We start from the raw sequence: 57,671 nt of genomic DNA, 5'->3' as shown, positions 1-57,671 counted from the left end.
CTCACATTTTCCGTCAGTAAAGGGAGAATATCACTGCTGGGTAGATTCAATATTTGGTCATAAGATTGAAATGACATCTGAAGGGAGAAGAGATGTACTCCGGTTGCAAGTACAAATGAATTTAGATATCACATTAGATCCTGTATACGCTACAATGCGTTCAGAATGTCATATGGTAAAACATATATTCGACACACTCGTGTATGTAGACGGTAATACAAACATTATAGAGCCAAGACTTGCATTTCACTGGGAATATAATGACGCTGAAAAAATATGGACGTTTTATTTACGAAAAGGAGTTCACTTTCATAATGGAAAACAACTTACTGCACATGATGTTATATACTCATTGAATCGATTTATGAAGCTGGAAAATAATGCACACGCATGGATGTTACAACACGTTGAAAGTATCCGTTCAGTGGATGACTACGTTGTCGAAATTCAATTACAAACGGAAAATAAAATGTTTTTACATATGATAAGTGCAGAACAGTGTTCTATCGTGAATGAAGATGAAGCAGGAGAGCTAATTGGAACAGGGTCTTTTCAATTATATAAAAGTAATGAAAATCTGTTCATTTTAGAAGGTCATCCTTTATATTTTCGTGAAAGACCTTTTTTAGATCGTGTTGAGTTGTGGAATGTAGAACAAGGTGTAAGTACATACGATGTTTTAGTAAAGGCGCAGTATAAAGATAAAGAAAAACATAATAAAGAATTGTCTCGGCTTGAGTCGAACGTGACATATATAACATGTAATCTTACGAAAGAAGGACCAATGCAAGATGAGTTATTTCGGAAAGCGTTATATAAAATCATTCATGGTTATACAATCGTTCAAGAACTCGGCGGAGAACGTGGAGAAGTGGCAAAGAAACTAATATTAGCAGGTGAAAGCATTGTAGAGATTGAGGAAGATGTAGAAAGTTTAATTAAAAGGAGTACTTATCATAATGAAGTGCTACAGCTCTACACATTTACAGGACGAGATCATGTTGAAGATGCACAATGGATACAAAAAGAGTGTGCGAAGTACGGGATTCGTGTAGAAAATAATTTTCTTGATATAGAAGAGCTATTGGAAGTAAGTACGATACAAAAGGCTGATATGATGCATGATAGTGCCACAATAAGCGAACGAATAGAAGATAGTCTATTATATATGTTTCTTACAAAAAATAGTTTTATTCATGGACAAAGCAACATGGACTTTTGTGAAAAGTTGTCTATTTATTTTAAACAAGAAGAATTAGAGAAAAGAGTTACATTGTTACGCGATATTGAGGATACTTTGTTACGTCAAATTCATATTATTCCTTTGTATCGTAATAAACAAGAGGTAAGTACACACGAAAAAGTTCAAAATATAATGATTAATTCACAAGGTTGGATTGATTTTTATAATATTTGGTTTAAGTCTTGATATATAAGGGCTTTTGCACATTTTCATAAGGTGTGTAAGAGCTTTTTTTGTATGTAGGAATAGGTTTGTTTTACACATTGTTACGCTACTTGTGATAAAAGTCTATTTACAGCGTAACAGTGTTATGTTACATTGTTATCAGGAAGGAGTGTTATACAGTTGAGTACAGATTTGATTTCAAAAAAAGATTTATTAGAACTAACTGGCATTTCATACGGACAGTTATATAGGTGGAAAAGAAAAAATTTAATACCGGAAGATTGGTTTGTACGAAAGTCAACATTCACGGGTCAAGAGACATTTTTTCCGAAAGAAAAGATATTAGAGCGTATTGATAAAATCCAAACGATGAAAGAGGATTTATCACTTGATGAACTAGCGAATATGTTTTCACCGAGTGTGAGAGAAATTCTTTTAACAAAGGAAGACATTTTACGTAAGGGGATTGCATCAGAACCAGTTTTACAATTTTTCATAGAACAAACGAATAAAACAGCAGAGTTTCAATTTGTAGATATTCTTTATGTGTACATGTTAGAAGAATTATTACAATCGGGAGATATTAGTTTAGAAGAAGGAAAAATGGTCTTGCAAGTTTTACGTGAAAATTATGAAGCAATTAAACATAAAACTTGTGATTTAATCATTGTACGAAAGTTAGGGATTTCTACATGTTTATTAGTTTCAAACGTGGACGATTTAATTTTTGAAAAAGGCACTAAAATCGTTTTACGCGAAGCGATTATGAAATATACCGAAGCATTAAAAACGAAATTGTTGTAGTGGAGGAGAAAGTATGCGTACAGATAATTTGATTATAAATGGTTACGGTTCATCGAATGGTGGCGAGTTTCATAAAGTGCAATTAAACGGAAAAGGTACTGTGAATGGAAATGTTGAATGTGACCAATTTGAATGTAACGGTTACGGTGCCGTTACTGGAAATTTGAAAAGTAGCAATGCAAGAATTAGTGGATCAGGTAAAATCGACGGTACAGTTCATGCTGAAACGATGCGAATTGATGGAAAAGCAACAATTACGCAAGATGTGAAGGCAAACAGTTTGAAAATTGCAGGAAAAGGTACGGTAGGTGGAAATGTTACTGGTGAAGAATTTAAAGTCAATGGTCAAGCGACAATTGATGGTAATTGTGAAGTGGATACGTTTTCTTCAGAAGGACAATTTACAATTGGTGGATTACTAAGCGCTGATGAAATAAATATTAATATTCACGGTACATGTCGAGCGAAAGAAATTGGTGGTCAAACGATTAAAGTAAAACAAAGACTAAGTACTTTTAGTAGGCTGTTTCAATCAGTATTTGGTATGCAATTAGAGGCTGAACTATTAGAAGGTGACAATATCGATATTGATTATGCTCACATAAGAACGGTAAGAGGAAATAATGTTACGGTAGGACCGAACTGTGAGATTGAACTGATCGAATATACGGGTGTTCTTACTGTTGATAAAAGCGCAAATGTAAAAGAAATTAAGCAGATTTAATGGAAGGGAGAAAATGATATGGAACATCAACATAGTCTTACTGTTAATGGTTCTGGTAGTTCAGCAGGCGGAGATTATAATAAAGTGAAGATTCGCGGTGAAGGAACGATTTCTAATGACATGAGCTGTAATGAATTTAAAACGTACGGCACGAGTGAAGTGTGCGGTAATATGAAAGTGAAAAGTTATGTCGTGTATGGAGATAGTGAAGTACAAGGAAACGTAGATGCGGAATATGTAAAAGTATACGGAAATACACAAATGCATAGTGATGCTCATATTGAAAAAATAAAAGTAAGAGGTATGATAGAAGTTAAGGGGAAATTAACTGGTGATTTCGTAGATGTGAAAGGCGCTTTAAATGTAAAAGGAGATATTGAAGTTGAAGAACTATCACTAACTGGTGGCCTTAAAAGTGATGGATTACTTAATGCTGAAAATATTGAAATTTCACTTCGTTATGAAGGTAGCAAAGTAAGAGAAATTGGCGGTAAGAAGATTACCGTTCGTAAAAAAGCGAGATTTATTCCATTTACAAATCATGCTGGAAGGCTCCAAACGTCTATCATTGAAGGAGATGAGATTTATTTAGAGCATACAATTGCTGAAGTAGTAAGAGGAAATAATGTTACAATTGGTCCTGGATGTGAAATTAGTGTTGTAGAATATCATACTAGTTTTAATCAAAAAGGTAATGCAGTCGTAAAGGAACATAAACAAATATAAGTAGTACGAGGGAGAGCAAGGTTATGGTTGAAAAGAATAATAAGCTCGGCTTTGTTGTAGCGGGCTTATTGCTAGGTATTTTAATGGCATCAATGGATAATACCATTGTCGTAACAGCGATGGGAACAATCGTTGGTGATTTAGGAGGCCTTGAAAACTTTGTATGGGTCGTTTCTGCCTATATGGTCGCAGAAATGGCAGGTATGCCGATATTCGGAAAACTATCAGATATGTATGGTAGAAAGAGGTTCTTTATTTTCGGTTTAATCGTCTTTATGATTGGTTCGGCGCTTTGTGGTACTGCTGAAAATATTACACAGTTAGGGATTTATCGTGCCATTCAAGGTATTGGCGGCGGGGCATTAGTGCCGATCGCGTTTACTATCGTTTTTGATATTTTCCCTCCTGAAAAGCGCGGGGAAATGGGTGGTTTATTCGGAGCAGTATTTGGTTTATCGAGTATTTTTGGTCCGTTGCTTGGTGCGTATATTACAGATTACATAAGCTGGCACTGGGTATTTTATATTAACTTACCGCTTGGCGTTTTAGCACTTATTTTTATTACATTCTTTTATAAAGAGTCACGAGTTCATAGAAAGCAAAAAATTGATTGGTTTGGCGCAATTACTTTAGTTGGTGCAGTAGTTTCTTTAATGTTTGCGCTTGAACTTGGCGGACAAAAGTATGATTGGGATTCTAACTTTATTTTAAGTTTATTTGGTGGATTCGTTATTTTAATTATTGCATTCATTTTTATTGAACGTAAAGTAGAAGAACCGATCATTTCATTTGAGATGTTTAAACAACGTTTGTTCGGAATGAGTACAATTATTGCTTTATGTTACGGAGCTGCATTTATGTCAGCAACTGTATACATTCCATTATTCATTCAAGGTGTATACGGTGGCACTGCAACAAACTCAGGATTATTACTTTTACCAATGATGTTAGGCTCAGTCGTAACAGCGCAGTTAGGTGGTTTTTTAACGACAAAGCTTAGCTACCGAAACATTATGATCATTTCTGCGGTTATTATGCTAATTGGACTATTTTTATTAAGCACATTAACGCCAGAAACAAGTCGTGCATTATTAACAGTGTATATGATCATTATCGGATTTGGAGTCGGTTTCTCATTCTCTGTACTAAGTATGGCAGCTATTCACAACTTCGGTATGGAACAGCGCGGATCTGCGACTTCGACGAGTAATTTCATTCGTTCATTAGGTATGACACTTGGTATTACAATCTTCGGAATGATTCAAAGAACGGGTTTCCAAGATCAATTAGAAGAAGCATTTAAAGGTATGAGCGGGGGAATGAATACAAACACATTAGGGGATTCAAGAGCCATTTTATCAGAATCGGCAAGATCTCAAATCCCTCCGCAAATATTAGATAAGATTATTGATGCTCTTTCTAGTTCAATTGTTCAAACGTTCATGTGGGCATTGGTACCAGCTGGATTAGCATTCATATTCATTTTCTTTATGGGAAATGAGCGCATGGTAATTAAGAAACAACAAAAGAATAAAAAGAGCGAAACATCAAAAGCGTAATGAAAAAGCTCCTTTCCAATTGGAAAGGAGCTTTTTCATATGTATGGTGTTAGATTAGCCTTCGATAATTTCGTATTCTTCGTCTGCAAGTAATAAAATTTGTGTTTTCTTACCTTTGTTTTGAACTTCGATTACATCGTATGCACCTAAGTCTCTTACTTTGCTTTGAGAAGCGTTAACCATAACTTCCATAGAATCAATTAAGATATCTTCTTCAATGTATGATTCAGGCAATGCCATATCTTCAGTTTCTAATACACATGCGTATAGATTTTGTAAGTTTTCAGCAGTTGGGTTTTGTTCCTCAACATCAATGATGTTTTTTACTGCTTCCATATTTTCTTCTTTTACTTGGTATACTTTAATTTTAGCCATTGTTTTAATCTCCTTTATAACGTAATCGTAGAGGCTACACTTCATTATAACGTTTTTTTCATGAAAGATGAAATTGTTATATGTATTTATAGTAAAAATTATGTGTTATTACTCATTATTGGTGTAATTCCCTTACTAATATTATGAATAGGTAACGATATTCCTACGTTAAAGTTATATTGTCCAAGCTTTTTTGTTTTCCTTTCATATATATGTATTAGCTATTCTATATAAAGAAGGGATGGAGTGTAAGTGGATTGTGAGCCGAAACGTGATTGTGGATGTTGCCAAAATAGTATATGTGAATTTTTACAAAGTCTAGAACCGTATACTAAAGTTGAAAGTATTGTAATAGCAGGAAACGAAATCGTTGTATCCTATTTTCTTTCGTTTAATGTGATGAAAGGGATTGTATCATTTGTACAAGAAGACAGTGAGGTTATATTTGTAGATTGCTCAAAAATTGATGCAATCCGAATAGGAAAAGTTTGTAGTTGCAAATCGAAAGTTAAATATATTGAAGAGGACTTTAGCTTGCTAGGAAATGTGTGCCCGCAATGTTTAACAGAGGGGAGCACAATCTTTTTCGATTTTCATAATCCAGAATTAAATTTATCTTTACAAGCGAAAACAATTGATGCACCTATATGTACTGAATTTACAGATGAACTTGGGAATATAGTAAAGCAAGTTGCAATCGTAGGTGAAGCAATTGTTTCTAAGGATTTTGTTCAAGTACCTGAACTGTTAGATTTTCGATTAGTTTTATCGGATACTGCTGCGAACCCTTTGAAGTTTGGAATACTATTCATTAATTTTCCTGATATTACATTCATTATTCTTTTCGCATCTAGTGGATACTTAAACATTTCAAATTGTTTAAAAGTAGAGAGTGGAACTGGTAATATCGAAATAGAAGAGCTGAAAAAAATGATAAAGGATGACGATAACACGTACAAATCGGTTGTTAAATTGACTAAGGTATATAAGAACGGTGAGACGGAATCTTTTATTTCTAAGAAGGAGTTATAACGCATTTTTTGATAAATCCTCATACATTATGTTGAGGGTTTATACATACACGATGTATATTCTAAAGTTTAAAAAGTGAGATACTCTTTTTTTATTAGATGTTATAATAATTTTATATTTGTGAATAATTTATAATTATATAAAATTTTAGTTTAATAGGTGTTTGCTTATATGGTAAGTGGTTTATTGAAAAATTATATATATTTAATCTTAAATATATATAATACGATTGATTTTAAAGAAGGCGGGAATGTAAATGATATATGAAGCGAATATACGTACAAGAAAAAAACTAGTTTCTATGTTTGATGATTTCAATAACGTTGTTTTACTTTCTTATTTACAAGGACATATGGGTACTGCTTGGGTAAATGATCTTGAAAATCCAACAGTAGCACAAGTTACGGTAGGAATTTTCACATTTTATGCTGGAGACCCAAATGTGCAAGAAACAGAAGAGTTATTACGTAATATTCCAGAAAGAATTTTAGTTATCGTAAATAGTGAAGAGTGGAAACAACGCCTAGAAACATTCCATGAAAGAAAAATAGATAAGTTTTTACGTTATAAATTCAAACGAAATCCAGAAGTTTTTAATCGTTCAAAATTACAATCTTTTATATCAACACTTCCAAAAGGATATGAGTTAAAAAGAATAGATGAGCATATCGCAAATAGCCCTACATTACATAAGATCTCCGAAGATTTTACAAGTCAATTTCAGTCGGTAGAAGATTATATAAACCGTGGTATAGGTTATAGCATTTTATATAACGGAGAAGTTGTATGCGGTGCATCCTCGTATAGTATTTATAATGATGGAATTGAAATTGAAGTTGCGACTGATCACAATCATAGAAGAAAAGGTTTGGCAACTGTAGTTAGTGCAGCTCTTATATTGGATTGCTTAGAAAATGGAAAGTATCCAAACTGGGACGCAGCGAATACTACATCTGCTAACCTAGCAGAAAAGTTAGGATATGTTTTTGATAAAGCGTATGATACTTATTTTGTGGATAATAGATGAGTGAAGGAATTACATACTAAAAAATAAATGCGCCCTAGTACGTAAGTCTAGGGCGCATTTATTAGTTGGTAAATATCTTCATAACAATCTTATCACATTTTATCTTTTGAATGTTTGGAATTAAAGATATTTATGTGACTTTTTGAAAAAATAAAAGAGCAGCTAGCAAAAGCTTACTGCTCCTCTCCAAGGGAGAATGGAGAAATACAATCATGTTACCTATAGTATTGACGGAACATAGAGTTTTAACCAAAGCCCGATCGGTGAGGGGTTTGATTAAAACTCCCACTGATTAAAGTTTCACTTTATTACATTTACAGTTTAAATAGTAGAACGTGTTTATCGTAGTTCTCTAAACACCAATTATATTTTTTTAGAATAATTGGATGGACTGCTTCTTTCGTAGTATCGACTTCAGTATAGCCATATTTCTTATAAAAGTTTTCTAATTCCTCAAAAGGAAGACAATATACATCTTGTATTTGTGATTTTCTCGCAGTTTCTACTAAAAATGAAACAAGCTCACCAGCTAATTGAAGCCCTCTAAATTGAGGCAGAATAAAAATCCCGCCCATTTCTAAAGTATCTTCATCTATTTGGACTAATCGGCCAACACCTGCATACTCGTTGTTATATGTAATAATTGCAACTTTATCTCTTTTTAAATCACTTCGTACAAATCCTATTGAGTCATATTGATTATTAACCCATTCTAAATCGTTAGATGTGGCCAATTGAATACTCATATACATCCTCCTTGGAAATACTAGCGCTTTCTTCATTATATAGAACATAACATACTATATCAAAAGAACCTTGAGATAGCACATTTGTTTAAGTTATTAGTTAAAAGTGTGGGATTGCTGGCATTGAAATGTAGGGTTCACCAAATATAGGATAATAATGTTGTGAATTTAGTGTTACATAGTCAAAACAAAAAATAGTTCATGTGTTCGATAACGCACGATTGTTTAAGTGTAGAGAAAATTATAGGTGTATTTTAATTAGTAGCTACTGTATTCATTGAAGCTATTAAGGAAATGTGGTAATCGCCAGCCTTAGTGATACAAATCATATTAGGATTTAGTAAAAAAACTCTTCCTAAAAAAGAGGGAGATTAAAGATAAGAGCACTTCGAAAAGTGCCCTTCAGTAACGACTACTCATTCTAAAAAGAAAGGATGCAATATATCATATGAAGTTAAGTGTATTTAATTATGGGCCTTTTATATAAAAGTTTTATTTTGTTCTGAATAAAAAGGCGGTTGTTTCCGCAACCACCTTTCAGTAAAACAAAGCACTTTTTATGAAATAAATTATGGATGGTCCCTAAAAAAGGTTATAGGATATACCCACATTTTTATAACTAAAGTGAAGAACTCAGGTTATAAGGAAGGAACAATTATATTGTATGAAATCTATTCTAGAGTAGTCACAAAGAAAGTTGTCTTCTTATTAGAAGGCTGCTTTTTTTATTAGAAAAAGAAGTAGAAGATTAAGTTACTTGTCCAAACAAATTTTAAAAAAATACATAAAATGCTATTAGTTAGTCAATATTTTAATATTGCTAATTTTTAAGACTAAAAGGGGTGATTTTATGTGTGAATGTGAAGTTTGTAGACGAAAGAAAAATCGGGATCCATTAAACCGGGAGTTTGAGCCGAAAAAACGAGTTCCTGAGCCAAAAAAAGAGGATTGCGAATCATTAAATTATTATTCGTTTAGTAAAAATGCAAATTTTTTAGAGGAAGCTATACAAACAGATGAAATCGATCAAATTTCTGAGGAATATATTGAAATAGTTGATTCAGCAGATGTACAAGTTACTACTACAGATACAAAAGCTGCGCTATCTATCCAAGCGGCATTACAAGCAGCTATCGTAGTTGTAGTAAGTATTTCTATAGCAGATAGTGAAAAGGCAGATAAAATAACACAAGAATTATTTCAAAAATCAGCTATTAAACAAATTAATAGACAAAAAACATTTATTAAAAATTCTAGAAACGTAACCGTAACAACTACTGATACAGATATTGCAGTGAATATTCAAATTCTCCTTCAAATTTTATTAGCTTTATTAGTTAAACTAAACATTTTATAAAGTGTCTATCCTATTGATATTTAGCTATAAGTTTTCACTCTAAGTAAATGTTTTTTGTTGTAATACGTGGTACAAGCTTGGACTTTTTATTAAGACTGAATTAATATTCAAGATTAATGGTAAAGCAAGTGTGGAAAACTACAAATAAAGATAAAATACATGATTTAACAGTAATGAAACTTATATTTATGTGAAGTGAAGGAAAGCTGTCTTCTTATTAGGAGTCAGCTTTTGATTTTATTAGCAAAAAGAAGTGAAAATAGAAGATTAAGTTACTTGTCCAAGCAATTTTTATTTCATTACATATAATGCTCGTAGATATTTAAAATTTTTATAGAAAATTGATTGGAGTGAATATTGTAAATGGATGATTTAAACAAATTTTCTTCCTTTAAGTTTGATAAGGATCAAAAGAATATAATTATAGACCTTTTACTCTCAGATATTTTTAATAGGCATGGGATAAATGAAGAAAAACTAAAAAATTTATCGCCAGAAAAAAAGCAGCAAATTAAAAGTATTGTTTCTGAAATACAATCACAAGTTAATAATTATTTAGATTGAAAGGGGGTGAACGCATGGACAAAACATGTCATTCAGATGAAAATAAAAAGTGGAGTGCATTAGATTCCTCAAATCCTCATCCATCTTTTAAAAATGCTAGCGTTTCAGAAGCAGCTGCGCAAGAAAGTAAAACGTATCAAATTTCTGAAGAATCTATTACAATTGTAGATTCAGCAGATGTAGAAGTTACTACTACAGATACAAAAGCTGCTTTATCTATTCAAGCAGCATTACAAGCAGCTATCGTGGTTATAATAAGTATTTCTATAGCAGATAGTGAAAAAGCTGACCGTGTAGCACAAGAATTGTTTCAAAAATCATCTATTAAACAAATTAATAAACAAGAAACTGTTATTAGAAATTCTAGAAATGTTACAGTTACGACTACGGATACAGACATAGCAGTAAATGTTCAAATTCTTCTCCAAATTTTATTAGCTTTACTAGTAAAATTAAATATTTTATAAAATGTTTAACTTGTTTTTATCTAGTGATTCTTACAGGTGAATATTCACTGTTTTAATTATAGTACAGGCTATAAATATTTATCATAACTGGACTAATATTCAACATCACCAAAGTATGAATGTAAAAGCCATTTCCTTTATTGGATTTGGCTTTTAAATTTTAAACAGTATGAATTTGAAAAGATTATATTAAGATAAAGAATTAAAATATAATGATACAAAATACTTATAAAATTATTCGTGTTTTAGAAAAATAATAAGAAAAAGGTGTTTAAAATAGAATCATTTTCATTAATAGTTCAAGTTTTGAAGAATAGTGCATACAATATAAAGTGTTTTCCTTTCTTCATTTAAGTTTTACGTATATAATTTAAAAGTACTATTTTTATTTTATTATTTTATATTTATAACAGAATAGAGGTTTAAAAATGGGTGTTAAAATCATTACGGATAGTGCGGCGGATTTACCAGTAGAATTGCTGCAAGCATATGATATTGATTTAATTCCACTCCGTGTATATGATGAAGCAGAAACAGAGTATTTAGATGGAGTAACATTAGAGTCAGTTACATTATTGCAAAAAATGAGAGAAGGCGCTGTTTATAGAACGTCATTGCCTTCACTTGAAACTTTCCAAGAAAAATTTGTTTCTTATGCAAAAGAAGGTAATCCTTGTATATATTTAGCTTTTTCATCTGAACTGTCTGGTACATATCAATCATCAGTTGTCATTAAAGAGGAAGTAAAAGAAACATATGTAGATTTAGATTTAGAAATTATTGATACGAAATGTGCTTCGCTTGGTCAAGGTCTTGTCGTTTTAGAAGCTGCTAAAATGGCAAAAGACGGCGCATCAAAAGAAGATATTTTAAACCGTGTCGATTTTCTAATGAACCATATGGAGCACATCTTCACTGTAGCTGACTTACAGTACCTTGTTAGAGGTGGACGTTTAAGTAAAGTAGCTGGTTTTATCGGTGGTTTACTAAACATTAAGCCGATCTTAAACGTGGAAGAAGGAAAACTTGTACCACTTGAAAAGGTACGAGGGAAAAAGAAAGTATTAAGCCGTATTGTTGATATTATGGAAGAGCGTGGTAAAGACCTTAAAGGTCAAACAATCGGTATGACTCACGGTGACGATTTAGAAACAGCTGAAGCATTAAAAGCATTAATTACGGAAAGATTTGGCTGTGAAGTATTTATCGTAAATACAATTGGTGCAGCAATTGGAGCACATACAGGTCCTGGCGTTATAACGTTATTTTTCTTAAATGAAGTAGAGTAAAGGATTGATCTTTTGATCAATCCTTTTTTATTTTTTAATCTGTGATAATCGGTCGTTATGGTATTGATGAAGATAAAATCTTTGAAGTTTTCCTATATCAAATGCAATCTTGTAGAAGGAGTATTTTTTATATGTGGAATGATACTTAATGGTAGAAAAAAAGTATAAATAAGAATGCATTTATAGGAATCTGAATATTTAATTATATCTAAATTTTATCATTTCATATATAATTGTGTAGGGAAATATCTGTAACTATTTGTAAAAATAGGGGGCGGCTATAAAAATGCAAGAAATTGCTAGATGGGATTTAAATCGATTGTATTTGAATGAGGATATTCTATTTCCGATTTTGGAGTTGAAAGAGCAATATTTTGTAACAAAAGATGTAGAGGTTCTTTCAAAGCTTATACAAACTATTGAAAAAGCAGAATACTATTTGTACTGTCAATCGGTTGAAGAAAGTGTTTCATCTGACCTTACTAAATTGACTGTGAAAGTGAAGGAACTAAAAAGTGAAGTACAGCAAGTAATAAAACATAATGAAGTGGAAACTTCAGATAATACTAAGTTAATAAAAGATGAGCTTAATGCGTGGGAAAATATGTACATACAATTACGGGATAGGATAGAAATAGAGCACAATAATAAACTATTATCCTTTGGACAAGCAAATACTATTGCAATGAATAGTGATAATGAAAAGGAAAGATTAGAAGTATTCGAGTTACTTACAAGTACTTTACATAAGGAAAAAGAAATCTTTGCTACCGTATTAAATCAAATAGGGAGATTGCGTAATATAAAGAGTAATGAAATAGAAGATAGAGAGATTTTAACACAATCTTTTCATGCGAATGGCATTTCAGAAACTGTATTATTACAAATGTGGAATGTGACAGAAGAAAACCTTGATAAATTAGTAAGTGCTTTAAACGTGTATAAGAAAGGGAAAGCTTCGATTACATGGCATGAACTTATGACAGTAAAGGAAAGTAATGAGGTTACTATTCCTTTTTCAGTAGCAGTACAAAACGTTTATGATGCATGTAAGAATATTGATGAAGAATTAGCAGTATTTGCACGTAATGCGATAGAAAGTGGATGGATAGATGCTGAACCGAGAGAGAATAAACCACCAGGTGGGTTTTGTGCTCCATTTTTCAGTGAGAAAGAATCGAGAATCTCCATGCGTTATGATGGGAGTATAGATAGTGTAAGAGTGCTCGCTCATGAATTAGGACATGCTTGGCATTTTTATAATATGAGTTTTGAACAATCTACATCTTTTTTAGATGATTATTTGCCGATGAGTACGGCTGAATCAGCATCTATTTTCTTTGAAACGGTACTCTTAAATTATCTAATTGAAACAACTGATAGTAAAGATATGAAAAAGGCATTGCTTAGCTGGAAAATAAGAAATAGTTTTAATTATGTAATGGCAATACGAGCATCGTATCAGTTTGAAAAAACATTTTATGAAAAATGTAAAGAGGGTCCATTAAGTGCTGATGAAATTGAGAAATTATCTATAATGGCACAAAAAGAAGCATATGGAAATTCTTTAAGTGAATACCAGCCGTTTGTATGGATGAAATATATTCAATTTTATATAGCAGATGTTCCTTTTTACAATTATCCATACACATTTGGATATTTAGTAAGTTTTAGTTTATTAGAAATAGCTCAAGAAAGTAAAAGTACTTTTCATCCGAAATATAAAGAGTTTTTAAGAGAAACAGGAAAGGCTCCAGTAGAGGAGCTTATGAAAAAATATTTTGAAATAGATATAAGAAATTATGAATTTTGGAATAAGGCTTTTATTCAAATTTCTAAAGACATTGATGAATATTTGCAGCTTATGTAAGGGGAGAGTATAGTGGATCAACAGTTTATAAAAGGTATACCTTTTTCAACTTTAGAATATGCAAAAGCTATAAGTTTATTAAAAGGTTGGATACATGAACAACAAGAGAAACCAAGGTTTGTAGTAACTGCAAATCCTGAAATTGTTATGTCTGCAAAGGAAAATACGGAAAAATCAAAGCAGTTTAAAAAGATGTTACTATCTGCGGATTTAATAACAGCGGACGGGATTGGTGTCATAATTGGCTCGAAAATATTAAAAGGAACTTTGAAAGAACGTGTTACTGGGGCGGATTTAACTCACGATTTAATAAAATATTGTAACGACAATGAATATCGTGTCTTTCTTTTTGGAGCCGCTCCAGAAAGTAATAAAAAGGCATTAGAAAAATTAAATGAGCAGTTCCCAGGAGCACAGTTTAAAGGACAGCATGGATTTGTAAATGGTGAAGAAATAGAAAAAATAAAAATAAAAATTAAGCAATTCAAGCCGCATTTACTACTCGTAGGACTAGGTTCACCAAAACAAGAAGAGTTCATCTATGAAAACATACAAACATTAAACGTTCCGCTATCTATTGGTATCGGAGGCATGATTGATATAATATCTGGTACTGTAAAAAGAGCACCGAAAATGATGAGGGATACTGGAACTGAATGGCTGTATAGGTTACTCTCACAGCCGAAAAGATTGAAGAGGCAACTTGTACTTCCGAAATTTTTATTGTCGGTTATGTTAGAGAGAGTGAAAGGAATGCCAAGCTAAGAAAGGACAAGTAAGATGATAGAGCCGTTATCTAATGAAAAAGCTACAATGATTTTTCAAGAGCTGAAAGTAGAATGTGAAACTTTATTTGAATTTAAAATTCGAAATGCAATACCTATTCATCGTGGTTGGCTAAATTTGAAGTGGAAACTCGAAACGGATGCAGGGGATTTTGTATTAAAGCAATATAATCAAGAACGGTACAAAATGTATAACTCAGACCTTTTAATACAAGCATTACAACAACAGCAAAGATTACATAATAATGGTGTAAGTTGTCCAAGGGTATTAATTTATAAAAATAATGTAATGCATATATCAAAAAGTGATGAAAGATTTATAGTATTAGAACATAAGGAAGGTAGCTTAGTTTCACCAGGAAAAGTGAATCAAAAGGAAATTCACTCTCTTGGTCAGACGATAGGTTATATGCATAACTTGTTAAATGATGGCTCTTTAATAAAAGGAGAAAATCCTAAATTTGTTCCACCTACTAAAGAGGCGAGATTGAAACATTGGGAAGAAAAAATGAGAGAAGTAGAGAAGCTAGGAAAAGAGCACATTCTCTCTTATATAAAATTACAGCAAGAAGCAACACAATTGGTAAATACAGAACAATTTCATAATAGCCAACGGGGATGGGTGCACCGTGATTTATGGGTAGATAATTTCTTGTTTCTTAATGATAAAGTATCAGCGATTCTTGATTTTGATCGCATGGATTACGATTATGTAGAGTTAGATATTGGCCGTGTAGTTATATCGTGCGCATTAAGTGACGGAGTATTAAATAAGAGTCTTGTTGCATCATTTTTAGAAGGGTACCGAAATGAAGTAGACTTTCCAGTAGGGAATATTGTTCGGGCAATTCAAATGCTTTGGTACATGGAGAGTACTTGGTGGATCCATGCCAATATGGATCAGCATAGTGTACCACCTTCACGCTTTGCAGATGAAATGAATTGGATAGCTGAAAATTATGGTGTATTACATAATATATTGGCCGACTTATAAATAAAGAGGAGACTACATACATGAACAGAATCGGCATTATTGGAGCAATGCAAATTGAAATAGATTTACTTTTAGAAAAACTAGTTATACAAGAGGAACAGACAATAGCGGGAATGCCTTTTTATATTGGAGAATTCATGGGAATAGAAGTAATTATTACACGTTCTGGTGTAGGGAAAGTAAATGCAGCTGCATGCGCGCAAACATTAATTCATAAATTTGATGTAGACTCTATCATTAATACGGGCGTTGCTGGCGGATTACATTCAGATGTAAAAGTCGGCGATATAGTTATTTCAACGAATGTTACTCATCATGATGTAAGTAAAACTCAAATGAAAAACTTATTTCCGTTCCAAGATGAATTTATTGCAAGTAAGGAATTGGTAGAGTTAGCACGTAAAGCTTGTATTAGTAGTAGTTTACAGATTGCAGTTCATGAAGGAAGAATTGTCAGCGGTGAATGTTTTGTTGAAGATTCAAAGTTAAAGGCGAAATTAATAGACGAATACGCACCTCATTGTACAGAAATGGAAGGGGCAGCAATTGGACATGTTGCCTATATAAATGATATACCGTTTCTCATTATAAGATGTATTTCTGACAGCGCAGATGATGAAGCTCAAATTTCTTATGATGACTTCGCGAAAACTGCTGCGAATTATTGCTCAGAAATTATTATTGAGATGCTTAAAAATATATCTGGTAAAACCATAGTCCAAAAGGAGAGATAGGAATGTTACAAGCATTAATTTTTGATATGGATGGTACGTTATTTCAAACAGATAAAATTTTAGAATTATCATTAGATGATACTTTTGATCACTTAAGATCATTACAATTATGGGATACAGTAACACCAATTGATAAATATAGAGAAATTATGGGTGTGCCGTTACCGAAAGTTTGGGAAGCTTGATTACCAGACCATTCTATTGAAATAAGAGAACAAACAGATGCATATTTTTTAGATAGACTTATTGAAAACATAAAAAGCGGAAAAGGCGCTTTATATCCAAATGTAAAAGAAATATTTACATATATAAAAGAAAATAATTGTTCCATTTACATTGCTAGTAATGGTTTGAAAGAATATTTACGAGCAATCGTAACTTATTATGCTTTAGACAAGTGGGTGATTGAAACGTTTAGTATTGAACAAATACAATCGCTAAATAAAGGTGACTTAGTTAAAAGTATTATGAATAAATATGATATAAAAGAGGCAGCGGTAGTTGGTGACCGGCTATCTGATATAAATGCAGCGAAAGACAACGGTTTACTTGCAATTGGGTGTAATTTTGATTTTGCGCAAGAAGATGAACTTGCTCAGGCTGATGTAGTAATAGATGATTTAGTGGAGTTGAAGGGGATATTACCTGCTGTACAGAGGTAAATAAAGTGTGTGCGTTTTTTGCCAAGTCCTATATGTCTTAGTTTATGGAGGGAATATGATTAAAAATAATTTTAAAATTAGTAATATTCCTGCGGTTTTATGGGGAGATAAGAGTGATAAAATTTTTATTGCAGTACATGGAAATATGTCAAATAAGGAAGATACAATTATTCAAATATTAGCTGAAGAAGCCAAACAAAAAGGTTATCAAGTATTAAGCTTTGATTTACCTGAGCATGGAGAAAGAAAAGATGATAATACTCCTTGCCAAGTACAGATTTGTGTTAGTGAATTATCTATAATTATGAATTATGCAAAAGAACATTGGAAAGAAATAAACGTGTTTGCATGTAGTATGGGAGCGTATTTTAGCCTTTTAGCTTATCAAAATGATGTGGTAGAAAAGGCATTATTTTTATCACCAGTAGTTAATATGGAACGAATTATCGAAAATATGATGAAATGGTTTAATGTAACACCAGAGCTTTTGCAAAAGGAAATGATTATAGAGACACCTATTGGTCAAAAGTTATATTGGGATTATTTATGCTATGTAAAAGAACATCCTATTAATATATGGAATATAGATACATATATTATGTACGGAGCCAAGGATGAACTGTGCGAATTTGAAACTATTAACTATTTTACAAAAAAACATCGTTGTGAATTAGAAGTTATGGAGACGGGTGAACATTACTTTCATACTGAAGAACAGTTAAAGATATTTGAACAGTGGTTACACAAACATATCGATTAACAAATTACAATTTATTTTGAACCTGTTAGAGAAGAATGAGAAATATATAAACTTATAGTATATTTGAGAGAATTTATAAATGGTGAATGTATACACTTAAACAAACACATGCTTTAATTCGATAAGAATTAAACAACTTTAAAGAGCCTTATCACACACTAGATTGTAGCAAGGCTCTTATATTTTCATAATAAAATTAATCAACTGTATTATCGGTTTAGATATGAAGTGAAGAATACGCACGCTATAAATTACATAAAGTAACAACCATAAAAATGCTCAGAATAAATGATTCTCGAGCATTTTATATATTTTCGTACTTAGGGGGAATGGACTTGAAAGATATACATATTCAACAAATAGAAAATTTAATGGGATATGAATTCAGTCATCTCGTTCAAGACAGTGAAGAAGAAGGTTTTAATTTCCTTATAAGGCTAATAAATGAATATAAAAACGAAATAAATACATTCAATAAAACTGGAGAATGTTTATATGGTATTTTTCGAGGTGATATGTTAATTGGAGTTGGAGGTTTAAATGAGGATCCGTACACAAAAGACAATAAGATTGGGCGGTTAAGGAGATTTTATATTTCAAAGGATTTTCGGCGTATAGGGTTAGGGAACTTATTATTAAATCAACTATTATGTCATGCGGAAAAGTATTTTGAAGTGATTGTATTACATGCTGACACGAAGCAAGGAGATGCGTTTTATACTGCAAATGGATTTGTAAAAGAGGGATTATATAAGGGATCTAGTCACTACAAAGTATTATCGAGGTAGCTACCAAAAGAATAGACGGACAGGTATTTTAGTTGGTAAATCGATATATCTTAAAAATCGCTGATATATGAAGTTGCGATCCTTATATTAAAAACAACTTTTATAATTTCATTTACTAAATTGTTATTATAAAAAAGAGCACCTTAGCTTTTAAAATTTAGCTTATAAGGTGACTCCTTTTCAGTCAATTACGTTTTAACGTTCATTTGTTTCAATAATAATCTTGGTTTACCTTTTACATAATAAAAATGCGGATTATTTTCATCATCATAAAGCATAATATAAGGCTTTTCATTTAGTGGGAGCAGTATAAGTACTTCGTCTATTGTAGTGTGTAACCATTGATTAGTAATAGAAACCGGCTTAGATAAAGGGATTTTTATCATATAGCCATCTTTTGGAACGACATTTAAGTTTTTAAATGGACCAGTTATTGCTTTAGCGTATTGAACTGCTTCTTTTTGGACTATTGGATCTAAAGATTGTTTTTGAATGACCATTTCTTTTTGACAATCAAACACTTCAATTTGTTGATTTATATTTGCGAATGCATTTGTTGATAATAGAAATAAAAGAAGAGAAATGACCCCGATTTTTTTTATCATAATACAACACCTCACCATTACTATCCCCTCAAAAGCTTTAAATATTTTTCTGTCACATTCATGTAACAAAGATGTTGTATGATACAATTGGTTTTTGTTTAAAAGCAATGGAGGAAAAAATATGAAAGTTTTAATTGCAGATGACGAACAAGATATGTTAAGAATTTTAAAAGCTTATTTTGAAAAAGAAGGCTTCGAAGTTTTATTAGCGAAAGACGGAGAGGAAGCACTTCAAATGTTTTATGATGAAAAAATTGATTTAGCAATTTTGGATTGGATGATGCCGAAACATAGTGGTATTACTGTCTGTCAGGAAATAAAAAAGAATTCAAGCGTGAAAGTATTAATGCTTACGGCGAAAAGTGAAAGCGAAGATGAATTAGCTGCGCTTCAAAGCGGGGCAGATGAGTACGTGAAAAAACCATTTCATCCAGGAGTACTAATTACGCGAGCGAAAAAGCTTATTCAGCATGATGATATTATTCAAGTACAAGATGTAAAGATAAATTTCGCCAAAAATAAAGTATATAAAAATGATATAGAGTTAGAAATTACAAAAACAGAGCTCGAATTAATAAAATGTTTTTTAAATCATAAAGGAACGATTTTAACTCGTAAAAAATTGCTAGATATTGTATGGGGATTTGACTATTTTGGAGAAGAGAGAACGGTTGATACACATGTAAGAAGGCTGCGTAAAAAAATTGGAGAAAATATTATTAAGACGCATCGCGGGCTGGGCTATAGTTTGGAGGAACAAAGTGAATAAACTTGGGAAAAAGTTATTTTTAAGTATTTCTGCAACTGTTATTCTCATCTTTATGATTTCATTATTATTCATTAACAATCTCTTACCGAACTATAATATTTATAAAACACGTGAAAACTTAAATAAATTTACAACACAGATACAAAATACAACAGTGGAAAATATAGAGGATGTTATTCATACAATTGAAAGTGAAAATAACGTTACAATTGCGTATACGCCAATTAATCAGTCAGAAGATGCTATGAACGAAGCGTTACGCATGCAACTTACGAAAAAGAAAGTAACTTTAAATAAGCTTTGGATTACGAAAGACGAAGTTATGAAAGTGAAGACGGAAGGGCAATCGAATAAACTGTACGATCAAGGAAAGGTAAAAGCGAGTTTTTTTGCTAAATATATTGCGAAAGATGATACGATAATTTTAATTGGGACTTCCATTGCGAATTCAAATGAAATTATAAATACGTTAAATACATTTTACTTATACATCGTATGTTTCTCGCTCCTTCTTATTATTTTACTTGTGTGGATACTTTCAAAAATAATAACGACGCCACTGAAGGAGCTAAGTGATGTGGCTCAGGATATTTCACATTTGCAGTTTAAAAGAACGAAAGTGAAAACGAATGATGAAATAGGAGAGTTGGCCAATAGTATTAATATCATGAGTGAAAAACTACATGAGGCACATCAAGACTTAACTGATCGTAATGAACATTTAAAACGATTTATGGGTGATGTAACGCATGAATTAAAGACACCGATCGCATTAGTAAAAGCATACTCTATGGGGATTAAAGATGGATTAGATGATGGGACTTATGTAGATACAATTATTAAACAAACAGATCAAATATCAAACTTAATTGAAGAACTATTACGATTTTCTAAACTAGAAAGAGATATTTTACAAAAAGAAGAATTCCCCATTGAACCACTGGTCCAGAGTATATTAGATAAGCATCAGATTGACCTGGATTCGAAAGCAATTGACTTACAAGTAAACTGTAATACGGGTGATACAATCATTTATGCAGATTTAAATAAAATGAGAATGGTATTTCAAAATTTAATTTCTAATGCAATAAAATATACAGCAAATCAAAGCATAATAATTACTTTAGAAGATAGAAATAAAAGTATATATTTTCAAATAAAAAATGGCATTCATACGGATAAAATTAAAGATATCGAGAAAATTTGGGAGCCTTTTTACGTACTAGAATCTTCTCGTAGTAAAGAAAAATCAGGTACAGGATTAGGACTAGCGATAGTGAAAAGTATTTTAGAAAGACATGGTTTTGAATATGGAGTTTCCTCTATAAATGGAGAAATTCAATTTTATATAAATGTGAAAAAGGACTAATGAAAATTTAGTCCTTTTTGCAGCTTTAGAGGTTAGCGATACAGGATGAATCACCAAAATTTTCAAAATTGATGTATTAAATGGAGAATTAGCAAATGTTCTACTTTCATTAAATTCACGTGAAGTTCACAGGGAAACGTTATATTTACATAGTTACATTTGAATTTAATGAAGTGAGGTATTCGGATTTGAAAAGAAAGAAATTAGTAATTGGTAGCATTTTAATGGGGATGACGTTATCTTTATCTGCATGTGGTTCATCAGATAATATTGTAACTACAAAATCAGGAAGCATTTCAGAAAGTGATTTTAACAAAAAATTAAAAGAAAACTATGGTAAACAGAATTTATCTGAAATGGTAGTAGAGAAAGTATTAAATGATAAATATAAAGTTACGGATGAAGAGGTAACGAAACAACTGAAAGAATTAAAAGACAAGATGGGCGATAATTTTAATACATATATGGAATCTAATAGTGTGAAAAATGAAGATCAGTTGAAAGAGAAATTAAAGCTTACTTTCGCTTTTGAAAAAGCTATTAAAGCAACCGTAACGGAAAAAGATATTAAAGATCACTATAAGCCAAAGCTTCAAGTTAGCCATATTTTAGTGAAAGATGAAAAGACAGCAAAAGAAATTAAAGAAAAATTAAATAGTGGCGAAGATTTCGCGGCATTGGCTAAACAATATTCAGAGGATCCAGGTTCTAAAGAAAAAGGTGGAGAACTATCTGAATTTGGACCAGGTATGATGGTGAAAGAATTTGAGGATGCTGCATATAAGTTAGAAGTTGGTCAATTGAGTGAACCTGTTAAATCTTCTTTCGGATATCATATTATTAAGCTAACGGATAAAAAAGAGCTTAAACCATATGAGGAAGAGAAAGAGAATATTCGTAAAGAATTAGAACAGCAACGTATACAAGATCCTCAATTCCATCAACAAGTTACTAGAGATCTGCTTAAAAATGCAGATATAAAAGTATCTGATAAAGACTTGAAAGATACCTTTAAAGAGTTAGAAAAATAATAAATGGAATGTAAGACAATCGATAGAAATATCGGTTGTCTTTTTCTCTATTTTTCCGGCTATTTGCCGGGCAGTAAGACCCCAAAACTCAAAATTCAGCGGAAGCAAAGAAGTTAGGTGGGGGCCCCGCTGCCCGTAAACGCCCGATTGGTGAGGGCTCACTTTATATAGAAGCTGGGAGTGGGAAAATACTTTCACACCTGTATTGAATTTTACTTAATAAGAAATCTTTGAGTTTCTCAACTATTATATAAAAATAAAACTGAATTTTCAGTTATTTTGTTATATAGTAAAAGAGAACGAATAAGGGGAGGGAACATTTTGAGTAAAAAGAAAATGGCAATTACACTGTCAGCAATGCTATCTGCAACAATTATACCTAGCTTTACTATGGATGTGCATGCAGAGAAGAAGGAAGAGATTAAAAATACGAAAATTGAATTAGAAAATGGGATGACAAAACCGATTTATTCACTCGATGAAGCCATTATCGAAAATTTATATGTAGAGACAGAAGTTGATAGTGATCGCGACGGTAAGAAAGACAGAGTATCGATAAAAGTTATGCGTCCAAAGACAGATCCGAATGTGAAGGTTCCTGTTATTTATGAAATGAGTCCATATCGATCTGGATTAAAAGATGTTCCTGTATATAATGTAGATGAAGAATTGTATGCGTATGAAGGAAAACCGTATGGAGCGGTTAATCTTGGTTCGTATGGGAACTATTACGTGCCAAGAGGTTATGCAGTTATTCTAGGCGAAAGTATCGGTACTGGAAAATCAGATGGATGCCCTACAACTGGAGATGAACAAGAAATACTCGGTACAAAGTCTGTTATTGATTGGGTAAACGGTCGCGCGAAAGCATTTACAGAACAGGGTGAGGAAGTTCAGGCAAATTGGTCTACAGGAAATGTAGGTATGACTGGAGTTTCTTATAATGGTACACTACCAAATGCTGTTGCGACTACTGGAGTTGAAGGTTTAAAAACAATTATTCCAATCGCAGCAATTAGTAGTTGGTATGATTATTATCGTGCAAATGGTGCAGTAATTGCGCCAGGCGGATATCAAGGAGAAGATACAGATAATATGGCAGAAGCAGTACTGACAAGGGAAAATCCTGAAGTTTGCGGACAAGTTATAAAAGAGTTAACGGCTGGACAAGACCGAAAAACAGGTAATTATAATGATTTTTGGGATAAACGTAACTATGTAAAAGATGCTAAAAATGTAAAAGCGAGTGTATTTGTTGTTCATGGTTTAAACGATTGGAATGTTAAAACGAAACAGTTCGCACAATGGTGGGATGCTCTTGGAGAAAATCATGTACCTCGTAAAATGTGGCTACATCAAGGTGGACACGGTGGGACATCAAGTAATAACTGGCAGCAAACACAAAATAAATGGTTAGATTATTGGTTATACGGAATTGAAAATGGAATTATGGATGAACCAATGGTTGATGTGCAAAGAGAAAATAAATCGTGGCAAAAGATAAAAAATTGGCCAGATCCAGCGGCTGTACCTTCAAAAATCCGTATGTATTTAAGTAATAAATCAGTCAATTTGCCATTAAGTATGGGATCGGTTAATAAAGTTTTCTCATTCGTAGATGATGCACAAATAAAATCAAATCAATTAGTAGCAAACCCAGAATTAGAAGTAGCCAATCGATTAGTATATACAATGCCTGTACTGCAAAAAGATACAGGCATAAGTGGTACACCAAAGATTTCAATTACAGGAAATATTGATCGATCTGTATCAAATTTAACAGCATTACTTGTTGACTATGGAGGAGCGAAGCCGGAAATCGTAACGAGGGGCTGGATGGATCCACAAAACTTAAATAATATAGAAGATTCAATAGCGATTCAACCGGGCAAAGATTATACATTTACATGGGACATGCAGCCAGATGATTATGTCTTTAAAGCTGGACATCAAATAGGGGTCGTTTTAATTGCTAGCGACTATGATTATACAATTAGACCGAAAGCGGGCACGAAGCTTACAGTGAAATTAAGTGAAGTGACATTGCCGATTGTGAAATAAATATTTTTTTCAAAGAGCTTACTAAAGTAAGCTTTTTGATTTATAGTCTGAATTTTTAATTTTATATTTCGAATTGGAAGGTTATGTAATACAATATCATTATATTCTATGGAAAGTGAGTGATATATTATGACAGTCAGCTCTTTCAAAAGCGCATTAAATTTAGAGGTACAGGAAGATTAGTTGAATTGGCATCTTCCGTACGTAAAAACGGAGGAGAAAATAAATGTTTAGTTTTTATAGTACACTTTGTACGGAACTGTATGATTACACAAAACCAGTCGGTTATTCTTTAAATGGTGATATTGAGTATTACAAAGAACGTTTAAAAGATTGTAGAGGTAGAATTCTCGAAGCTGCAGTAGGTTCAGGGCGTGTCATCATTCCGCTTCTAGAGGCTGGTTTTAAAGTGGATGGGATAGATTATTCACCTGAAATGCTTGATTCTTGCCGTAAGCGGTGTAAAGAGAGAGGCTTACATCCTAATTTGTATGAAGGAAGCTTGCAACAATTTTCAATTCCGCATAAATATGAGGCAATTATCATTCCTACTGGATCTTTTTGTTTAATTGAAAATCGTGTGGATTCTATAAACGCATTGAAATGTTTTTATGAACATCTTAATCCAGGCGGACGATTAATCGTAGATATTATGCTTCCGCATGACTGGAAGACTGGGGAAATTCATACATCGACTTTTTCTTTGCCGAGTGGAGACGGAATCACATTAGAAAATAAATCAATTGAAATAGATTGGCTGAACCAAGTTACTGTATCATATTTGAAATATGAAAAGTGGAGTAAAGGACAGCTAGTACAAACAGAGTTACAACGTTTTGCGCTGCGCTGGTATGGAATAGTAGAGTTTAAACTCCTTTTAGAAAGTATAGGTTTCTCTAACATTACTTGCTCTGCTGAATATGTTTATGAAAAAGAACCGTCAAATGCAAATCAAATGATTACTTTTGAAGCTCTGCGAAACGAAAAATAGAGAACTATCTATGGAAACAAGGCAGTCAATACACAATCGACTGTCTTGTTTCTATTGTCCAAGCATTCTCCTACTAACTACATATACTATTTATGTTAAAATCGGTCACTATTTTAAACAGGACTGCTATTTTAATATATATAACTATTCAGGCAAGAGGGGAGAATAAATTTGGAAAACGAAGAACAAGGTAGAATTGAAAATCAAGTGTATTCAAATCGTGTAGTAAGATCAGAATTTGATGCGAATTGGGAAACTTGTATATCAAAGAGTGGTTATGTAATTTATATAGCAACAAGTAATAATGCTGAAGTAATAGTACTTCTTGCAGATGGTTCAAGTAAATTATTAATTTTCGAAAAAGGTGGTAAAGTAGTAGTAGGTGGCGGTGGAACAAGTCATTACAGTAAGCCACATATTGCAAGAAATATTTAAGGTAAAACATGTTAATTGAGAAGAAGCTGAAAGACGGTTAGTCATTCATATTTAGAGAATGACTAACCGTTTTTAAATGTAGTTTTTGAAGAATTATATATGTTATAGTATAATAGTGTTTTAAAACAATGTTATTTTAATATATTTCAAATTTTGTTATGTATTATTTTTATATTAAATTAGCACCTAAAGTATTTTTTTATATAAGGAGTAGTAATTAGAGAAATGAAAAATATAGACTTTATACTAGAAAGTGATGAGGCATTAAAACCGTCTGAACGATTAGTACTATTATTATTAGAGAAGCATAGAATGTTATATACGAACGATCTATTGGCATTATCAAATTTATCATATAAAACATTAACAGATTCATTAACGGCGCTTGTTTTAAAATCGTATGTGTTAAAGGAAACAGGTAAGGGAAGAAGACAGAATTGCTATAGATTAGTATGATAAGGCAGCTGTTTTAGAGATTTTTACATATGTTTTTTAATCGTAAGGCGAAAATGTGTTTTTGGTTTTCAAACGAAAAACTTACTATAAGAGGGGCTAAGATAGTAGTATTTCATTTTTGTAAGTGTAATTATTTCGTCATTGAAAATACAAAAATAAAATAAACCGCATAAAACAGAAATAAAAAAACAATCCATTTTAAAAATGGATTGTTTTTTTTATTGGAATAATATTATTTGATATGTTGAAAGCATGAATAGCAGAATAAACATTACCTGTTTTAGTTCATGCAACTGAACGAATATGATGAAAACTATGTGTATAGTTTTTTTAATTGCTTTTTTCAGTAACTCTAATGAAATCATAGTCTTTATTGTTTAAAGGTATTATTTTAAACATTATTGCTATTCAACATTAAGTACAAAAGTAATTTATAATATTATTATGTAAACTTAAGTTTTTAAAAGGAAAATGTAATAATTAATAGAACATGTAGAAGGGGATGCTTAAATATTTTGAAGGATAGGAGATTATTATGGAGCATTTACAATCAATAGTACAAGCTGTTTTAAGTGGTCATAAGGAAAAAGTAGTGGAGTTTATAAAGGCGAGTCCAAGTATTGTTAACGAATGTAGTGAAGATGGATGGACACCACTTCATTTAGCAGCTTATTTTGGACAGAAAGAAATAGCGAGTTTTCTTTTAGAAAGCGGTGCAGATATACATAGTAGAGCGAAAAACGAAAATGAAAATACGCCTTTGCAAGCAGCAATTGCGAACAAGCAAAGTGAACTTGTTGCTTTCTTAATTGAAAAAGGATCAGATGTAAATATTATGCAAAGTGGTGGCTGGACAGGACTTCACGAAGCGGCATTATTAGGAAATGAAGAAATAATTATGTTACTCCTTAAAAATGGAGCTAATAAGATGATAAAGAAAAATGATGGGAAAACAGCGTATGATATTGCATTAGAAAAAGGATATGATCATCTATTACATCATTTGAAACAGGAAGTGAACTTATGATGAATAAATGGAGTGTTGGTATATTTTTATTTAATGAAGTAGAAGTGTTAGACTTTGCAGGGCCATTTGAAGTTTTTTCTGTAACTGAGGTGAATGAAGAAAAACCATTTACTGTTTATACAGTTAGCGAGAATGGGGAAATGATTACAGCAAGGAACGGATTGAAGGTACAGCCAGATTATAGTATTGAAAATTTACCACCAGTGGATATTTTAATAATTCCGGGTGGGCTAGGTGCTAGAGAATATGAAATAAAAAATGAAATAGTAATAAAATGGATTCGCCAACAAATGAAAGAAGTAAAGCTGATGACTTCAGTTTGTACAGGAGCGCTATTACTGGCGAAAGCAGGTTTACTGGAAGGTTTAAAAGCAACAACACATTGGGATAGTATTGAAAAGTTTAAAAATGAGTTTCAAAATGTTGAAGTTATAGAAAATGTAAAGTTTGTAGATGAAGGACATATTATAACATCTGCCGGAATTTCAGCTGGAATTAATATGGCATTTCATATTGTGAAAAACTTGTTAGGTATGCATGTTGCGGAGGACACAGCGAAGCGAATGGAGTATGATATTAGTTTGCCAAATTAAAAAGCCCGGATTGGGCTTTTTATATTGAATGAATATAGTTAAGCTCTTCAGCACTTAAAATAGGGCGAACAGATGCATTTGCATTTTCTTGTGCTTGCATTCCGGTTTTGGCACCAGGAATTACAACACTTACTGCCGGATGAGAGAGTACATAGCGAAGTGCAAGTTGCCCTAGGGTCTGATTTTTATTTGAGAGCAACCGAAGTTTCTCTACGGTTTGTAAGTCTTCTTGAAACCAAGTTTCATTTGGCCAATCTTTGCGTAAATCTCCATCTGGAAAAATTGTTTTATTTGTGAATTTTCCAGTTAAAATGCCCATTTTTAATGGACTACGAATAATAGCTCCTAGATTTTTCTCTTGTAAGAATGGTAATATATCTTTTTCAGGTTTTCGATTTAATATATTGTAATCAAGTTGTACGATATCAATTTCGTTGTTGTTATTGAAATGATGAATGTATTGTAAATCATGAGTCGAAACACCGACTGCCCTTACTTTTCCATCACGTTTTAATATGTCAAATGCACGTAGAAATGCTTCTGTTTCTCTACGATTATGCCACCAAATATGACAAAAATAAAGATCAATATAATCTGTTTGAAGACGTTGTAAACTTGTTTCAAATACGGCGATGATTTTTTCGGGAGTATCATATACAGGAACTCCATTAGGATCGTAGTGGTGTCCGATTAAACCACCTTTCGTTGATAGGATAATATCATTACGATGTCCTTTAATCGCGGTAGCCACCAACTTTTCACTATGTCCTAAACCATACACATCCGCAGTATCAATAAAATTCACACCACACTCAATTGCTTTTTTTATAGCAGTTATAGATTGTTTATCGTTAACAGGTCCCCATTCATCACCACCGATTGCCCATGCCCCAAAACCTATTTCAGAAACAGTTATTCCAGTTTTACCTAATGTGCGGTAATGCATATTTCCCCTCCTTGTAAGCATGTTATAACATGGATATGTGGGGTAAGAATTTTGTGTGTGAAAAAACTCTTCTACAATAGTAGAAAAAGAATTACAGAAACTACTATTTTATAGCAGCATGTATAAAAAAAAACGGTGTAAATGTAGAAATGTCGTCGAATGCTATCTTTAATTGGTTAATTTATGGGATATTTTTGTGAAGGAGTTTATTTTATAAGAATAGAATTTAGTTTAGTAAGAAAACGTGCCGATGGTAGTGAAAAATATGGGTTAGGGGGATTTGAATGAGGAAACTCAAACGAGTAAATGTTCCTAATATACCAGAACAATCATCACAACCTAGTGACAAGCGTAAGATAAATAAAAAGAAGTTAAGGCGTCTTATTTTAATGGTCCTTTTTATTGCGGCAACTACTCTGTACGTTCAATATATTTTAACGAAACAACAAGAAGTAATTGATAAAAAGAAAGATACGATTACGGATCAAAAGAAACAATTAGTATCTTTAAAGAAAGATAAAGGTTCTTTAAAGACTAACATAGAAAATTTAACAGACGATGAAGAAGAAATTTTGAAGTTTGCGAGAAAAGAGTATCAATTTTCTAAGTCAAATGAAACTATATTTGTGATGCCAAAGTAATAAAAAAACAGCTAGCCATTGAACTGCACCTCCAATTGTTAGACACCGTCTAACAATTGGAGGTGCAGTTTTTTATGTATGAATGTCATGGTACAAGGAACAATCACATATTGTAAAAATGAAGAGTTTAAGCTATTTGCATAAATATGGAATATGCACTAAAATAAATGTTGTTAAAATTCTGTCAATTATATTATAATACAAGGTAAGCGGATACATTTTTTAATCAACGTTGAGTTCCTCGCTCATACGACTATTAAGAAACCCGTTATCCTCGTATAAGAAAGGAAGATAGCTGTGTACGCTTCAAATACAATTTATATCGTAGGGGATGCGAAAGCACCTCAAAATAATCCCATTACTGAAAAGTTTAAAAGCTATTTCGTAGCATTTGTACTTGTTAAGGATACAGGGGAAATTGTAGATGCAGACTGCTCAGCGACAATTGCATTAACATCTCAATTTGTTAAATATTTATTTCTACATAAAAATATAAATGACCCGGCGTTAGTAATGGAAGTAAAGAACCGATATTTCGGCTCTTCTCAAAAAGCGTTACTTGTAGCGCTAAAAGATGCACAGAAAAAATATAATCAGATTGCTGCTTTGTCTACTCAATCATAGACAAAATCCAGCCGTAAGAATCATTCTTATGGCTGGATTTTTTTATTTCACATTATCGTTCTACATCAAAAGTAAACGAAAACAAAGTAGAGTGATAGAAGAGTAAATGCCCAATAAGTTTACCTAATAATTCGTGGGTATAAATCTCCGGTGGATTAAGATTTCACTTCATTGGAGAACGAAAGGATGAACAAAATGAAAATTACAGATGTAAAAGTAAATCGTAGACGTGTAAAACTTCATACACCGTTTAAAACCGCGCTTCGTACTGTAACAGAAATTGAAAGTATAGATGTTTATATTCATACAGACGAAGGAGTGATTGGTAAGGGGGCTGCAGCCGCAACGCCAGTTATTACGGGTGATTTCACCAGTGGAATGGAAGATGCGATTTTAGGACCGATGCGTTCATGTTTAATTGGTCAAGATATCATTCAGTTTCAGCAGTTACTACAGCGCATTCAAATGAGTTGTATTGGAAATTCAAGTGCGAAAGCAGCGGTAGATATCGCTCTATATGATGTATATTGCCAATATCAAAATGTGCCGTTATATGCATTGTTAGGCGGGAAGAAAGAAATTTATACCGATATTACAGTGAGTGTGGATGAGCCTGTATTAATGGCAAAAGAAGCGAAGAAACATATAGAAAAAGGATTTCAAACATTAAAGATTAAAGTGGGTAAGGAGGCGCATTTAGATTTGGAACGTATTGAGGCAATTCGAAATGTAGTACCAAGAAATACGACATTACGTTTAGATGCGAATCAAGGTTGGAGTCCAAAAGAAGCGATCTCTATCATTCAAGAGATGGAAAATCGTAATTTAAATATAGAATTTATTGAACAACCAGTACACGCGAAAGATTGGGATGGGTTAAAGTACGTCAAAGATCGTGTGCAAACGCCAATTATGGCCGATGAAAGTATATTTTCAGCAAGTGATGCATTAAAGCTCGTTCAAGGAAGATACGCAGACTTAATTAATATTAAATTAATGAAATGTGGTGGCATACGTGAAGCATGGCGTATTGCAGATATCGCAGAAACGGCTGGTGTGAAGTGTATGGTGGGAAGCATGATGGAATCTTCACTTTCCGTTAGCGCTGTTGCACATTTAGCGGCAGCACATCCTAATATACATTATTTTGATCTTGATGCACCGCTTTGGTTAATGGAAGAGCCAGAAGGAATGACTTATTCTGGATCAAAGGTAAACCTTCAATCGACAGTGAATAGTAAGTCTTAGGAGAAGAGACTAGTAAACTATTTTTTTAAGGGGGATATATATGAAAAAAGTAGGAACTGCATTTTTAACAACTTTATTTATATTTTCATCGTTTACATCGGCAAATGCTGAAGAAAAGAAGGATAATAAAGCATTTATAGATGTATCTGCTGCAACGTTATGGACAGCACCTGATTCATTAAGGTCAATCGATACACCGAGTGCAACAAATCCAGTGGATCTTTGGAAATGGACGAAATCAATGACACTTGACGAGAAACTATGGTTAACAAATGCAAATAAATTAGAAACACAAGCGTTACTCGGTCAAGAAGTAACTGTTATTGATAAGAAAGGCGAGTGGGTGAAGGTATTAGTGCATGGACAGCCAACACCACGAAATGAAGAAGGTTATCCGGGCTGGATGCCTGAAAAGCAATTAACATATAATCAAGAATTTGCAGATAAAACAAATGAACCTTTTGTGTTAATAACAAAGCCAACAGCGATTTTATATATAAATCCTTCTGAAAAACATAAATCACTTGAAGTCAGTTATAATACAAGACTGCCGCTATTAAGTGAAGACACAATTTCATACCGTGTATTGTTGCCAAATGGTCAGAAAGCATGGCTACGAAAAAATGATGGAACAGTTTACCGTTCTCAAACTGATATTCCAAAACCGACAGCTGATGATTTAATTAACACAGGGAAAATGTTTTTAGGTTTACCGTATATATGGGCTGGTACAAGTGGTTTTGGATTTGATTGCTCTGGCTTCACGCATACGATCTATAAATCGCACGGCATTACAATTCCGCGAGATTCTGGACCGCAATCAAGAGCAGGAATTGCAGTTGATAAAGAAAACTTACAAAAGGGAGATTTAATTTTCTTTGCACATGATCAAGGGAAAGGTAGTGTCCATCACGTTGCAATGTATATTGGTGATGGCAATATGATTCACTCACCAAGAGCTGAAAGGTCGGTAGAGATTATACCGCTAAATACACCAGGATATATAGAAGAATACGCTGGTGCTCGTCGTTACTTACCTTAAAAATAGAGGGGGGTTTTTAAATGAAAAAAGTTGTTCGTTACTCATTAGTTAGTACTCTATTAGTTTCTTCATTTTTAGTTGGCTGCGCAAAAGAAAAAACTGCAACAAAGCCGAAAGATGAAAAGAAAGTATTACAGTTACTAGAAACGGGTGAAATTCCGTCGTTAAACTCAGGGAAAGTCACAGATGCAGTCTCGTTTAACGTTTTGAATAACGTAATGGAAGGACTATTCCGTCTATCGAAAAATGATGAAGTAATTGAGGCAGGCGCACAAAAATATGAAGTGAGTAAAGATGGAAAGACATATACATTTCATTTGCGTGATGCGAAATGGTCAAACGGAGATCCAGTAACCGCTCATGATTACGTATACGCTTGGAAGCAATTGATTAATCCAGATACCGCTTCTCAATATGCATACATTGCGTACGATGTGAAAAACGCTGAGAAGATAAATAAAAAACAACTAGGTCTAGATGAATTAGGAGTAAAAGCGAAGGATGATAAAACGTTCGTCGTAGAGCTAGAACATCCTGTACCGTATTTTACGAAATTATTAATTTTACCATCCTTCTATCCAATTAACGAAAAATATGCGAAAGAGCAAGGTGATAAATACGGATTAGAAGCAAATAAAGCGGTATATAATGGACCATTTACATTATCAGAGTGGAAGCATGAAGCTAGCTTTACAATGAAGAAAAACGATAAGTATTGGGATAAAAAAGAAGTGAAGTTAGATGAAGTAAACTATCAAATTGTAAAAGAAATTTCAACTGCGGTAAATTTATATGAAACAGATAAAGTTGATAGAGCTGTTATTTCTACAGAATTCGTGGATAAATATAAAAATAATAAAGAGCTAAAACAATATACAGATCCAGTTATGTACTTCTTCCGATTTAATGAAAATGTACCGATTCTTAAAAATAAAAATACACGTCTTGCGCTAAGTACAGTTTTTGATAAGAAAGGACTTGCGGATTCATTTTTAAATGATGGTTCGGTTGCTGCAAACTATTACGTACCAAAAGGATTTTTAAAGGGACCAGATAAAAAAGATTTTAGAAGTACGGCAGGTGAGTTTAATAAAACTGATGTAAAAAAAGCGAAAGAATATTGGGAAAAAGCAAAGCAAGAAACAGGTACAGATGAAGTGACGTTAGAACTATTAAATTATGACTTAGAAAACTTTAAAAAAGTTGGAGAGTACATTAAAGAGCAGCTTGAGAAAAATTTACCAGGTTTAAAAGTGAATGTGAAATTGCAACCACATACGCAAAAATTAGCACTAGAGAAGAAGAAAGAATATGAAATGTCGTTATCACGCTGGTTACCGGATTATCCAGATCCAATGACTTACTTAGAAGTATTCCTTTCTGGAAGCAGTGTTAATAATACAGAATATGCAAATCCAGAATATGATGCGTTAATTAAGAAGATTAAAACAGAATTAGGTAATGATGAAAAGGCTCGCTGGAAAGCAATGCAAGAAGCTGAAAAAATGCTACTTGATGATGCAGTAATTGCACCGGTATTCCAGCGCGGATTATCTTACTTACAAAAACCGTATGTGAAAGATTTATATGTACATCAATTTGGTCCAGCTACAAGTTTAAAATGGGCAGATGTACAAAAATAAAAGAATGGGGAAACAGACTTCACGTATGTGATAGTCTGTTTTTTTGTACAGTTCCGAATGAAATATAGACATTTCATATGTTTTTTTACGACTTAATAATAAAATTATTACTAAAATTCCAGTGTGAAATTTATGTAGAATCCTGTATAATTAACGTGTTTCTATGGAAACATTTTCTTGCGCTATTTATATAGGGCTTAATAGAACAAGTAAGGAAATACATACATGTATATAATAGATAAATAGAATGGAACATGTATAGAGAAAAAGGAGAGAAAAGATGACGTGTCAAAAACAAGGGTTACAATTTAATACCGATAGAAAGAGGGACAGCAGATGAAAATGAAGCATGCTTTTGGTCCGATAATTTTAGCGTGTGTGCTTTTTTTCATTATCATTCTAATCCCATCGAAAAGTTTAGTATCGCTTATTAGTGATAAGAAGGTAGAAGATGCGGCAACTTCTTTACAAAAAGAGAAATTACAAAGTGTTTTCTTACAGCAAAAAATGTTAGAGAATTCACAGTATTTACCGATGTACGGTTCATCAGAGTTTTTACGAATGGATGCATATCATCCGTCTAATTATTTCAAAGTAAATCCAGCTGGTTTTACACCGTTTTTAATTGGAACTGGCGGTACACAAAGTTTAGCTCATATTTTAAATATGACATCTACTATGGATGAATTAGAAGGTAAAAAAGTAGTCTTTGTTCTTTCACCACAATGGTTTACAAAGACTGGTGTTTCACAAGGGGATTTCACTAATAATTTCTCCAAACAACAAGCATATTATTTTATTTTTAATGATGAGATAAATCCAGAAATGAAGAAGCAAATCGCGAAACGGCTATTAGATTATAAAGTTGTTCAAGAAGATGATATATTAAAAAATTCATTAGAAGGTATTGTATATAATGATACGAAACATAACATTAAAGCAGGTTTAGCTAAACCACTTGCTTATATGCATCGAAATATTTTAGATCATAGAGATTTATTTAACTCTTTATTTAAAATCGAACCGATGAAAGAGAAAACAAATATCGGACTTCGTTCAATTTCTTGGGAAGATGCACGTAAACACGCGGAACAAGAAGGGAAAGCTGAGTCTACTACAAATACATTCGGAATTGAAAATCCTTATTATCATAAGAATAATCTGAAGAAAAAACTAAAAGGTTTAAAAAACTTTAGAGCAAATGAAACATATGATGAATCACCAGAATATGATGATTTGCAAATTATTTTAGATTTATTTAAAGAGAAAAATGTCAAACCACTCTTTATTTCTGTACCTGTAAATGGGCCTTGGTATGATTATACTGGCTTCCCGAAAGAACGCCGTGAAGTGTATTATAAAAAAATTCGAGAACAGGTTGAGAAAGCAGGATATCCAGTAGTTGATTTCTCTGGTCATGAATATGATAAGTATTTCTTAAAAGATACGATTCATTTAGGCTGGAAAGGTTGGATTTATTTTGATGAAGCAGTGCAGAAATTTTATTCTGAGAAATAAAGTATAGAAATCGGAATGGCTATGAGCCGTTCCGATTTTTTTAGTATAGAGGATTTTGGTGAGGGCAATTTGGGAATGCATGTATATCTTGAACCTGTCTATAATCATAATGTTTCATTGCGAACTGAGCTTGATAAAGGTATTCATACACATATAATTGTCCATCATGCGCTGAACATAATACACCTGAAGTTCCTTGCCCATTTATGAAGGAAATACCGATAGGGCGTCCAATCAGGTATGGTATTTTTTGCTGCCAATGCATAGGGGAATCACTCCTTTTTGAGATAATATACGAAAAGAATGATTGAATGGTTGCTTATCCATATAAATGTAGATGGAAAGGTGTTTATATAATTCCTGAAGATTAATTCATATATAAATAAAAAACCGCTATAATTTCGAATGAATTTATAGCGGTTTTTATTATATTCTTAAGCAAGATTTTTATGCTTTTTTGTCCATTTTTTTATAACGAAGTATAAAAGAATGAGTACGACGCCACCAATTGCGAATGATTTCACATACGGACCAGCAATATCGTTTATATTCTCCCAATTTTCACCTAGTTTTTCACCTAGATAAATGAAAATGATTGACCAAGGGATAATAGCAAGTGCTGTTAATGTAGTGAAACGTAGTAAAGGCATTTTTGTAATACCAGCAGGAATTGAAATCGCATGACGCACTACTGGAATGAAGCGTGCTGTAAAAATGACGCCAGTTCCGTAACGATTAAACCAATCTTCTGCAGCATCTATTTGTTTTTTATGTATGAAAATATATTTTCCATAACGTTCTAATATAGGTCGTCCGCCGTATCGTCCAAGCCAATAAATAAAGATTTGGGCAATAACACCGCCAATTGTACCGAATACAACAGCACCTATAAATGAGATACTTCCATTGAATACTAAGTATCCTGCATAAGCAAGGACAATTTCACTTGGGATAATCTCAATCATAAGTCCAAGCATAATGCCCCAATAACCTAATCCTTCAAAAAACGTTAATACTGAATGAATAAAACTACTTAACATTGTTGCACCTTCTAGTTTATGAATTTTTGAGTATAAGAACCTTTTATTTAATGACATAAAAGGTTCACTATATGTAGATTATACCTTATTTACATAGGGGATTGCTATTTCTATTCTTTTATGTCTCTCATAAGTATTATAGTAAAGGATATAAGCCACGTTTTCATGAAGGGTTAATGAAAAGGTTATTAAAAATTTCTCATAAAAAAATAGAAGCATTTCTGCTCCTATATTTTAAGGTTTCACATCTAAGTTCTGTAAAAATAAAGTTGCTGTTACGTAACGCTTTGCTAACATTTGTACATAAGCGGTATGTACAGAAAGGGTCGCAATGATAATAGCGTTACGAATTGCTTCGCGTTGTTCGTTATTAATTTGATCGAACTTGCTTGCGATTTTATCAGCTTTTTCTTTTACGATGTTTTCAATTGTATGAACGGTATCTGTTGCATTTAATTGTAAGCAATTCCCTTGATTGAGTTCTTCAAATAGAGAAGAGTATGCTACATATAAATGAACAGGATTGATTAAATCATCACTTCGATCGGCTGGGTCATTAACGATAAGGCGTAATAGCTTACGAATTGATTCAAAATCAAGTGCTGTTTTTAAATCTTCGACAATGAACAGTAAGGCTGCTTGTTCAATCGAATATTTTTTCCCTTTTTGAGGAGAGCCAATCATTTCTTTTATATCTCGTTTCACCCAGTTTTGCATAGCAGTTACAGAGAAACTTGTGTTTTCAATCTGATTGCCAAGCGCAACTATTTCATTTAAAGAAAAACCGACATCAGTATCGTCAATTTTAATCAGCTTTTCAAAAATAGGTGAAAGTGCGGTAGTAATAAAAGCTGTAACGCTTTGTCCGCTTTCAATATCTTTTTTATGTGACTTTGCCCAAGCTTCTTGTAAAATACCGAGAGGCTTTTTCGTATTCCATCCTCTTAGTGATAGAAGAAGGGTAGCCATTTCGTTTCGTGTGAGATGAAATGTTTCCATCTTTTCACCTCCAAAATAATAAAAAGTTCTTATGAACTTATAATATGTTTTGTTTCATTTAAAGTCAATTCTGTTTTGCTTAATTTTTCCTTTGTCACCAAACTGTCGGAAGTAAATAATACTTGCATATTTCGACAAAAGTTCATATAATGAGTTCATAAGAACCTTTAAAATGTTCTTAAAAACAAATCTATCATTCTGAATTTACTAGAAAGATAGATTTCACATATATCTATATAAAAGGAGAATGGATATAATATGTTGAAAAAACTTGTAGCAGTAATGACAGCATTTATGGTTATCTTTGGGGCTAGCAGCTTTATGTTCGTAGATCATGCAGCAGCGAAAAGTTACAAATCTGGTAAAAAATCATTTACACCAAGTTCAGGTCAAAAGTCAAAAGTTGATTTAAACAAAAAAGACTCAAATGTAAATTCTCAAAAAACGACTCCAGATTCAAAAACGAAAGCAACAAACACAGCACCAAAAAGTAATAAAGGAAGCTTTATGAAAGGTTTATTACTAGGTGGTCTTGGTGGTTTACTAATGGGTAGCTTATTTGCAAATATGGGAGCTCTTGGTTCTGTATTAGCGTTTATGGTAAATATGTTAGTAATGGCTGGTATCGTAATGTTAGCAGTTCGTGCATTTAAATACTTCAAAGACCAACGTAAGAAGAAGGCAGATGAAGTAGCATGGAAACAATAAAAATTTCTGAACAAGAATTAATAAATGCGCTTTGCGTATATATAGCTGAAAAAAGACAAGTGGGTCCAGAAGAAGTGTTAGTTGAACTCATGTATGACGATGACTACGGTTTCTCTGCGGAAGTAGAGGTAAATGGTCGCCAGCAAATTTTAATTCAAGCAAACTTAATCGAAGCATTACGCTTATTGCTTGACAGAGAATATAATGTCAATTCATTCGCAGCGAGATTACAACTTGAATTAGATGATGAAGAAGGTATTTACGCATTAGCGAAATTTAATAACTTGGATGAGTAGAGAAAAGAGCTGTTGAGAATAATCTCAGCAGCTCTTTTTAGTATGTGCATATGTAGAAGAATAATCACGCCAAATTTCATTCATCTTTCGTCTACCGATATCTACCATCGGATTAAACTGAATTGCAGCTTTTTGACGAACAGAGTGAACGTTTTGAATGGCGTGATATAATTGTTGGTCGACTATATCATGTTTTTCACCTGCGTATTTAGCAATTGATAGACCTGCAACTGTTCCTTGCGCCATCGCAATTTTTCCGCTTTCAATGCCTGTAATATTGCCAGCTACAAATAAACCAGGAAGAGGGGTTTCCATTGTTTCGGAATGGAGAGGAACATGTCCGCCTAATTCTGAAATGTAATGGAAGGGACAACCAGCTACAGCTGCAAGTTCGGCAAGTGGATATAATCCCCCGGCAATACAAACAAAATCTGCTTCATATATTTTCTCTGATCCATTAATAACATTTCCTTTAGAGTCAATATTAGCAATACGTACACCTTCAACTTGATCTGTTCCGATAATTTCAAGAGCTGCTTTCCGAAGGTGAAGTGGCGTTCTGTTTATTTTCATTCCGCTGTTTGGATAGAATGTTAATCCAGCTTTTCGAATCCAATCATATTTCATAAAGTGGCTACCTATTCGTAAAATAGCAGAAGGAGCGAGATGTGCTGCATTTAAAAGAGAGTTTAAAACTTCTTCAGGTTCACCAGCTTTTTGACTTAACTCGCTTTTTTCAGGGAGTACAATATGATCTACTTTAATTCCCGCTAATTGCAATTCACTTAAAATGGCGAAAGACAAAATGTTAGCACCAATAATGATTCCTTTTTTTCCAACTTGCACGCGATGAACATTTGTCATAACTTGAGCTGCTCCAATTGACATCACTCCTGGAAGTGTCCAGCCTGGAAGGGGAATAGAATATTCCGCAGCACCAGTAGCAAGTAGTACGAACGGTGCTTCTAACGTACCGATATTAGTATGTACAAACCAATTGTTTTCATCTTTATCTAAATTATAGACCGAAACACCGCACCTAATATGTACTGAAAGTGATTCTGCTTCTTCATGAAGTCGCTTCGATTCTTCTATTCCGTTCCACCATTCTCCAGTAGGCTCTTGATGCAACTGTCCTAACAATCTCCCGCCCGGCTTCATAAATTCATCAATAACGAGCACTTTTAGTCCGAAACGAGCACAAGAGATAGAAGCAGATAATCCCGCTGGTCCTGCACCAATGATAATTACATCACTCATCGTTTTTTCACCATCTCTCTCACGATATTTGGATGCTGTTTCCCGCTTTCAACAACCATGTTTTCTTCTACAACAGTTAAGCATGCGCGTACATTTGTTTGATTATTTACTGTCACGCGGCATTCAGAACAGTGCCCGATATTACAATAAATACCTCGCGGTGTCCCGCTATCTTCATGAACTCTTAATGTCCGTATTTCATTTGCTAACAGGGCAGCAGCTATCGTTTCATGTTCATATGCTTCGTATTGATGACCGTTAAATTGAAAAGTAATACGCTCACTACTTTGTAAAGTACCTAAAATAGGGTGATGTGTAATTCTACTCATTTACTTTCACCTACCGATCCAAAAGTAACTGCACGTATTGGTGGTTGATATTTTAACGGTAGTTCATTAAGAGTTACGTCAGGATTCGCATTTTCAATCATTCGATCTATCATTATTCTGCATGTGCGACCACCGCAAAATCCCATGCCAGCACGTGTTCTTAGTTTTAATTCTCTTGCCGAGCAGTTATATTCAGCAATTGTCGATTGAAGTTGTCCGTATGTAACCTCTTCACAACGACAAACGATTAAGTTGTTTTTATTGGTCATGTGTATTCCTCCTCTAGTTCGGTTTGCACAAATTATATATGCAAAAATCATGCCAATATAGAGGAGGGAGAGAGAGAGAGAGCTACCTGTAAACGCCTAATCGGTGCATACTGCTTCTTTATTGAAGTCCAAGTTTTTTTAAACGGTTATATAAAGTAGCCCTTGTTACGCCAAGTTGTTTTGCACATTCTAATTTATTCCCATTTAAAATTCGTAAAGCCCTTTCAATAACTTTTTTCTCATGCTCATCCATCTCTTCTTGTAAAGAAAGGATTGTATTATTGTTGCTGAGTAATAGGGAATGAGCTGTATGGTTGTCTAAAGTTTCAGTCGTATGAAATGGTAAATATTCTTGTTTTATAATTCCGTCTGTTGCGAATACCACAAGTCGTTCAACAACGTTTCGAAGTTCGCGAATATTACCTGGCCAATTGTAATGAAGCAGTTCATGCATAATGCTTGAAGGTAGGTCACGAATTGGTCGGTTATAGTTGATCGAAAAATCGTTTAAGAATGAGTATGTGAGTTCGATAATATCCTCTCGTCTTTCACGCAGCGGTGGAATATGCAGGCTAACTACATTTAAACGATAATATAAATCTTCTCGGAAAGTTCCTTTTCTCATTTCTTCTTGTAAATCCCGATTTGTAGCAGCGATAATGCGGAAATCAATATTAATTTCTTTTTCTCCGCCAACTCGGTAATACTTTCGTTCTTGTAGTACACGTAACAGTTTTACTTGCATATCGAGCGGCATTTCGCCAATCTCATCGAGGAATAAAGTACCGCCTTGTGCGAGTTCAATTTTACCTTTTTTCCCTTTACTATTAGCTCCAGAAAACGCCCCACGCTCGTAACCGAATAATTCACTTTCAAATAACGCTTCTGGAATTGCCCCGCAGTTAATCGAAATAAAAGGCGCCTTCGCTGCTTCACTTGCTTCATGAATTGCTTTCGCAAATACTTCTTTTCCAACTCCGCTTTCCCCAAGTATTAAAACAGTTGATTTCACCGAACAAACTTTTCTAGCTAATTGTATCGTTCTTTGTATAACAGGACTTTTTCCATTCATCGCAAGGAAAGGATCAGATTCATCTTTATACTTTGCCACTTCTTGTTCTAAACGGTGCATTTCATGTGACATATTAAATAGTTTTTCATTTAAAGCGACTTGATTTGTAACATCTGTTTCTGAAACGACTGCTCCTATAATTTCATCATTACAATAAACTGGATTTGAATTAATTAATACGAATAAATCGGGACGAGGCTGATGGAACTGAGCGACTATGCTTTTTCCATCATGTAAAGATTGTAAAATTTCCAAGTCTTTATAATCAAAAAAACGAGTAATCGGTTGCCCAATAATTTCATTATGGTTGACTGAAAATATTTTTTCAGCACCATCTGTCCAAGTTCGAACGCATTCTTTACTATCAATGACTGTAACAGAAGAGTCAGTTGTTAGTATTACGGTGTCATAAAATGCCTGTAGTTCATTGTAGGACTTATAAAGAAATGGAATCATTTGCTGAGAAGTTATACAGCATTTCGGCTCATCGTTTTCGTTAAGGATGATAACAGCTAATTCATAAGAAAAAGCGTCAATTAGTGCAGTGAATGAGTCATCTACATAAATAATGGCGCAATTATATTCTTCTGTAGTAGAAGGGAGATAATAAAACCTTTCGTTTACTTGCTTAATGTGATTAAGGCTACATGTATGATCGATTAAAATACTTTCCAAAAACTCTTGTATAGTCGGAAATGAAAATGCCATAATATCCTCCCGTTATGTATAAAAATTTTGACAGTGATAAAAAAATAATACACCTATTTACTATAAATTTGAATTATTTTTACAAATAAAAATATTGTTTATGGAAATTGTATATGTGCAGAATTGGCACGTCAATTGCATAAAAGAAAGTGAGAGGTTTAGGGAAAGGAGGAGTATATTGTGAGGCACTGCGACGTTTTAATTATAGGTGGTGGAATAATAGGGTGTTCTATCGCTTATTACACTTCAAAATACGGAAGAGACGTAACAATCATTGAAAAAGGAGAATTTGTCAGCGGGACGTCTTCACGGTGTGATGGGAATATTTTGGCCATTGATAAAGACCCAGGGTTTGATAGTCAAATGTCTTTAGTAAGTCAAAAATTAGTAACTGATTTAAGTGAAGAATTAGAGCATTCATTTGAATATAGGGCACCAGGAAGTATTCTCGTATGTGAGTCAGACGAAGAGATGGAGGCTGCACAGCAATGGGTAAATCGGCAAAAAAAAGCTGGATTACCGTTTCGAATGCTTGATAGGCAAGATATAAGAGAAGAGTCGCCTTTTTTTGCTGATGATTTATTAGGCGGTTTAGAATGTGCGACGGATTCAACTGTGAATCCATATCTCCTTGCTTTCTCGCTTCTGTCAGAGGCACAAAAGTTTGGCGCAAAAGCCTTTAAGCAGACCGAAGTAAAGAGTATGAAAATAGAGACGAATGGTTCATTTGTTGTAGAAACTACGAATGGTACTTTTACAGCAAAACAAGTTGTAAATGCAGCCGGTGTGTGGGCTCCTAAGATTGGTCAGATGTTAAATGTAAATATACCAATTGAACCGAGAAAAGGGCATATTATAGTAGCATCAAGGCAACAACATGTAGGATGCCGTAAAGTAATGGAATTCGGTTATTTAATTTCTAAATTTGGCGGAAAAAGAAAAGTAGATGCTTTAACTGAAAAATACGGGGTTGCGCTCGTATTTGAGCCTACTGAAAGTCAAAATTTCTTAATTGGAAGTAGTCGTGAATTTGTAGGGTTTCATACGAGAATAAACAATGAAGTCATTAAATGTATCGCAAATAGAGCGATTCGCTTTTATCCGAAAATGGCAGATATGATGGTAATTCGTTCTTACGCTGGTTTACGTCCGTGGACAGAAGATCATTTACCGATTATTTCACGAGTGGAACATATTCCGAATTATTTCATTGCCGCTGGACATGAAGGGGATGGGATTAGTCTTGCAGCAGTTACTGGGAAAGTAATTGAAGAGTTATTAAATGAAAAAGAGACAATTATTCCTATTGAACCACTTCGTTTGAGTCGTTTTACAGAAAGGGTGTTAAACGGATGAGGTCACAAAGAGTCTTTACGACTATTGATACACATACGGGCGGGAATCCAACGAGGACATTAATTAGCGGACTTCCAAAGTTGATTGGAGAGACGATGGCAGAGAAGATGTTACATATGAAAAAGGAATATGATTGGATTCGAAAATTGTTAATGAATGAACCGCGTGGTCATGATGTAATGTCAGGGGCATTATTAACAGACCCATGTCATCCTGAGGCTGATATAGGTGTTATATACATAGAGACAGGTGGATACTTACCGATGTGCGGTCACGATACAATCGGTGTATGTACAGCGTTAGTTGAATCAGGTTTAATTCCAGTAGTTGAACCGATTACTTCTTTAAAACTAGATACCCCGGCTGGCTTAGTGGAAGTAGATATTGCTGTTCAAGATGGAAAAGCAAAAGAGGTATCTTTCTGTAACATACCAGCTTTTTTATTGAAAAATATTACTGTACACGTCAAAGACATTGGAACTGTAGAGGCTGATATTGCGTATGGAGGGAATTTTTATGCCATTATTGATGCGAAGTCAGTAGGCCTAGAATTAGTACCAGAAAATGCATCTACAATCATCGATAAGGCGATTCATATAAGAAACACAATTAATGAGAAGTTTGAAATCATTCATCCAAAGTATTCGTTTATTAGAGGATTAACACATGTTGAATTTTATACAGATGCTACTCATGAATGTGCGCATGTGAAAAATACAGTTGTTGTACCACCAGGCGGAATAGATCGATCCCCATGCGGTACAGGAACATCTGCGAAGCTAGCTGTATTATACGCTCAGAAAGAAATCAAAATTGGTGAAGAGTTCATTCATGAGAGTATCGTTGGTTCTTTATTTAAAGGATATGTCGTGAATACGACACATGTTGAAAATATTGAAGCTGTCATAACGAAAATTACGGGATCAGCTTGGCTTATGGGTATGCATAAATTTTTTTACAATGAAATGGATCCACTCAAAGAAGGATTTTTGCTAATTCCGCCGATGGAACATGAAACGGAGGATATAAAATGAACATTCAAAAAATGTATACAGCAGTAGACGTACATGTAAATGGCGAGGCATTTCGTGTAATGAAAGACGTACCATGCAAATACTACTACAGTTTGGAGCAATTAAATGAACAATTTTCAGGTGAATTAGCAGAAGAGATGAAGCTTTTATTAAATGAACCACGTGGTTTTATCGGTTTGAATGGGTGTATTGTCGTTCCATCTATCCATAATGAAGTGGATGCAGCTGTATTATTTTTTAATCATGAAGGTTCGATTCCGCTTCATTATGGGGGCATTGTTGCGGTAATAACGATGTTACTCGAAAGTGGGTATTTAAAAAAGAGAGAGTCCAATCAATACAAAATTGAAACGTTATCTGGAATATTTTTAGTTCATGCGTATGTAGAGAATGATGAAGTTATATCTGTTTCGTTTGAAAGCAAACTTTGCTATTTGATTGAGGAAAATTTACAGGTTGGTAATGTAAGTTATTCTCTCATACAAGCAGATAAAGTATATGCAGTTGTAGAAAAAGGTGCGTATTCGCCAGAAATTCGTGTTGAAAACATTTCAGAATTGAAAAGATGGGGAGAAGCTACACTGCAGGCTATACAAAAACAGTCGCTAATAAAAAGGCTTATTTTAGTAGATCCTTCGCAAAAAGAAAAGAACCATATAAAGTCGATTACATTTCATGAAGATAACTTTATCGTACGTTCGCCAGGTTTTGTTTCTACTATCGTTTCCTATGTTCATGCATTATTTAAAAATGATTATATGGCGGATAAACCTTTTAAAAATGAAAGTATATTTAATAGTTTTATAACTGTGGAAAAAGTGAAGAAGGAGGAACTAGGATACATTTTCCGTTTTGAAAGTAGAGGATTTATTACAGGGATGCAGACGTTTCTATTAGACCCTACGGATCCGTTTCCGGCAGGATTCTTATTAAAATAAAATGTGATAGGGAGAGATAAATATGCAAAAAATTAAAGGGGCATTTCCAGTATTAATAACACCGATGGATGAATTTCAGGAAATTAATTGGGATGGGGTAAAACAAAATGTAAATTACTTTATCGAACAAAAGGTTGCAGGTATTATCATTAATGGAAGTACAGGAGAGTTTGTAAGTTTATCAAAAGAAGAACGATTTAAAATGGTAGAAACTGTGTTGAAAGAAATTGATGGCCGTATTCCAGTCATTGTTGGAACTGCAGCAGAGACCACAAAAGAAACAATTGAATATACGAAACATGCAGAAGCGCATGGAGCGGATTGTGCATTAATTATAAACTCTTACTATTGTAAACCGAAGGAAGAGGAGATTTATTTTCATTTTAAAGAAATCTCAAACTCTGTAAATATACCAATTATGCTATACAATAACCCATTTACTTCTGGTGTCGATATGAGTACAGAGCTAATGCTCCGTATTGGAAAAGAGTGTGAAAATGTTACACATATTAAAGAATCTAGCGGAGATATTCGAAAAGCGAGAGATTTAGTAAGACAAAGTGAAGGGGCTTTCCAAGTCTTCTGTGGTTCTGAAGATTTAGTTATGGAATCATATTTAGTTGGTGCTTCGGGATGGGTTTCAGTAGCAGGAAATATCGTTCCCGGTCTCGTTACAAAAATGTATGAGCATTTTCAAAATGGTGAATTAGAAAAGGCGTGGGAAATAAACGATGCTATTTTACCACTTTGCGAGTTTCTTGAAGGATCAGGGAAATATGTTCAAATCGTTAAACGTTCCATGGAATTACATGGGCAAGCGGGAGGACCTTCTCGCTATCCAAGACTAGGATTAACTGTTGACGAAGATCAAAAGCTTCAAACGATTTTATCAAATATTGCAGCTCATGCAGCTGTTTAAATAAGGAGGAGAACATAATGTTAAAGACAAATATTGAGCTGAAACCAAAAGTGGAAGCGTTTTTAAATGAAGAAATTAAAATGTTTATTAATGGCGAATTTGTTTCTGCTATTGGCGGAAAGACGTTTGAAACATACAATCCAGCAACAGAAGATGTTCTAGCAGTCGTATGTGAAGCGCAAGAAGAGGATATTGATGCTGCAGTAAAAGCAGCAAGATCTGCATTTAAATCTGGTCCGTGGGCAGAAATGACTACTGCTGAAAGAGCGCATCTTATTTATAAATTAGCAGATTTAATTGAAGAACATAGAGAAGAATTAGCGCAACTAGAAGCTTTAGATAATGGAAAGCCATATCAAGTAGCACTTGATGATGATATTTCAGCGACTGTAGAAAATTATCGTTATTACGCAGGATGGGCTACAAAAATTATTGGGCAAACAATCCCAATTTCAAAAGATTACTTAAATTACACGAGACATGAACCTGTAGGTGTTGTAGGTCAGATTATTCCGTGGAACTTTCCGCTCGTTATGTCTTCTTGGAAAATGGGAGCTGCACTGGCGACAGGTTGTACGATCGTATTAAAACCAGCAGAGCAAACACCTTTATCCTTACTATATACAGCAAAACTCTTTAAAGAGGCTGGATTTCCAAACGGTGTTGTAAACTTTGTACCAGGCTTTGGTCCTGAAGCAGGAGCAGCAATTGTAAATCATCATGACATTGATAAAGTTGCTTTTACAGGATCTACTGTTACAGGAAAGTATATTATGCGTCAGTCTGCAGAAATGATTAAGCATGTAACGTTAGAGCTTGGCGGCAAATCACCAAATATCATTTTCGAAGATGCGGACTTGGAAGAAGCAATTAATGGTGCATTCCAAGGTATTATGTATAATCACGGTCAAAATTGTAGCGCAGGATCACGTGTATTTGTTCATCGTAAACATTATGAAACTGTAGTAGATGCACTTGTGAAAATGGCGAACAACGTAAAACTTGGAGCAGGTATGGAGAAAGGAACGGAAATGGGTCCACTCGTATCCAAGAAACAACAAGAGCGTGTGTTAAATTACATTGACCAAGGGAAGAAAGAAGGTGCTACAGTTGCGGCTGGTGGCGAACGTGCGCTTGAAAAAGGTTATTTCGTTAAGCCAACTGTATTCACAGACGTTACAGACGATATGACAATCGTTAAGGAAGAAATATTTGGACCAGTTGTTGTTGTACTTCCATTTGATTCGACAGAAGAAGTAATTGAACGAGCGAACAACTCATCCTATGGCCTTGCTGCGGGTGTATGGACGCAAAATATCAAAACGGGTCATCAAGTGGCAAATAAATTAAAAGCAGGAACGGTGTGGATTAATGATTATAACTTAGAAAATGCAGCTGCACCATTTGGTGGATACAAACAATCTGGTATTGGCCGCGAATTAGGTTCATATGCGCTTGATAATTATACAGAAGTGAAAAGTGTTTGGGTAAATATAAAGTAATAGGGTGTTTTACTGACAAAAATTGAGGGATGAAATAATGAAAGATGCGGACAACTAGAAAGTTTGATAATAGTTGTCCGTTTTCTTATATACAAAATTGCTTTTCCAAAGAATGATAAGGGGGATTTGGATGGAGAATTTAGTAGAATGGTTAGTAGGGCAAGTGTGGAGTATCGGTTTAGTTGTTTTTGCATTAGGGGCAGGCGTATATTTCACGATTGCAACACGTTTTTTGCAAATTCGTTATTTTAAAGAGATGATTAAACTATTATTTGAAGGAAAGAGTTCCGAGACGGGAATATCATCTTTTCAGGCATTTTGTTTAGCCTTATCAGGAAGAGTTGGAATTGGTAATATCGCAGGGGTAGCGACAGCGATCGCTTTCGGCGGGCCTGGAGCTGTATTTTGGATGTGGGTAATGGCTTTGTTAGGGGCAGCGAGTGCGTTTGTTGAATCAACATTATCTCAAGTATACAAAAGTAAAGTAGGGAATGAATATCGCGGCGGTACTCCATATTTCATTGAGAAAGGTTTAAAAATGAAATGGTTTGCAGTCATTGTAGCGGTAGTTGTAACACTTTCATATGGCATGTTATTACCAGGTATTCAATCTAGTAGTATCGCAGTTGGATTCGAAAACTCTAATGGTATTAACAAATATATAACTGGTATATTTTTAGTCGTGTTACTAGCAGCAATTATTTTTGGTGGTGTAAAGAGAATTGCTGGCGTTTCTCAAATGCTTGTTCCATTTATGGCAATTGGTTATGTAATTGTTACATGTATCATATTAATTGCGAATGTAACGGAGATTCCAAGTATGTTTGCTTTAATTTTCTCTAGCGCATTTGGTGTAAATGAAATGTTTGGTGGAATTGTTGGTGCAGCTATTGCATGGGGTGTAAAACGCGCTGTATTTTCAAACGTTGCTGGTGTCGGAGAAGCGACGTATAGTTCGGCTGCTGCTGAAGTATCGCATCCTGCAAAACAAGGATTAGTTCAAGCGTTTTCCGTATATATCGATACAATTGTCGTATGTACAGCGACAGCTCTTATGATATTAATTACAGGTATGTATAATGTTATACCTGAAGGGAAAAGCGCTATTGTAAAAAACATAGGAAATGTGGAAGCAGGTCCAATTTATACGCAACAAGCAGTTGAAACTGTGATGACAGGGTTTGGTCCAATATTTATTTCAATTGCAATTTTCTTTTTTGCATTTACAACGTTACTCGCTTATTACTATATCGCTGAAACGACACTTACTTATTTAGATCGTCAATTGAAGTATGGCTGGTTAAAACCAGTTTTAAAATTTGGATTTTTAATTATGGTTTACATCGGTAGTGTTGAATCAGCGTCGCTTTTATGGAATCTCGGAGATTTAGGAATCGGTAGTATGGCATGGTTAAACTTAATCGCGATTCTATTATTAAGTAAAATCGCATTAAAAGTGTTAAAAGACTATGAAACGCAGAAAAAAGAAGGGAAAGATCCAGTATTTAATCCTAAAAATGTGGGGATTGAAGGATTAACATTTTGGGAAGAAAGAAGTAAAGAGGTTGAAAGAAAAAGTTCTAGAGAAAAAGTTATTGTAGATGATAATTTAAAATTATAACGTAAATTAACTGAAAATTCTTAATTTAAAAGAAGGTATATTGCCTCCATTTCATCGCATACTACAATAGGTATGGATAATATGACTGGAGGGAATAAGATGGAACATGAGCAACATAGTTCGATAAATGATATTCTACATCATTATAAAGAAGGTATAGGTAGTTTTACAAATCAAATTCCTGAAATCGCTGAGACATATAATGCGTTCACGCAAGCTTGTTTTCAAGAGGGTGCTTTAACAAAAAGAGAAAAACAACTTATTGCATTAGGAATTAGTTTAGCAACGCAAGATGAGTATTGTACAATTTATCATACAAAAGGTTGTCTTGATCAAGGATGTTCGGATAAAGAGATTCTGGAAGCATGTGGTGTTTCAGCAGCATTTGCTGGCGGAGCTGCGATGAGTCAAGCGGTAACTTTAGTGCAAGAGTGTTTAACAGAACTGAAAAATCAAAAGCATTGAATAAAAAACGTTTTAAACTTTATGTTTAAAACGTTTTTTATGTGAAATTAAATTTGAGTATAAAAATTATCTAGGATGGGTTCAATTTTTATCGTTTTCAATTTGTATTCAATTTAATATTCTATATCTTCATAAATAGATTTCCCTACATCAGGAAGAATTGTGTATATACTCTTACCGATTAAAGCTTCTAATTCTTTCTTAATCGCATAAAACCCTTTCCAATGTAAAGATGTATGAGATGTTGTACCATGACGCAAACCAACGGAAATTAATCTTCTTTCCAGCGTAGTAAAGCCATCTGCGTCAGCAAGAGCGTCACAAAGAGTAATTACTTTATTATATAAGTCGTAGTTACTATGTTCATTCAATATTGCAACTAACCGGCTTTTCATATGGTCAGGAACGAGACTCCATTCCGCTGCGATATCTATATGTTCATTTTTACAGGGAAATGAGTGTGTCACACAAATAATGGCGTTTCCTGTATATCCTAAATCATTCATATACATATAACCATCATAGGAATGAATGACCGATTTGGTAAAACCTTTGTATCTTCCGATATCATGCAAAAGGGCAGCGTTATATGCTATGTCAGCATCTAGCTTGTACCCTTTTTTTATAAGTTCTATAATTATGTTTTCAGTTGCATGAGCAACATGTAGTGAATGTTCAAACCAAGGGCCCGGGTTTTGTTCATATGCCCATTCGAGTAATTCTTTTGCGTACGTTCTATCTAATATATATTTCATATCGTTATCCTTTCAAAAAAAATCATATCTTAATATAAATTCATCTTATTATTTCATTATTCCTTCTTTAAAAATTGTTACAATGAAACAAAAGGGGGAAAAGTAATGCGAAATTTAGTAATTGAAGAAATTAAGAAACTAGAAAATGATATGGAAGAACTTTCGAAACTTTTGAAAATGGTTGTAAATGATGGGGCATCAATTGGTTTTTTGCCTCCACTGGAACAAAAAGACGCAACAAAGTATTGGCAAACAGTATTAGCGCCAGAAGTGATATTGTATGTGGCTAAAATAAACAACGAAGTAGCAGGGAGTATTCAATTACAATTAGTTACAAAGCCTAACGGAATTCATAGAGCCGAGATTTGTAAATTAATGACTCATCCAAACTTTAGACGTAACGGTATTGGACGATCGCTTATGCAAAAAGCAGAGGAACGAGCAAAGCAAGAAAACAGGTCTCTTTTAGTATTAGATACTAGAGAAGGAGATCCTTCCAATAAATTGTACAAATCACTGGACTACCAAGAAGTTGGAACAATACCAGGGTATGCAATTTCTCCGAATGGAAAGTTAGATGCTACGGTTCTTTATTATAAATGCATATAAATTGTGATTAAAAGGTTATCATACTGAATAATAAGAAACTATTTTAACACCGTCTATATTTTTCTGGCGGTGTTAAAATAGTTAATTATAATCTAATTAACGCACTAAATGAATTTGAGAAAGTTTTTAGAGGGTTCTTTTAGTAATGATTCTCGTCTTATAATAAATGTAGAGAAGATGACTAGGCAACTATAGTTATTTTCGCTTTATTATTGGAAGGGGATGAAAGAATGAAAAAGAATAGTTTACAAAAGATGAAGAAAGTTATTTTAAGTGGTGGCGTATTACTTACGGGATTATTAACATTTGGATTTTCAGAAAAGGCTTCAGCTCATGGATATGTAGAATCACCAGCGAGCCGATCTTATTTATGTAAGCAAGGGGTAAATGTAAATTGTGGACCGATTCAATATGAACCACAAAGTGTAGAAGGGATAGGTGGATTTCCGCAACTCGGACCTTCTGATGGACAAATTGCAGGGGCTGGTCATTTTCCCGCTTTAGATGTTCAAACTGTAGATAGGTGGAAGAAAGTTACGTTAAATGGCGGAACGAATACATTCAAGTGGAAACTAACGGCTCCTCATAGTACAAAAGAGTGGAAATATTATATTACGAAAAAAGGTTGGAATCCAAATAAACCTTTAACGCGATCAGATTTAGATTTAGTGCCATTCTATGTGAAAAATGACGGTGGAGCTAGACCAGGGACAACAGTAACGCACGAAGCAAATGTACCAACTGACCGTAGTGGATACCATCTTATTTTAGCTGTTTGGGAAATTGCAGACACTGGAAATGCGTTTTATCAAGTTATAGATGTAAACCTTGTGAATAATGGCTTAGCTTCAAATTTCGCTTTTAACAACGTAGTGCAAACTCCTACACTATTTTAATTGAAACATATATTTCGATCATCTAATTCATTTTAGATGATTTTTTTTATGAAAATGATGAAAAATATAGAAGAAAGTACAATTATTTATAAAAAAATATGCTTTAAATATTGTCATATTTGCTTCTTTAAGATATCCTTTTCATGAAGAGGTGGAAAACATGGAAAAAGTACTAGTTTTCGGGCATAAAAACCCAGATACAGATGCAATTTGTTCTGCAATTGCTTATGCAGAATTGAAAAAAGAATTAGGAATGAATGCTGAGCCTGTACGTTTAGGCGAAATCAGCGGTGAAACTCAATTTGCGTTAGACTATTTTAAAGTAGAAGGACCGCGTTTTGTTGAGACAGTAGCAAGCGAAGTGGACAACGTTATTTTAGTTGACCATAACGAGCGTCAACAAAGTGCTAACGATATCGAATCAGTTCGTGTGTTAGAAGTTATTGACCATCACCGTATTGCTAACTTTGAAACAAGCGATCCTATATACTATCGTTGTGAGCCAGTTGGATGTACAGCTACAATCTTAAACAAAATGTACAAAGAAAATGGCGTTACAATTCGTAAAGAAGTTGCAGGTTTAATGTTATCTGCAATTATTTCAGATTCTTTACTATTCAAATCTCCAACTTGCACAGAACAAGACGTAGCAGCTGCTCGTGAATTAGCGGAAATCGCTGGTGTAGATGCTGATAGCTACGGCTTAGAAATGTTAAAAGCTGGTGCTGACTTAAGCGGAAAAACAATGGAGCAATTAATCTCTCTTGACGCTAAAGAATTCCAAATGGGTAATGCGAAAGTTGAAATCGCACAAGTAAACGCTGTTGATACAAACGACGTTCTTGTACACCAAGCGGAACTTGAAAAAGTAATCTCTGCAGTAGTAGAAGAGAAAGGTTTAGACCTATTCTTATTCGTTGTAACTGATATCTTAACTAACGATTCTGTCGGTCTTGCGATCGGTAAAGCAGCAAACGTTGTTGAGAAAGCATACAACGTATCACTAGAAAACAACACAGCTACTTTAAAAGGTGTTGTATCTCGTAAAAAACAAATCGTACCAGTATTAACAGAAGCATTCCAAGCTTAATTTTATTGAGTACACATAAACAGCAAGGACAAGTAGTCAGATTGGCTACTTGTCCTTTTTTATCTCTAAAAAACAGAAAATTAAAAATGGGAGGATTGTGTATGTTGAATGATTTGGAGAGTAAATTACAGTCACTTTTAGAGCGAAATATTACGTCGGTTTCAGAATTAGAGAGCTGGCTTTCGGAGGAGCTGCGTTTAAACGCAGAAATAGAAGAAGAGTTAACGATCAATTTAATCGCTATGTATAGAGATACAAAAGATAGTAATATACGTGATATACATATGTATAACCAAAATGAAATTCAGCCACTTTTAAAAAGATACAATGCAAAATTTGACCAGAAATTTAGAGATTGTCCGTTTTCTGATTTATTAGATGAGCAGAAATATGGATTTATGAAAAAAGCAAGATTTGTGAAGAGTGAAATGTTTAATGAAAAGAACATAGCGCTTTCCGTTAAAGAGCAAGAACTTATTACGAAATATAGAGAAATAATGTCTAACATATCTATTAATTGGGAAGGCGAGCAAAAGACGTATGCATACGTAAAAGCAAGGATAGATAACCCAAATAGAGCTATTCGTGAAAAAGCTTGGTACGCTTTATGCGAAGCAAGAAGTATAGTAAAAATAGAAATAGATTGTATTATGAAGGAACTCGTACAATTGCGGAATCAGATGGCTTTAAATGCAGGGTTTAATAATTATAGTGAGTATGCCTTTAAACAAAAAAATAGAGATTACAGTATTGAAGATTGTTATAAGTTTCATGAGTCGATAGAAAAGTGTGTTGTACCAATTTGGAAACAGTTAGGAAGTCTTTTTAAAAAGAATCTTGATGTAAAAACGTATCGTCCTTGGGATCTTGCTCCTTGTAATTTGCAAAAATCCTCATTTGAAAATTACATTGATTTATTGGATGGGGTTGAAGAAATGTTTCGGAAGACAGATTCATGTTTTCATGAGGAATTTACTCATATAAGGGAAGCGGGATTAATTGACGTACAAGAACGGAAAAATAAAGCATCAGGAGCTGCTTGCTTTACCTTACCTCATAGTAAAGACGTTTTTATTTATTCTAATTTTAGTCCTTCATTTTATGCAATTCATGCATTAATACATGAATTGGGGCATGCATTACATTTTTATAAACAATTTAACAATGAAAGTAGTATGCAGGAAAGATACCTTCGTGAAGAGGTGGCGGAACTTTATTCCCTTAGCCTGGAGTTATTATTAATGGATAAGCTTACTATTTTTTATACGCAAGAGGATGATTATAAAGAAGTACAGCGAGTTCAATTATATCGTACTTTATCGTTATTAATATCGTCAGTTTCAGGAGATGTATTCCAGCACTGGCTTTATACAAATCCAAATCATTCACCAGAAGAGCGAAATGAGAAATATATTGAACTATGTAAAAGGTATCAATATTCATCAGTTGATATTGCAGGAGTAGAGAATGAAATTGGTTCTAGTTGGTTCGAGTCATTTCACTTTGTTCAGTTTCCTTTTTATAAAATTGAATATGCAATTGCGCAAATAGGAGCGATTCAATTGTTTCAAATTTATCGAGAGAATCCGGAACAAGCGATTACTTTCTTTAAAGAGGGAGCGAGTTCAGATTGGAATTTATCTATACAGGAAATATATAAAAATACAGGTGTTGCGTTTGACTTTTCGGAAGAAAGGATACAAAGTACTGCAAGGGCTATTTTAGATTTGATTAACGAATTAAAATAAGGATAGCGTTAGCTATCCTTATAATTGTTTATTCGTAAGATTTTTTCTTGTTTATATAAAATGTGATTATCGCAGTAATGAAGAAAATAGGTATCGCATACACTTGCCCAACAAATAACTTCCAGCCGACATAATTGTAGCCTTCAGATGCTGGGATGATAACGGAAATAACGCAAACGATAAAATAGACTAATAGTGCAGGGATAATATTTTTCATTTTTACGAACCTCCTTTTTAACTTTATTTACGAATCATAATATTGCAATTTATTTTTATTATTTTGAAGAAAAAAAGAAAAATTTTTATGGTATTATAATATTTACATTGAGAGTGATCCATAGTACTTATATGGTAAAATGTGTAATTAAAACTTTCAGAATTATTATATAGTATTTCGAGAGAAAAATGTACAAAATAATGGATTTTATTTATTGAAGTTAAGGGAGTAGAAATATATATGAAAAGGCTATGTATAATTCCATGTGGAAAAAAGAAAATTTGGGATAAGCATTCAAACTACGGACCGATGGAAGCAAAAGATGTATATATTAGTCCGTTCGGAAAAGCATGTCAGGCGTACGCATCCATGTTTTTCGAAAACTGGGTTATATTATCAGCGAAACATGGATTTTTAAGGCCAAATGATATTGTATTAAAAAACTATGATCTTGCATTTGATTCAAAAAGCGATGAGGTAATAAGTATAGAGAAATTACAAAAACAGATGGTAGATAAAAGTTTACTACAGTTTGACGAAATCGTCTTACTAGCAGGGAAGAAGCATAAAAAAGTAGTGACAAAGTTATATCCAGAAGAAATGATTACATATCCGCTAGAGGGGTGTAAAGGAATTGGGTATATGTTGCAGAGGTTAAAAGAGGCAGTGAAGGAGGAGGCGGAAATATAGGTATAGTTTCAGTCACCATGATCTTAAACTTTATTTAGGGAACTAAAAGTAAAATAGAGTTTTTAAGCATCGCCAAAAAGGTGATGCTTTTTTGTTCGTGTTACCATTCAAGTTAATACAATTTAGAGAATAAAGAATCCGATTTGTGAAGTGACATCTCTTTTTTTAATCGAAAACGAATTGCCTTCACTTTTAGAAAATGTATGACGTATTGGTGCAGTTAAGATTGTAAGTGGGAATAGCAATGAGACAAGTTTTGAATAGGATATTAAGAAAGGAGATGTTGATGAATAATGGCCAGATATAGTTTGCACGGAGGACACAATAGTATTGTTCAAGGTGCTAATTTTGGGAATCGGAGAGAACACGTTCTGGATAGGCAAGTTAAAGATGCTGTGGCGGCTAAGTTAAGAGCCTTGGGACACACGGTTTATGACGATACGGACGAGGTAGGGACAACTCAATCACAAAATTTAATTAATATTATTCGTAAAAGCAATTCCCATGCTGTGGATTTAGTTATTTCTTTTCATCTTAATGCGAGCAATGGAAATGGACAGGGTGTTGAGGTTCTGTATTATGATCAGAAAGACTTGGCGGCTAAAATCTCAGCTCAACTAGCAAAAGATATTGGATGGCGTAATCGAGGTGCGAAACAGCGTACAGATTTAGCGGTATTAAATGGGACGAAAGCACCTGCTATTCTTATAGAATTGGGGTTTATTGACAATGAATCCGACATGGCAAAATGGAATGTTGATAAAATCGCTAATTCTATTGTATTTGCTCTTACAGGACAAACTGGAGGAGGTGCAGTGGATTTGCTCAAAGTAAAAACTGGCGGTGTAGCATTTAGTAATTTACAAGCTTTGGCTCAAGCGATGGTTGATGTGGGTATTGATGGACAAATTGTCGTTCAGAAAGATGGCATTGGTTATGCTATAACGAATGGTTACCCGGCTGGAAATATCGATAAATTTACAGCTTGGTTAGATTCACGTAAGTGGTACTATGAGTATGTGAGATAAGACTAATTTTTATGTAATCTTCTAACTCTACTTATGATATGGAGAAAATAGACTAATATACAAGCCTTTGTATACTTTCAAACATAGAATATGATGAATTCTATTTAGGAGGAAGTATATTCATGGGGAATACTTGTCATTGTGCGCATTCCCGAAATTGCAATAAATTTTGGGATGATTTAATGTTTGGGAGATGTAGATGTAAATGCAGAGATTTTCACGAATGTTGTTGCAAAGAGAAACCGAAATGTGAGTGTGAAAAATGTCATTGTAAAACAAAACCGAAATGTCATTGTAGGGATGAAGAGGAAGGGGATTAATAATAAAAAAGAGTACGATACTGAACTGCACCCCAATTGTTAGACACAGTCTAACAATTGGAGGTGCAGTTTTTCTATGGCTAAATTTACAGCTGATGAAAAAATACAAATCGTTCTACGTTATTTGAACGG

61 protein-coding genes and 1 pseudogene (1 of these 62 running past the window's edge) are annotated in these 57,671 nt (G+C 33.7%); 49 read left to right on the top strand and 13 right to left on the bottom strand.

All coding sequences use genetic code 11. From position 1 onward, the window contains the following. The 5 genes from ACS2FK_RS12395 to ACS2FK_RS12375 all read left to right on the top strand — a co-directional run. Nucleotides 1–1,429, top strand: the 3' portion of a protein-coding gene (locus ACS2FK_RS12395) for an SgrR family transcriptional regulator (RefSeq protein ID WP_063547590.1). 308 nt of this gene lie to the left of the window's left edge; the window shows 1,429 of its 1,737 coding nt (coding positions 309–1,737); the start codon falls outside the window, past its left edge; its stop codon occupies nt 1,427–1,429. 159 nt (nt 1,430–1,588) lie between these two features. Next, nucleotides 1,589–2,212 (top strand): YhbD family protein, encoded by a 624-nt coding sequence (locus tag ACS2FK_RS12390; protein ID WP_023522229.1) that lies wholly within the window; start codon nt 1,589–1,591, stop codon nt 2,210–2,212. A gap of 13 nt (nt 2,213–2,225) precedes the next feature. Then, nucleotides 2,226–2,936, top strand: a complete 711-nt coding sequence (locus ACS2FK_RS12385; RefSeq protein ID WP_023522228.1) for a bactofilin family protein — start codon at nt 2,226–2,228, stop codon at nt 2,934–2,936. An 18-nt stretch (nt 2,937–2,954) separates the two neighbouring features. Next, complete coding sequence (locus tag ACS2FK_RS12380; RefSeq protein ID WP_063547588.1) at nt 2,955–3,662, top strand: hypothetical protein; 708 nt, start codon at nt 2,955–2,957, stop codon at nt 3,660–3,662. A gap of 23 nt (nt 3,663–3,685) precedes the next feature. Beyond that, entirely contained in the window at nt 3,686–5,221 is a 1,536-nt protein-coding gene (locus ACS2FK_RS12375) for an MDR family MFS transporter (RefSeq protein WP_063547586.1), read from the top strand. A 54-nt stretch (nt 5,222–5,275) separates the two neighbouring features. Here the strand turns inward: ACS2FK_RS12375 and ACS2FK_RS12370 are convergent, their stop codons facing one another. Further along, nucleotides 5,276–5,596: a hypothetical protein gene (locus tag ACS2FK_RS12370; protein WP_001062742.1), complete on the bottom strand. Its 321-nt coding sequence runs from the start codon at nt 5,594–5,596 to the stop codon at nt 5,276–5,278. Nucleotides 5,597–5,848: 252 nt separating this feature from the next. On the opposite strand from ACS2FK_RS12370, the gene ACS2FK_RS12365 reads away from it, so the two are divergent. Beyond that, a complete protein-coding gene (locus ACS2FK_RS12365; protein WP_023522227.1) occupies nt 5,849–6,628 on the top strand; it encodes a BC_2878 family exosporium-associated protein in 780 nt (259 codons plus the stop codon). 256 nt (nt 6,629–6,884) lie between these two features. Continuing rightward, nucleotides 6,885–7,655, top strand: coding sequence for a GNAT family N-acetyltransferase (locus ACS2FK_RS12360; RefSeq protein WP_000638744.1), 771 nt, complete (start codon nt 6,885–6,887; stop codon nt 7,653–7,655). Between the two features lie 314 nt (nt 7,656–7,969). Here the strand turns inward: ACS2FK_RS12360 and ACS2FK_RS12355 are convergent, their stop codons facing one another. Further along, nucleotides 7,970–8,401: a GNAT family N-acetyltransferase gene (locus ACS2FK_RS12355; protein ID WP_063547583.1), complete on the bottom strand. Its 432-nt coding sequence runs from the start codon at nt 8,399–8,401 to the stop codon at nt 7,970–7,972. A gap of 850 nt (nt 8,402–9,251) precedes the next feature. Here ACS2FK_RS12355 and ACS2FK_RS12350 point away from each other — a divergent pair. From ACS2FK_RS12350 to ACS2FK_RS12300, 11 genes and pseudogenes are all read left to right on the top strand, one after another. Further along, complete coding sequence (locus tag ACS2FK_RS12350) at nt 9,252–9,758, top strand: spore coat protein (RefSeq protein WP_063547581.1); 507 nt, start codon at nt 9,252–9,254, stop codon at nt 9,756–9,758. 363 nt (nt 9,759–10,121) lie between these two features. Continuing rightward, nucleotides 10,122–10,322 carry a spore coat protein W gene (locus ACS2FK_RS12345; RefSeq protein ID WP_000342253.1) on the top strand — a complete coding sequence of 67 codons (201 nt, stop codon included), beginning with the start codon at nt 10,122–10,124 and terminating at the stop codon, nt 10,320–10,322. Nucleotides 10,323–10,336: 14 nt separating this feature from the next. Continuing rightward, nucleotides 10,337–10,789, top strand: a complete 453-nt coding sequence (locus ACS2FK_RS12340; RefSeq protein ID WP_000361676.1) for a spore coat protein — start codon at nt 10,337–10,339, stop codon at nt 10,787–10,789. A 428-nt stretch (nt 10,790–11,217) separates the two neighbouring features. Continuing rightward, nucleotides 11,218–12,078: a DegV family protein gene (locus tag ACS2FK_RS12335; protein WP_000538281.1), complete on the top strand. Its 861-nt coding sequence runs from the start codon at nt 11,218–11,220 to the stop codon at nt 12,076–12,078. Between the two features lie 286 nt (nt 12,079–12,364). Next, nucleotides 12,365–13,948, top strand: a complete 1,584-nt coding sequence (locus ACS2FK_RS12330; RefSeq protein ID WP_063547579.1) for a M3 family metallopeptidase — start codon at nt 12,365–12,367, stop codon at nt 13,946–13,948. Nucleotides 13,949–13,960: 12 nt separating this feature from the next. Further along, a complete protein-coding gene (locus ACS2FK_RS12325; protein ID WP_000372649.1) occupies nt 13,961–14,713 on the top strand; it encodes a WecB/TagA/CpsF family glycosyltransferase in 753 nt (250 codons plus the stop codon). 15 nt (nt 14,714–14,728) lie between these two features. Next, on the top strand, nt 14,729–15,727 hold the full coding sequence (locus tag ACS2FK_RS12320; protein WP_000572384.1) for a phosphotransferase: 999 nt from the start codon (nt 14,729–14,731) through the stop codon (nt 15,725–15,727). Between the two features lie 20 nt (nt 15,728–15,747). After that, nucleotides 15,748–16,461: a 5'-methylthioadenosine/adenosylhomocysteine nucleosidase gene (locus ACS2FK_RS12315; protein WP_063547577.1), complete on the top strand. Its 714-nt coding sequence runs from the start codon at nt 15,748–15,750 to the stop codon at nt 16,459–16,461. 2 nt (nt 16,462–16,463) lie between these two features. Further along, nucleotides 16,464–17,123 (top strand): annotated as a pseudogene (locus ACS2FK_RS12310) (HAD hydrolase-like protein). Nucleotides 17,124–17,178: 55 nt separating this feature from the next. Next, entirely contained in the window at nt 17,179–17,883 is a 705-nt protein-coding gene (locus ACS2FK_RS12305; RefSeq protein WP_023522219.1) for an alpha/beta hydrolase, read from the top strand. Between the two features lie 335 nt (nt 17,884–18,218). Next, the gene (locus ACS2FK_RS12300; RefSeq protein WP_063547575.1) at nt 18,219–18,671 is read left to right on the top strand and encodes a GNAT family N-acetyltransferase; all 453 of its coding nucleotides are present in this window, start codon (nt 18,219–18,221) and stop codon (nt 18,669–18,671) included. A gap of 188 nt (nt 18,672–18,859) precedes the next feature. Here the strand turns inward: ACS2FK_RS12300 and ACS2FK_RS12295 are convergent, their stop codons facing one another. After that, complete coding sequence (locus ACS2FK_RS12295) at nt 18,860–19,276, bottom strand: hypothetical protein (RefSeq protein ID WP_063547573.1); 417 nt, start codon at nt 19,274–19,276, stop codon at nt 18,860–18,862. A gap of 121 nt (nt 19,277–19,397) precedes the next feature. On the opposite strand from ACS2FK_RS12295, the gene ACS2FK_RS12290 reads away from it, so the two are divergent. From ACS2FK_RS12290 to ACS2FK_RS12250, 9 genes are all read left to right on the top strand, one after another. Then, complete coding sequence (locus ACS2FK_RS12290) at nt 19,398–20,045, top strand: response regulator transcription factor (protein WP_000865984.1); 648 nt, start codon at nt 19,398–19,400, stop codon at nt 20,043–20,045. Further along, nucleotides 20,038–21,414 (top strand): sensor histidine kinase, encoded by a 1,377-nt coding sequence (locus ACS2FK_RS12285; protein ID WP_063547571.1) that lies wholly within the window; start codon nt 20,038–20,040, stop codon nt 21,412–21,414. Before ACS2FK_RS12290 ends, ACS2FK_RS12285 begins: the two co-directional genes overlap by 8 nt. A 188-nt stretch (nt 21,415–21,602) precedes the next feature. Beyond that, a complete protein-coding gene (locus tag ACS2FK_RS12280; protein WP_063549326.1) occupies nt 21,603–22,445 on the top strand; it encodes a peptidylprolyl isomerase PrsA in 843 nt (280 codons plus the stop codon). Between the two features lie 321 nt (nt 22,446–22,766). Continuing rightward, the gene (locus ACS2FK_RS12275; RefSeq protein ID WP_063547569.1) at nt 22,767–24,506 is read left to right on the top strand and encodes a Xaa-Pro dipeptidyl-peptidase; all 1,740 of its coding nucleotides are present in this window, start codon (nt 22,767–22,769) and stop codon (nt 24,504–24,506) included. Between the two features lie 226 nt (nt 24,507–24,732). Beyond that, entirely contained in the window at nt 24,733–25,497 is a 765-nt protein-coding gene (locus ACS2FK_RS12270) for a class I SAM-dependent methyltransferase (RefSeq protein WP_063547567.1), read from the top strand. Nucleotides 25,498–25,668: 171 nt separating this feature from the next. Next, on the top strand, nt 25,669–25,932 hold the full coding sequence (locus tag ACS2FK_RS12265; RefSeq protein ID WP_000426646.1) for a hypothetical protein: 264 nt from the start codon (nt 25,669–25,671) through the stop codon (nt 25,930–25,932). Between the two features lie 225 nt (nt 25,933–26,157). Beyond that, nucleotides 26,158–26,388 carry a hypothetical protein gene (locus tag ACS2FK_RS12260; protein ID WP_000789031.1) on the top strand — a complete coding sequence of 77 codons (231 nt, stop codon included), beginning with the start codon at nt 26,158–26,160 and terminating at the stop codon, nt 26,386–26,388. 535 nt (nt 26,389–26,923) lie between these two features. Then, nucleotides 26,924–27,415: an ankyrin repeat domain-containing protein gene (locus ACS2FK_RS12255; protein WP_000400689.1), complete on the top strand. Its 492-nt coding sequence runs from the start codon at nt 26,924–26,926 to the stop codon at nt 27,413–27,415. Then, complete coding sequence (locus tag ACS2FK_RS12250) at nt 27,412–28,008, top strand: DJ-1/PfpI family protein (protein WP_063547565.1); 597 nt, start codon at nt 27,412–27,414, stop codon at nt 28,006–28,008. The genes ACS2FK_RS12255 and ACS2FK_RS12250 overlap by 4 nt, the downstream gene beginning before the upstream one ends. 19 nt (nt 28,009–28,027) lie before the next feature. Here the strand turns inward: ACS2FK_RS12250 and ACS2FK_RS12245 are convergent, their stop codons facing one another. After that, complete coding sequence (locus ACS2FK_RS12245) at nt 28,028–28,954, bottom strand: aldo/keto reductase (protein ID WP_063547563.1); 927 nt, start codon at nt 28,952–28,954, stop codon at nt 28,028–28,030. A 284-nt stretch (nt 28,955–29,238) separates the two neighbouring features. Between ACS2FK_RS12245 and ACS2FK_RS12240 the strand changes: the two genes are divergently transcribed. From ACS2FK_RS12240 to dltD, 6 genes are all read left to right on the top strand, one after another. Beyond that, nucleotides 29,239–29,595: an FtsB family cell division protein gene (locus ACS2FK_RS12240; RefSeq protein WP_001228739.1), complete on the top strand. Its 357-nt coding sequence runs from the start codon at nt 29,239–29,241 to the stop codon at nt 29,593–29,595. A gap of 297 nt (nt 29,596–29,892) precedes the next feature. After that, the gene (locus ACS2FK_RS12235) at nt 29,893–30,219 is read left to right on the top strand and encodes a DUF3870 domain-containing protein (RefSeq protein ID WP_000271314.1); all 327 of its coding nucleotides are present in this window, start codon (nt 29,893–29,895) and stop codon (nt 30,217–30,219) included. A gap of 186 nt (nt 30,220–30,405) precedes the next feature. Next, entirely contained in the window at nt 30,406–31,467 is a 1,062-nt protein-coding gene (locus tag ACS2FK_RS12230; protein WP_120460708.1) for a dipeptide epimerase, read from the top strand. A gap of 40 nt (nt 31,468–31,507) precedes the next feature. After that, on the top strand, nt 31,508–32,509 hold the full coding sequence (locus ACS2FK_RS12225; protein WP_023522207.1) for a C40 family peptidase: 1,002 nt from the start codon (nt 31,508–31,510) through the stop codon (nt 32,507–32,509). Between the two features lie 20 nt (nt 32,510–32,529). Continuing rightward, nucleotides 32,530–34,152: a peptide ABC transporter substrate-binding protein gene (locus ACS2FK_RS12220; protein WP_063547561.1), complete on the top strand. Its 1,623-nt coding sequence runs from the start codon at nt 32,530–32,532 to the stop codon at nt 34,150–34,152. 336 nt (nt 34,153–34,488) lie between these two features. Next, on the top strand, nt 34,489–35,670 hold the full coding sequence (gene dltD / locus ACS2FK_RS12215; protein WP_023522205.1) for a D-alanyl-lipoteichoic acid biosynthesis protein DltD: 1,182 nt from the start codon (nt 34,489–34,491) through the stop codon (nt 35,668–35,670). Nucleotides 35,671–35,710: 40 nt separating this feature from the next. Here dltD and ACS2FK_RS12210 read toward each other — a convergent pair whose 3' ends face one another. From ACS2FK_RS12210 to ACS2FK_RS12200, 3 genes are all read right to left on the bottom strand, one after another. Further along, nucleotides 35,711–35,935: a hypothetical protein gene (locus ACS2FK_RS12210; RefSeq protein WP_000558692.1), complete on the bottom strand. Its 225-nt coding sequence runs from the start codon at nt 35,933–35,935 to the stop codon at nt 35,711–35,713. A 169-nt stretch (nt 35,936–36,104) separates the two neighbouring features. After that, a complete protein-coding gene (locus ACS2FK_RS12205) occupies nt 36,105–36,710 on the bottom strand; it encodes a DedA family protein (RefSeq protein WP_063547559.1) in 606 nt (201 codons plus the stop codon). Between the two features lie 234 nt (nt 36,711–36,944). Next, complete coding sequence (locus tag ACS2FK_RS12200; RefSeq protein WP_000447231.1) at nt 36,945–37,709, bottom strand: DUF1836 domain-containing protein; 765 nt, start codon at nt 37,707–37,709, stop codon at nt 36,945–36,947. A 258-nt stretch (nt 37,710–37,967) separates the two neighbouring features. Here ACS2FK_RS12200 and ACS2FK_RS12195 point away from each other — a divergent pair, with 258 nt between their 5' ends. After that, a complete protein-coding gene (locus ACS2FK_RS12195) occupies nt 37,968–38,417 on the top strand; it encodes a hypothetical protein (protein WP_000914478.1) in 450 nt (149 codons plus the stop codon). Then, the gene (locus ACS2FK_RS12190; RefSeq protein ID WP_023522202.1) at nt 38,405–38,713 is read left to right on the top strand and encodes a YxcD family protein; all 309 of its coding nucleotides are present in this window, start codon (nt 38,405–38,407) and stop codon (nt 38,711–38,713) included. Before ACS2FK_RS12195 ends, ACS2FK_RS12190 begins: the two co-directional genes overlap by 13 nt. A gap of 24 nt (nt 38,714–38,737) precedes the next feature. On the opposite strand, the gene ACS2FK_RS12185 is transcribed toward ACS2FK_RS12190, so the two are convergent. The 4 genes from ACS2FK_RS12185 to ACS2FK_RS12170 all read right to left on the bottom strand — a co-directional run bounded on the left by ACS2FK_RS12185 (nt 38,738) and on the right by ACS2FK_RS12170 (nt 42,351). After that, the gene (locus ACS2FK_RS12185) at nt 38,738–39,973 is read right to left on the bottom strand and encodes an NAD(P)/FAD-dependent oxidoreductase (RefSeq protein ID WP_063547557.1); all 1,236 of its coding nucleotides are present in this window, start codon (nt 39,971–39,973) and stop codon (nt 38,738–38,740) included. After that, the gene (locus ACS2FK_RS12180; RefSeq protein WP_000087063.1) at nt 39,970–40,302 is read right to left on the bottom strand and encodes a (2Fe-2S)-binding protein; all 333 of its coding nucleotides are present in this window, start codon (nt 40,300–40,302) and stop codon (nt 39,970–39,972) included. Before ACS2FK_RS12180 ends, ACS2FK_RS12185 begins: the two co-directional genes overlap by 4 nt. After that, complete coding sequence (locus ACS2FK_RS12175) at nt 40,299–40,571, bottom strand: (2Fe-2S)-binding protein (RefSeq protein WP_000182619.1); 273 nt, start codon at nt 40,569–40,571, stop codon at nt 40,299–40,301. The genes ACS2FK_RS12180 and ACS2FK_RS12175 overlap by 4 nt, the downstream gene beginning before the upstream one ends. Nucleotides 40,572–40,689: 118 nt before the next feature. Next, the gene (locus ACS2FK_RS12170; protein ID WP_063547555.1) at nt 40,690–42,351 is read right to left on the bottom strand and encodes a sigma-54 interaction domain-containing protein; all 1,662 of its coding nucleotides are present in this window, start codon (nt 42,349–42,351) and stop codon (nt 40,690–40,692) included. A 180-nt stretch (nt 42,352–42,531) separates the two neighbouring features. Here ACS2FK_RS12170 and ACS2FK_RS12165 point away from each other — a divergent pair, with 180 nt between their 5' ends. The 7 genes from ACS2FK_RS12165 to ACS2FK_RS12135 all read left to right on the top strand — a co-directional run bounded on the left by ACS2FK_RS12165 (nt 42,532) and on the right by ACS2FK_RS12135 (nt 50,186). Beyond that, entirely contained in the window at nt 42,532–43,707 is a 1,176-nt protein-coding gene (locus ACS2FK_RS12165) for an NAD(P)/FAD-dependent oxidoreductase (RefSeq protein ID WP_063547553.1), read from the top strand. After that, complete coding sequence (locus tag ACS2FK_RS12160) at nt 43,704–44,741, top strand: proline racemase family protein (RefSeq protein WP_063547551.1); 1,038 nt, start codon at nt 43,704–43,706, stop codon at nt 44,739–44,741. Before ACS2FK_RS12165 ends, ACS2FK_RS12160 begins: the two co-directional genes overlap by 4 nt. Then, nucleotides 44,738–45,679, top strand: coding sequence for a proline racemase family protein (locus ACS2FK_RS12155; protein WP_001025560.1), 942 nt, complete (start codon nt 44,738–44,740; stop codon nt 45,677–45,679). The genes ACS2FK_RS12160 and ACS2FK_RS12155 overlap by 4 nt, the downstream gene beginning before the upstream one ends. A 22-nt stretch (nt 45,680–45,701) precedes the next feature. Next, nucleotides 45,702–46,598, top strand: a complete 897-nt coding sequence (gene dapA / locus ACS2FK_RS12150) for a 4-hydroxy-tetrahydrodipicolinate synthase (protein WP_001169449.1) — start codon at nt 45,702–45,704, stop codon at nt 46,596–46,598. 17 nt (nt 46,599–46,615) lie between these two features. After that, nucleotides 46,616–48,100, top strand: coding sequence for an aldehyde dehydrogenase family protein (locus ACS2FK_RS12145; protein ID WP_063547549.1), 1,485 nt, complete (start codon nt 46,616–46,618; stop codon nt 48,098–48,100). A gap of 130 nt (nt 48,101–48,230) precedes the next feature. After that, nucleotides 48,231–49,721 (top strand): alanine/glycine:cation symporter family protein, encoded by a 1,491-nt coding sequence (locus tag ACS2FK_RS12140; RefSeq protein WP_006920613.1) that lies wholly within the window; start codon nt 48,231–48,233, stop codon nt 49,719–49,721. Nucleotides 49,722–49,793: 72 nt separating this feature from the next. After that, entirely contained in the window at nt 49,794–50,186 is a 393-nt protein-coding gene (locus ACS2FK_RS12135) for a carboxymuconolactone decarboxylase family protein (RefSeq protein WP_001999958.1), read from the top strand. A gap of 113 nt (nt 50,187–50,299) precedes the next feature. On the opposite strand, the gene ACS2FK_RS12130 is transcribed toward ACS2FK_RS12135, so the two are convergent. Further along, on the bottom strand, nt 50,300–50,941 hold the full coding sequence (locus ACS2FK_RS12130) for an HD domain-containing protein (protein WP_063547547.1): 642 nt from the start codon (nt 50,939–50,941) through the stop codon (nt 50,300–50,302). Nucleotides 50,942–51,046: 105 nt separating this feature from the next. On the opposite strand from ACS2FK_RS12130, the gene ACS2FK_RS12125 reads away from it, so the two are divergent. The 4 genes from ACS2FK_RS12125 to ACS2FK_RS12110 all read left to right on the top strand — a co-directional run bounded on the left by ACS2FK_RS12125 (nt 51,047) and on the right by ACS2FK_RS12110 (nt 55,284). Next, a complete protein-coding gene (locus tag ACS2FK_RS12125; protein ID WP_023522191.1) occupies nt 51,047–51,550 on the top strand; it encodes a GNAT family N-acetyltransferase in 504 nt (167 codons plus the stop codon). Nucleotides 51,551–51,780: 230 nt separating this feature from the next. Continuing rightward, nucleotides 51,781–52,446, top strand: coding sequence for a lytic polysaccharide monooxygenase (locus tag ACS2FK_RS12120; RefSeq protein WP_016081274.1), 666 nt, complete (start codon nt 51,781–51,783; stop codon nt 52,444–52,446). 160 nt (nt 52,447–52,606) lie between these two features. After that, a complete protein-coding gene (gene ppaC, locus ACS2FK_RS12115) occupies nt 52,607–53,536 on the top strand; it encodes a manganese-dependent inorganic pyrophosphatase (protein ID WP_000416871.1) in 930 nt (309 codons plus the stop codon). A gap of 101 nt (nt 53,537–53,637) precedes the next feature. After that, a complete protein-coding gene (locus ACS2FK_RS12110; RefSeq protein ID WP_063547545.1) occupies nt 53,638–55,284 on the top strand; it encodes a M3 family oligoendopeptidase in 1,647 nt (548 codons plus the stop codon). 28 nt (nt 55,285–55,312) lie between these two features. Here ACS2FK_RS12110 and ACS2FK_RS12105 read toward each other — a convergent pair whose 3' ends face one another. Then, nucleotides 55,313–55,501: a DUF4017 family protein gene (locus ACS2FK_RS12105; protein ID WP_000789485.1), complete on the bottom strand. Its 189-nt coding sequence runs from the start codon at nt 55,499–55,501 to the stop codon at nt 55,313–55,315. Nucleotides 55,502–55,741: 240 nt separating this feature from the next. Between ACS2FK_RS12105 and ACS2FK_RS12100 the strand changes: the two genes are divergently transcribed. From ACS2FK_RS12100 to ACS2FK_RS12090, 3 genes are all read left to right on the top strand, one after another. Further along, complete coding sequence (locus tag ACS2FK_RS12100; RefSeq protein ID WP_000824876.1) at nt 55,742–56,191, top strand: DUF6884 domain-containing protein; 450 nt, start codon at nt 55,742–55,744, stop codon at nt 56,189–56,191. A 293-nt stretch (nt 56,192–56,484) separates the two neighbouring features. Next, nucleotides 56,485–57,219 (top strand): N-acetylmuramoyl-L-alanine amidase, encoded by a 735-nt coding sequence (locus ACS2FK_RS12095; protein ID WP_063547543.1) that lies wholly within the window; start codon nt 56,485–56,487, stop codon nt 57,217–57,219. 186 nt (nt 57,220–57,405) lie between these two features. Next, nucleotides 57,406–57,582: a hypothetical protein gene (locus ACS2FK_RS12090; protein ID WP_176544583.1), complete on the top strand. Its 177-nt coding sequence runs from the start codon at nt 57,406–57,408 to the stop codon at nt 57,580–57,582. Nucleotides 57,583–57,671: the final 89 nt, after the last annotated feature.

The organism is Bacillus cereus group sp. BceL220 (assembly GCF_051776965.1).
Classification (GTDB): Bacteria; Bacillota; Bacilli; order Bacillales; family Bacillaceae_G; genus Bacillus_A; species Bacillus_A cereus.
Note: the sequence above shows the minus strand (reverse complement) of the source record. Positions and strands in the feature narration are given on the sequence as shown.

Bases quoted from the DNA above. Each gene is read 5' to 3' on its own strand.
- ACS2FK_RS12255 (WP_000400689.1), top strand. From the start codon at position 26,924: ATGGAGCATTTACAATCAATAGTACAAGCTGTTTTAAGTGGTCATAAG.
- ACS2FK_RS12250 (WP_063547565.1), top strand. From the start codon at position 27,412: ATGATGAATAAATGGAGTGTTGGTATATTTTTATTTAATGAAGTAGAA.
- dapA (WP_001169449.1), top strand. From the start codon at position 45,702: ATGCAAAAAATTAAAGGGGCATTTCCAGTATTAATAACACCGATGGAT.
- ACS2FK_RS12375 (WP_063547586.1), top strand. From the start codon at position 3,686: ATGGTTGAAAAGAATAATAAGCTCGGCTTTGTTGTAGCGGGCTTATTG.
- ACS2FK_RS12135 (WP_001999958.1), top strand. From the start codon at position 49,794: ATGGATAATATGACTGGAGGGAATAAGATGGAACATGAGCAACATAGT.
- ACS2FK_RS12140 (WP_006920613.1), top strand. From the start codon at position 48,231: ATGGAGAATTTAGTAGAATGGTTAGTAGGGCAAGTGTGGAGTATCGGT.
- ACS2FK_RS12345 (WP_000342253.1), top strand. From the start codon at position 10,122: ATGGATGATTTAAACAAATTTTCTTCCTTTAAGTTTGATAAGGATCAA.
- ACS2FK_RS12290 (WP_000865984.1), top strand. From the start codon at position 19,398: ATGAAAGTTTTAATTGCAGATGACGAACAAGATATGTTAAGAATTTTA.
- ACS2FK_RS12110 (WP_063547545.1), top strand. From the start codon at position 53,638: ATGTTGAATGATTTGGAGAGTAAATTACAGTCACTTTTAGAGCGAAAT.
- ACS2FK_RS12220 (WP_063547561.1), top strand. From the start codon at position 32,530: ATGAAAAAAGTTGTTCGTTACTCATTAGTTAGTACTCTATTAGTTTCT.
- ppaC (WP_000416871.1), top strand. From the start codon at position 52,607: ATGGAAAAAGTACTAGTTTTCGGGCATAAAAACCCAGATACAGATGCA.
- ACS2FK_RS12160 (WP_063547551.1), top strand. From the start codon at position 43,704: ATGAGGTCACAAAGAGTCTTTACGACTATTGATACACATACGGGCGGG.
- ACS2FK_RS12120 (WP_016081274.1), top strand. From the start codon at position 51,781: ATGAAAAAGAATAGTTTACAAAAGATGAAGAAAGTTATTTTAAGTGGT.
- ACS2FK_RS12125 (WP_023522191.1), top strand. From the start codon at position 51,047: ATGCGAAATTTAGTAATTGAAGAAATTAAGAAACTAGAAAATGATATG.
- ACS2FK_RS12245 (WP_063547563.1), bottom strand. From the start codon at position 28,954: ATGCATTACCGCACATTAGGTAAAACTGGAATAACTGTTTCTGAAATA.
- ACS2FK_RS12320 (WP_000572384.1), top strand. From the start codon at position 14,729: ATGATAGAGCCGTTATCTAATGAAAAAGCTACAATGATTTTTCAAGAG.
- ACS2FK_RS12095 (WP_063547543.1), top strand. From the start codon at position 56,485: ATGGCCAGATATAGTTTGCACGGAGGACACAATAGTATTGTTCAAGGT.
- ACS2FK_RS12155 (WP_001025560.1), top strand. From the start codon at position 44,738: ATGAACATTCAAAAAATGTATACAGCAGTAGACGTACATGTAAATGGC.
- ACS2FK_RS12230 (WP_120460708.1), top strand. From the start codon at position 30,406: ATGAACAAAATGAAAATTACAGATGTAAAAGTAAATCGTAGACGTGTA.
- ACS2FK_RS12270 (WP_063547567.1), top strand. From the start codon at position 24,733: ATGTTTAGTTTTTATAGTACACTTTGTACGGAACTGTATGATTACACA.
- ACS2FK_RS12360 (WP_000638744.1), top strand. From the start codon at position 6,885: ATGATATATGAAGCGAATATACGTACAAGAAAAAAACTAGTTTCTATG.
- ACS2FK_RS12130 (WP_063547547.1), bottom strand. From the start codon at position 50,941: ATGAAATATATATTAGATAGAACGTACGCAAAAGAATTACTCGAATGG.
- ACS2FK_RS12145 (WP_063547549.1), top strand. From the start codon at position 46,616: ATGTTAAAGACAAATATTGAGCTGAAACCAAAAGTGGAAGCGTTTTTA.
- ACS2FK_RS12205 (WP_063547559.1), bottom strand. From the start codon at position 36,710: ATGTTAAGTAGTTTTATTCATTCAGTATTAACGTTTTTTGAAGGATTA.
- ACS2FK_RS12190 (WP_023522202.1), top strand. From the start codon at position 38,405: ATGGAAACAATAAAAATTTCTGAACAAGAATTAATAAATGCGCTTTGC.
- ACS2FK_RS12380 (WP_063547588.1), top strand. From the start codon at position 2,955: ATGGAACATCAACATAGTCTTACTGTTAATGGTTCTGGTAGTTCAGCA.
- ACS2FK_RS12315 (WP_063547577.1), top strand. From the start codon at position 15,748: ATGAACAGAATCGGCATTATTGGAGCAATGCAAATTGAAATAGATTTA.
- ACS2FK_RS12350 (WP_063547581.1), top strand. From the start codon at position 9,252: ATGTGTGAATGTGAAGTTTGTAGACGAAAGAAAAATCGGGATCCATTA.
- ACS2FK_RS12260 (WP_000789031.1), top strand. From the start codon at position 26,158: ATGAAAAATATAGACTTTATACTAGAAAGTGATGAGGCATTAAAACCG.
- ACS2FK_RS12180 (WP_000087063.1), bottom strand. From the start codon at position 40,302: ATGAGTAGAATTACACATCACCCTATTTTAGGTACTTTACAAAGTAGT.
- ACS2FK_RS12330 (WP_063547579.1), top strand. From the start codon at position 12,365: ATGCAAGAAATTGCTAGATGGGATTTAAATCGATTGTATTTGAATGAG.
- ACS2FK_RS12200 (WP_000447231.1), bottom strand. From the start codon at position 37,709: ATGGAAACATTTCATCTCACACGAAACGAAATGGCTACCCTTCTTCTA.
- dltD (WP_023522205.1), top strand. From the start codon at position 34,489: ATGAAAATGAAGCATGCTTTTGGTCCGATAATTTTAGCGTGTGTGCTT.
- ACS2FK_RS12100 (WP_000824876.1), top strand. From the start codon at position 55,742: ATGAAAAGGCTATGTATAATTCCATGTGGAAAAAAGAAAATTTGGGAT.
- ACS2FK_RS12295 (WP_063547573.1), bottom strand. From the start codon at position 19,276: ATGATAAAAAAAATCGGGGTCATTTCTCTTCTTTTATTTCTATTATCA.
- ACS2FK_RS12335 (WP_000538281.1), top strand. From the start codon at position 11,218: ATGGGTGTTAAAATCATTACGGATAGTGCGGCGGATTTACCAGTAGAA.
- ACS2FK_RS12195 (WP_000914478.1), top strand. From the start codon at position 37,968: ATGTTGAAAAAACTTGTAGCAGTAATGACAGCATTTATGGTTATCTTT.
- ACS2FK_RS12355 (WP_063547583.1), bottom strand. From the start codon at position 8,401: ATGAGTATTCAATTGGCCACATCTAACGATTTAGAATGGGTTAATAAT.
- ACS2FK_RS12385 (WP_023522228.1), top strand. From the start codon at position 2,226: ATGCGTACAGATAATTTGATTATAAATGGTTACGGTTCATCGAATGGT.
- ACS2FK_RS12240 (WP_001228739.1), top strand. From the start codon at position 29,239: ATGAGGAAACTCAAACGAGTAAATGTTCCTAATATACCAGAACAATCA.
- ACS2FK_RS12210 (WP_000558692.1), bottom strand. From the start codon at position 35,935: ATGCATTGGCAGCAAAAAATACCATACCTGATTGGACGCCCTATCGGT.
- ACS2FK_RS12305 (WP_023522219.1), top strand. From the start codon at position 17,179: ATGATTAAAAATAATTTTAAAATTAGTAATATTCCTGCGGTTTTATGG.
- ACS2FK_RS12340 (WP_000361676.1), top strand. From the start codon at position 10,337: ATGGACAAAACATGTCATTCAGATGAAAATAAAAAGTGGAGTGCATTA.
- ACS2FK_RS12185 (WP_063547557.1), bottom strand. From the start codon at position 39,973: ATGAGTGATGTAATTATCATTGGTGCAGGACCAGCGGGATTATCTGCT.
- ACS2FK_RS12105 (WP_000789485.1), bottom strand. From the start codon at position 55,501: ATGAAAAATATTATCCCTGCACTATTAGTCTATTTTATCGTTTGCGTT.
- ACS2FK_RS12225 (WP_023522207.1), top strand. From the start codon at position 31,508: ATGAAAAAAGTAGGAACTGCATTTTTAACAACTTTATTTATATTTTCA.
- ACS2FK_RS12175 (WP_000182619.1), bottom strand. From the start codon at position 40,571: ATGACCAATAAAAACAACTTAATCGTTTGTCGTTGTGAAGAGGTTACA.
- ACS2FK_RS12170 (WP_063547555.1), bottom strand. From the start codon at position 42,351: ATGGCATTTTCATTTCCGACTATACAAGAGTTTTTGGAAAGTATTTTA.
- ACS2FK_RS12370 (WP_001062742.1), bottom strand. From the start codon at position 5,596: ATGGCTAAAATTAAAGTATACCAAGTAAAAGAAGAAAATATGGAAGCA.